The organism is Clostridioides sp. ES-S-0005-03 (assembly GCF_020658455.1).
Taxonomy (GTDB): Bacteria; Bacillota; Clostridia; order Peptostreptococcales; family Peptostreptococcaceae; genus Clostridioides.
This window is the reverse complement of record NZ_JACVWI010000007.1, coordinates 1-57,671: the sequence shown is the minus strand read 5'-3', so window position 1 is coordinate 57,671 and position 57,671 is coordinate 1. Positions and strand designations below refer to the sequence as shown.

Annotated in this window: 50 protein-coding genes, 1 rRNA gene and 1 riboswitch; of the genes, 14 read left to right on the top strand and 37 right to left on the bottom strand. The window is 28.6% G+C overall.

What is annotated here, in order from left to right:
- Window positions 1-132 precede the first annotated feature (132 nt).
- The 3 genes from IC218_RS22300 (at window position 133) to IC218_RS22290 (ending at window position 1,015) form a co-directional block, all read left to right on the top strand.
- On the top strand, window positions 133-318 hold the full coding sequence (locus IC218_RS22300) for an Arm DNA-binding domain-containing protein (protein ID WP_413926646.1): 186 nt from the start codon (window positions 133-135) through the stop codon (window positions 316-318).
- Window positions 315-647 (top strand): hypothetical protein, encoded by a 333-nt coding sequence (locus IC218_RS22295; protein ID WP_413927337.1) that lies wholly within the window; start codon window positions 315-317, stop codon window positions 645-647. Before IC218_RS22300 ends, IC218_RS22295 begins: the two co-directional genes overlap by 4 nt.
- 113 nt (window positions 648-760) lie before the next feature.
- The gene (locus IC218_RS22290) at window positions 761-1,015 is read left to right on the top strand and encodes a tyrosine-type recombinase/integrase (protein ID WP_413927199.1); all 255 of its coding nucleotides are present in this window, start codon (window positions 761-763) and stop codon (window positions 1,013-1,015) included.
- Between the two features lie 81 nt (window positions 1,016-1,096).
- Here the strand turns inward: IC218_RS22290 and rlmD are convergent, their stop codons facing one another.
- Genes rlmD through IC218_RS18090 form a run of 3 tightly spaced genes read right to left on the bottom strand, consistent with a single transcriptional unit; the run spans window position 1,097 to window position 3,536 of the window.
- Window positions 1,097-2,452 (bottom strand): 23S rRNA (uracil(1939)-C(5))-methyltransferase RlmD, encoded by a 1,356-nt coding sequence (rlmD, locus tag IC218_RS18100; protein WP_227483381.1) that lies wholly within the window; start codon window positions 2,450-2,452, stop codon window positions 1,097-1,099.
- A 32-nt stretch (window positions 2,453-2,484) separates the two neighbouring features.
- Entirely contained in the window at window positions 2,485-3,207 is a 723-nt protein-coding gene (locus IC218_RS18095) for a pseudouridine synthase (protein ID WP_227435435.1), read from the bottom strand.
- Window positions 3,207-3,536 (bottom strand): DUF1904 domain-containing protein, encoded by a 330-nt coding sequence (locus IC218_RS18090; RefSeq protein WP_227825101.1) that lies wholly within the window; start codon window positions 3,534-3,536, stop codon window positions 3,207-3,209. The genes IC218_RS18095 and IC218_RS18090 overlap by 1 nt, the downstream gene beginning before the upstream one ends.
- Window positions 3,537-3,739: 203 nt before the next feature.
- Between IC218_RS18090 and fba the strand changes: the two genes are divergently transcribed.
- Window positions 3,740-4,666 carry a class II fructose-1,6-bisphosphate aldolase gene (fba, locus tag IC218_RS18085; protein WP_227483382.1) on the top strand — a complete coding sequence of 309 codons (927 nt, stop codon included), beginning with the start codon at window positions 3,740-3,742 and terminating at the stop codon, window positions 4,664-4,666.
- Between the two features lie 147 nt (window positions 4,667-4,813).
- On the opposite strand, the gene IC218_RS18080 is transcribed toward fba, so the two are convergent.
- From IC218_RS18080 to hadA, 8 genes are all read right to left on the bottom strand, one after another.
- Window positions 4,814-6,445, bottom strand: coding sequence for a sigma-54 interaction domain-containing protein (locus IC218_RS18080; protein WP_227435441.1), 1,632 nt, complete (start codon window positions 6,443-6,445; stop codon window positions 4,814-4,816).
- A gap of 477 nt (window positions 6,446-6,922) precedes the next feature.
- Window positions 6,923-7,960, bottom strand: a complete 1,038-nt coding sequence (locus IC218_RS18075; RefSeq protein WP_227825100.1) for an electron transfer flavoprotein subunit alpha/FixB family protein — start codon at window positions 7,958-7,960, stop codon at window positions 6,923-6,925.
- Window positions 7,961-7,978: 18 nt separating this feature from the next.
- Window positions 7,979-8,764, bottom strand: coding sequence for an electron transfer flavoprotein subunit beta (etfB, locus tag IC218_RS18070; RefSeq protein ID WP_227435445.1), 786 nt, complete (start codon window positions 8,762-8,764; stop codon window positions 7,979-7,981).
- 32 nt (window positions 8,765-8,796) lie between these two features.
- The gene (gene acdB / locus IC218_RS18065; RefSeq protein ID WP_227435447.1) at window positions 8,797-9,930 is read right to left on the bottom strand and encodes a putative isocaproyl-CoA dehydrogenase AcdB; all 1,134 of its coding nucleotides are present in this window, start codon (window positions 9,928-9,930) and stop codon (window positions 8,797-8,799) included.
- Window positions 9,931-9,977: 47 nt separating this feature from the next.
- Window positions 9,978-11,105, bottom strand: coding sequence for a (R)-2-hydroxyisocaproyl-CoA dehydratase subunit beta (hadC, locus tag IC218_RS18060; RefSeq protein WP_227435455.1), 1,128 nt, complete (start codon window positions 11,103-11,105; stop codon window positions 9,978-9,980).
- A complete protein-coding gene (gene hadB, locus IC218_RS18055; RefSeq protein WP_169468259.1) occupies window positions 11,105-12,331 on the bottom strand; it encodes a (R)-2-hydroxyisocaproyl-CoA dehydratase subunit HadB in 1,227 nt (408 codons plus the stop codon). The genes hadC and hadB overlap by 1 nt, the downstream gene beginning before the upstream one ends.
- Window positions 12,332-12,345: 14 nt before the next feature.
- Window positions 12,346-13,146, bottom strand: a complete 801-nt coding sequence (gene hadI, locus IC218_RS18050; protein WP_227435457.1) for a 2-hydroxyisocaproyl-CoA dehydratase activator HadI — start codon at window positions 13,144-13,146, stop codon at window positions 12,346-12,348.
- A gap of 38 nt (window positions 13,147-13,184) precedes the next feature.
- Window positions 13,185-14,384: an isocaprenoyl-CoA:2-hydroxyisocaproate CoA-transferase HadA gene (gene hadA / locus IC218_RS18045; protein ID WP_227435459.1), complete on the bottom strand. Its 1,200-nt coding sequence runs from the start codon at window positions 14,382-14,384 to the stop codon at window positions 13,185-13,187.
- 687 nt (window positions 14,385-15,071) lie between these two features.
- On the opposite strand from hadA, the gene IC218_RS18040 reads away from it, so the two are divergent.
- The 3 genes from IC218_RS18040 to IC218_RS18030 all read left to right on the top strand — a co-directional run bounded on the left by IC218_RS18040 (window position 15,072) and on the right by IC218_RS18030 (window position 17,592).
- On the top strand, window positions 15,072-16,070 hold the full coding sequence (locus IC218_RS18040; RefSeq protein ID WP_227435461.1) for a D-2-hydroxyacid dehydrogenase: 999 nt from the start codon (window positions 15,072-15,074) through the stop codon (window positions 16,068-16,070).
- Between the two features lie 371 nt (window positions 16,071-16,441).
- The gene (locus tag IC218_RS18035; RefSeq protein ID WP_227435465.1) at window positions 16,442-16,969 is read left to right on the top strand and encodes a TIGR04002 family protein; all 528 of its coding nucleotides are present in this window, start codon (window positions 16,442-16,444) and stop codon (window positions 16,967-16,969) included.
- 26 nt (window positions 16,970-16,995) lie between these two features.
- Window positions 16,996-17,592: a TIGR04100 family radical SAM protein gene (locus tag IC218_RS18030; protein ID WP_227825099.1), complete on the top strand. Its 597-nt coding sequence runs from the start codon at window positions 16,996-16,998 to the stop codon at window positions 17,590-17,592.
- A gap of 484 nt (window positions 17,593-18,076) precedes the next feature.
- On the opposite strand, the gene IC218_RS18025 is transcribed toward IC218_RS18030, so the two are convergent.
- From IC218_RS18025 to IC218_RS17975, 11 genes are all read right to left on the bottom strand, one after another.
- The gene (locus IC218_RS18025; RefSeq protein WP_227435468.1) at window positions 18,077-18,940 is read right to left on the bottom strand and encodes an EamA family transporter; all 864 of its coding nucleotides are present in this window, start codon (window positions 18,938-18,940) and stop codon (window positions 18,077-18,079) included.
- Between the two features lie 71 nt (window positions 18,941-19,011).
- Window positions 19,012-19,944, bottom strand: a complete 933-nt coding sequence (locus tag IC218_RS18020; RefSeq protein WP_227435470.1) for a D-aminoacyl-tRNA deacylase — start codon at window positions 19,942-19,944, stop codon at window positions 19,012-19,014.
- An 85-nt stretch (window positions 19,945-20,029) separates the two neighbouring features.
- Window positions 20,030-20,581 carry a helix-turn-helix domain-containing protein gene (locus IC218_RS18015; RefSeq protein WP_227435472.1) on the bottom strand — a complete coding sequence of 184 codons (552 nt, stop codon included), beginning with the start codon at window positions 20,579-20,581 and terminating at the stop codon, window positions 20,030-20,032.
- A gap of 234 nt (window positions 20,582-20,815) precedes the next feature.
- On the bottom strand, window positions 20,816-21,307 hold the full coding sequence (locus IC218_RS18010) for a hypothetical protein (protein ID WP_054272357.1): 492 nt from the start codon (window positions 21,305-21,307) through the stop codon (window positions 20,816-20,818).
- 28 nt (window positions 21,308-21,335) lie between these two features.
- On the bottom strand, window positions 21,336-21,896 hold the full coding sequence (locus IC218_RS18005; protein ID WP_227435474.1) for a 5' nucleotidase, NT5C type: 561 nt from the start codon (window positions 21,894-21,896) through the stop codon (window positions 21,336-21,338).
- A 151-nt stretch (window positions 21,897-22,047) separates the two neighbouring features.
- The gene (locus IC218_RS18000) at window positions 22,048-23,205 is read right to left on the bottom strand and encodes a class I SAM-dependent methyltransferase (RefSeq protein WP_227435477.1); all 1,158 of its coding nucleotides are present in this window, start codon (window positions 23,203-23,205) and stop codon (window positions 22,048-22,050) included.
- 33 nt (window positions 23,206-23,238) lie between these two features.
- Window positions 23,239-24,174 carry an MSCRAMM family adhesin SdrC gene (locus tag IC218_RS17995; protein ID WP_227825098.1) on the bottom strand — a complete coding sequence of 312 codons (936 nt, stop codon included), beginning with the start codon at window positions 24,172-24,174 and terminating at the stop codon, window positions 23,239-23,241.
- A gap of 86 nt (window positions 24,175-24,260) precedes the next feature.
- On the bottom strand, window positions 24,261-24,953 hold the full coding sequence (locus tag IC218_RS17990; protein WP_227825097.1) for a metallophosphoesterase: 693 nt from the start codon (window positions 24,951-24,953) through the stop codon (window positions 24,261-24,263).
- Between the two features lie 109 nt (window positions 24,954-25,062).
- Window positions 25,063-25,875, bottom strand: coding sequence for a GTP pyrophosphokinase family protein (locus IC218_RS17985; protein WP_227435483.1), 813 nt, complete (start codon window positions 25,873-25,875; stop codon window positions 25,063-25,065).
- A 50-nt stretch (window positions 25,876-25,925) separates the two neighbouring features.
- Entirely contained in the window at window positions 25,926-26,837 is a 912-nt protein-coding gene (locus tag IC218_RS17980; protein WP_413926648.1) for an MBL fold metallo-hydrolase, read from the bottom strand.
- A gap of 44 nt (window positions 26,838-26,881) precedes the next feature.
- Window positions 26,882-27,628, bottom strand: coding sequence for a YkgJ family cysteine cluster protein (locus tag IC218_RS17975; protein ID WP_227435487.1), 747 nt, complete (start codon window positions 27,626-27,628; stop codon window positions 26,882-26,884).
- Between the two features lie 88 nt (window positions 27,629-27,716).
- On the opposite strand from IC218_RS17975, the gene IC218_RS17970 reads away from it, so the two are divergent.
- The 3 genes from IC218_RS17970 (at window position 27,717) to IC218_RS17960 (ending at window position 33,710) form a co-directional block, all read left to right on the top strand.
- Window positions 27,717-27,968: a hypothetical protein gene (locus tag IC218_RS17970; protein ID WP_227435489.1), complete on the top strand. Its 252-nt coding sequence runs from the start codon at window positions 27,717-27,719 to the stop codon at window positions 27,966-27,968.
- Window positions 27,969-28,198: 230 nt separating this feature from the next.
- Window positions 28,199-28,618, top strand: coding sequence for a hypothetical protein (locus IC218_RS17965; RefSeq protein WP_227825096.1), 420 nt, complete (start codon window positions 28,199-28,201; stop codon window positions 28,616-28,618).
- Window positions 28,619-28,643: 25 nt separating this feature from the next.
- Window positions 28,644-33,710, top strand: coding sequence for a DUF4132 domain-containing protein (locus IC218_RS17960; protein ID WP_227825095.1), 5,067 nt, complete (start codon window positions 28,644-28,646; stop codon window positions 33,708-33,710).
- A 178-nt stretch (window positions 33,711-33,888) separates the two neighbouring features.
- Here the strand turns inward: IC218_RS17960 and IC218_RS17955 are convergent, their stop codons facing one another.
- Together IC218_RS17955 and IC218_RS17950 are read right to left on the bottom strand one after the other, a co-directional pair.
- Complete coding sequence (locus IC218_RS17955) at window positions 33,889-34,626, bottom strand: LytR/AlgR family response regulator transcription factor (RefSeq protein ID WP_227825094.1); 738 nt, start codon at window positions 34,624-34,626, stop codon at window positions 33,889-33,891.
- 18 nt (window positions 34,627-34,644) lie between these two features.
- The gene (locus IC218_RS17950) at window positions 34,645-35,580 is read right to left on the bottom strand and encodes a sensor histidine kinase (protein ID WP_227825093.1); all 936 of its coding nucleotides are present in this window, start codon (window positions 35,578-35,580) and stop codon (window positions 34,645-34,647) included.
- 208 nt (window positions 35,581-35,788) lie between these two features.
- On the opposite strand from IC218_RS17950, the gene IC218_RS17945 reads away from it, so the two are divergent.
- Genes IC218_RS17945 through IC218_RS17935 form a run of 3 tightly spaced genes read left to right on the top strand, consistent with a single transcriptional unit; the run spans window position 35,789 to window position 39,420 of the window.
- Window positions 35,789-38,365 carry an ABC transporter permease gene (locus tag IC218_RS17945; protein WP_227825092.1) on the top strand — a complete coding sequence of 859 codons (2,577 nt, stop codon included), beginning with the start codon at window positions 35,789-35,791 and terminating at the stop codon, window positions 38,363-38,365.
- An 11-nt stretch (window positions 38,366-38,376) separates the two neighbouring features.
- Window positions 38,377-39,039 carry an ABC transporter ATP-binding protein gene (locus IC218_RS17940; protein ID WP_227825091.1) on the top strand — a complete coding sequence of 221 codons (663 nt, stop codon included), beginning with the start codon at window positions 38,377-38,379 and terminating at the stop codon, window positions 39,037-39,039.
- 39 nt (window positions 39,040-39,078) lie between these two features.
- A complete protein-coding gene (locus IC218_RS17935) occupies window positions 39,079-39,420 on the top strand; it encodes a hypothetical protein (protein WP_227483394.1) in 342 nt (113 codons plus the stop codon).
- Window positions 39,421-39,779: 359 nt separating this feature from the next.
- On the opposite strand, the gene adhE is transcribed toward IC218_RS17935, so the two are convergent.
- Complete coding sequence (gene adhE, locus IC218_RS17930; RefSeq protein WP_227435504.1) at window positions 39,780-42,422, bottom strand: bifunctional acetaldehyde-CoA/alcohol dehydrogenase; 2,643 nt, start codon at window positions 42,420-42,422, stop codon at window positions 39,780-39,782.
- An 854-nt stretch (window positions 42,423-43,276) separates the two neighbouring features.
- Between adhE and IC218_RS17925 the strand changes: the two genes are divergently transcribed.
- Window positions 43,277-44,875 carry a putative manganese-dependent inorganic diphosphatase gene (locus IC218_RS17925; RefSeq protein WP_227435512.1) on the top strand — a complete coding sequence of 533 codons (1,599 nt, stop codon included), beginning with the start codon at window positions 43,277-43,279 and terminating at the stop codon, window positions 44,873-44,875.
- A gap of 761 nt (window positions 44,876-45,636) precedes the next feature.
- On the opposite strand, the gene IC218_RS17920 is transcribed toward IC218_RS17925, so the two are convergent.
- The 12 genes from IC218_RS17920 to rrf form a co-directional block, all read right to left on the bottom strand.
- Window positions 45,637-46,161 (bottom strand): peptidylprolyl isomerase, encoded by a 525-nt coding sequence (locus tag IC218_RS17920; protein ID WP_227825090.1) that lies wholly within the window; start codon window positions 46,159-46,161, stop codon window positions 45,637-45,639.
- Between the two features lie 64 nt (window positions 46,162-46,225).
- Window positions 46,226-46,978: a patatin-like phospholipase family protein gene (locus IC218_RS17915; RefSeq protein ID WP_227435517.1), complete on the bottom strand. Its 753-nt coding sequence runs from the start codon at window positions 46,976-46,978 to the stop codon at window positions 46,226-46,228.
- Between the two features lie 30 nt (window positions 46,979-47,008).
- Complete coding sequence (locus tag IC218_RS17910) at window positions 47,009-48,307, bottom strand: M18 family aminopeptidase (protein WP_227825089.1); 1,299 nt, start codon at window positions 48,305-48,307, stop codon at window positions 47,009-47,011.
- Window positions 48,308-48,323: 16 nt separating this feature from the next.
- The gene (locus IC218_RS17905; protein WP_227435521.1) at window positions 48,324-50,588 is read right to left on the bottom strand and encodes a DUF3553 domain-containing protein; all 2,265 of its coding nucleotides are present in this window, start codon (window positions 50,586-50,588) and stop codon (window positions 48,324-48,326) included.
- 247 nt (window positions 50,589-50,835) lie between these two features.
- Entirely contained in the window at window positions 50,836-51,657 is an 822-nt protein-coding gene (locus tag IC218_RS17900) for an energy-coupling factor ABC transporter ATP-binding protein (protein ID WP_227435523.1), read from the bottom strand.
- On the bottom strand, window positions 51,650-52,348 hold the full coding sequence (gene cbiQ / locus IC218_RS17895) for a cobalt ECF transporter T component CbiQ (protein ID WP_227483398.1): 699 nt from the start codon (window positions 52,346-52,348) through the stop codon (window positions 51,650-51,652). Before cbiQ ends, IC218_RS17900 begins: the two co-directional genes overlap by 8 nt.
- A 2-nt stretch (window positions 52,349-52,350) precedes the next feature.
- Window positions 52,351-52,635, bottom strand: coding sequence for an energy-coupling factor ABC transporter substrate-binding protein (locus tag IC218_RS17890; protein ID WP_227435527.1), 285 nt, complete (start codon window positions 52,633-52,635; stop codon window positions 52,351-52,353).
- Window positions 52,625-53,377 carry an energy-coupling factor ABC transporter permease gene (locus IC218_RS17885; protein ID WP_227435530.1) on the bottom strand — a complete coding sequence of 251 codons (753 nt, stop codon included), beginning with the start codon at window positions 53,375-53,377 and terminating at the stop codon, window positions 52,625-52,627. The genes IC218_RS17890 and IC218_RS17885 overlap by 11 nt, the downstream gene beginning before the upstream one ends.
- Window positions 53,378-53,561: 184 nt before the next feature.
- Window positions 53,562-53,755, bottom strand: a riboswitch (cobalamin riboswitch).
- Between the two features lie 137 nt (window positions 53,756-53,892).
- Entirely contained in the window at window positions 53,893-55,668 is a 1,776-nt protein-coding gene (locus IC218_RS17880; RefSeq protein WP_227483399.1) for a nitric oxide reductase activation-like protein, read from the bottom strand.
- Between the two features lie 13 nt (window positions 55,669-55,681).
- The gene (locus IC218_RS17875; RefSeq protein ID WP_227825088.1) at window positions 55,682-56,611 is read right to left on the bottom strand and encodes an AAA family ATPase; all 930 of its coding nucleotides are present in this window, start codon (window positions 56,609-56,611) and stop codon (window positions 55,682-55,684) included.
- A gap of 142 nt (window positions 56,612-56,753) precedes the next feature.
- Complete coding sequence (locus tag IC218_RS17870) at window positions 56,754-57,362, bottom strand: DedA family protein (protein ID WP_227483401.1); 609 nt, start codon at window positions 57,360-57,362, stop codon at window positions 56,754-56,756.
- Window positions 57,363-57,553: 191 nt separating this feature from the next.
- A 5S ribosomal RNA gene (gene rrf, locus IC218_RS17865) occupies window positions 57,554-57,670 on the bottom strand.
- Window position 57,671: the final 1 nt, after the last annotated feature.

Below are 57,671 nucleotides of genomic sequence, written 5' to 3'. Positions count from 1 at the left end.
GAAATGGAGAAAAGAAATAAGAAAAATTTATGCTAGTTAAAATACAATGAACAATTCAAATATATATTTTTTAGAATATATTTAATTGATCTAATATAGTTAGAGTATTTAATTTTGAGAGGAGAAAAAATTATGAAAGGTGGAATAAGAAAACGTGGTGAAAAATGGTATTATTACTTTGACTTAGGGACTATTAATGGTAAAAGAAAAAAGATAGAAAGAGTTGGTGGCAAAACTAAAAAAGAAGCCGAAAAAGCGTTAAGAGATGCTCTAAGCGAGTTTGAAAATGAAGGTCAATTATTTCAGATAATGAAATGAGCTTCTCTGACTTCTTAGATTTTTGGTACAAAGAATATGTTTTATTAAATTGTAAATATGGTACACAAAAAAACTATGGAAAAATTATAAAAAATCATTTAAAACAGGATTTAGGAAAATACAAACTAAAAAATCTTAATCCTGCTATATTGCAGAAATTTTTAAATGATAAGTCAAAATTTGGTCTTAGCAAAAATTCTATCAATAATTTTTATGGTGTTTTAAGTGGAGCTCTAAAATCAGCCGTATATCCATTTAAATTTATAAAAGAAAATCCTATGCAATACGTACATATGCCTAAAATGCAAGAAAATAAAAAAATGATTTAAAAATTATAAGTTTAAAAGATTTTAATAAAATCTTAGAAAGATTCCCACAAGGCTCTAGTTTCTACATTCCTTTACAAATAGCATTTAATACTGGAATGCGTGGTGGCGAAGTAATGGGTGAGCATGTAACAACAAACAGTTTAAAATATTTGAGCAGAGTCGTGAATTACGAACTTGGCATAGATTTTAATTTTCATAGTTTAAGACATACACATGCTACTATGTTATTGGAAAACGGGGCTAATATAAAAGATATACAACATAGATTAGGACATGCTAAAATAGCTACTACTATGGATACATATTCTCATGTTACTAACAAGATGAGAAATCAAACTGTAGATATTTTTGAAGGTATTGTAGAATAAATTTGCCACCGAAATAGAATTACGGTGGCAAATCGGTGGCAAATCCACCTTTATAACATCATATAAACAGCTATAACCCTGTTATTCTCTAATAAGTTTAACTACAGTTTCGCAATGTGGAGTATTTGGGAACATATCCATACACTTGACCAATTTAATCTCATAACCATAACTCTTAAAATCAACCAAATCAACAACCAAAGACTTAGGATTACAAGAAATATAAACAATCTCCTCCGCACCAAATCCACAAATATCCCTAATAGCATCCTTATGAATCCCTGGTCTAGGAGGGTCAACAATAATTAAATCAGGCTTATCCTTTAAATCTTTAACAACCTTAGCAACATCTCCAGCAATAAACTCACAATTAGTAAGTCCATTTAACTTGGCATTCTCATTAGCCGCAGCAACAGCTTCTTCAACTATTTCAATACCATACACCTTCTTAGCTGCACCAGCCATAACCTGTCCAATAGAGCCAGTCCCACTATATAAATCAAATACAACCTTATCATTGTAATTTCCAATAAAATCTCTGGCAATACTATAAAGAACCTCTGCTCCTTTAGTATTGGTTTGGAAAAATGAAAATGGAGAAATCTTAAATTTAAGCCCTAAAATTTCCTCTTGTATATAATCTCTTCCATATAAAACTCTTAACTCATCACATTGAACAGCATCTGCTAGACCATCATTAATAGTGTGAAGTACACCTACCAACTCAGCTTTTAAATTAAGTTCTAAAAGCATGTCCTTAAATTCATTCATATTAAAATCTTCCTGAGAAGAAGTAACTATATTAACCATAATCTCATTAGTATAAATCCCTTTTCTAACTACAAGATGTCTTAAATATCCCTTGTGATTCATTGTTCTATAATAAGGAAGATTTTTTTCATTGAAAAATTCTACACTAGATACTAATACTTTTGAGAAGTCTTCATCAACTAACATACATTCTTCAACAGTTTGTATATCTATATGCTTTCCTTTTTTATGAAGTCCTAATGTTAAAGGTCCATTTTTTACTTCATCTCCAAAAGTATATTCCATTTTATTTCTATAGTACTTGTTTTCAGGACTTCCTTCTATTCCCAAAAACTGAAACCCAAATAAGTCTTGCTTTAAAAATAAATCCATAACTTGTTTTTCTTTTATTTCTAATTGCTTTTCATATGGCACTGATAGTAATGTACATCCTCCACATTCTCTAAAGTGCTTACAAGGTGTTTCGGTTTCAAGAGGTGAATATTCAAGTAACTCCATCATCTTAACTTCTGCTTTTTTGCTTCTAACTTTTTTAACAGCAGCTTTTACCTTTTGACCACTTATTCCGCCCTTCATATGGATAACTCTATCTCCAACTTGGCTTAAGGATGTGCCTCCAAACTCCATTTTATCTACTTCAAATTCTATAATATCCTTTTTCTTCACAAATTCTCCTCCAATTTACTATAGTGTCTTTATTATCTTTCTTCAATCAATTTTACTTCTTCATCTGTTAACTCTCTATATTCGCCTAACTCTAAGCTTTCATCCAACTTTAAATTACCCATAGACAATCTTTTTAAGTATACTACTTTTTTATCTACGCTTTCAAACATTCTTTTAACTTGGTGAAATTTACCTTCATGTATTGTAAGTTCTATCTCTGATTCCTCATCACTCTTTAATATTTTTAACTGAGATGCCATAGTTTTGTACCCATCATCAAGTACTACTCCTTCTGCAAAAGCTTCTACATCTTTTTCAGTCACTATCCCATCAATTTTTGCATAATAAGTCTTAGGCACATGCTTCTTAGGCGATAAAACTCTGTGAGAAAGCTTCCCATCATTAGTTAGAACTAACAATCCCTCTGTGTCTTTGTCTAATCTTCCAACAGGGAATGGCTCAAATGCTAAGTATGATACATCAATCAAATCTAAAACTGTTGGGTCGTATTTATCTGTAGTTGCTGATATATATCCATCTGGTTTATTCATCATTAAATATATATATTCTCTATAGAAAACTTCTTCTCCATTGAATAATATTTCATCGTTTTCAGTATCCACTTGAGTCCCTGGGTTTGAAACTTCACTTCCATTTACTACTACAGAACCTTGCTTACAATATTTCTTTATCTCACTTCTACTTCCATAACCTAAGTTTGAAAGAATTTTATCTATACGTTGCTTCTTAGCCATTAAAAATGTTCTCCATTCTCATAATATTTTTCTTTTTCAAATAATGTAAATGCTAAATCCATACTTTCAACATCTAAATTATTTCTTATACTATCAGTTATTATTCTTGCTACTGTATCTTGTACTTCTTGTCCTCTATCAAACCATGCTATCTCAACAAAAGGATACACTTCTGCTATTTTACCATCTCTTATTGCAACTGATTTTATACATTCTATCTCAAAGTAATCTCTTGGACATTTTACAGCTTCAACTAAATCATCTATCATTTTTTCACTTATTTTACATATATCATTTTCATGAATTCCTCTTATCTTTATCTGTGGCATATTGACTCCTTTATTTAACCCTTCTTTATTTTAATTCTTCCTAAATTGTTTCTATTCTTTATTATTCTGCCTAATCCTATTATCTTCTATTTAACATTATACTTGTAATTTATAGTTATTACAATTTACTATGTACTTTTTTTGATTTAACGTTATAATATAAGTGATGGGTAAATTTTAAAAGTTAATAGGAGGAGTTTAAAATGGCATTAATTAATACAAAAGAAATGTTTAAAAAAGCTTACGAAGGTGGATTTGCTATAGGTGCATTTAACATAAGTGACTTAGAACAATTACAAGGTGTTTTAAAAGCTGCTAAAGCTAAAAATTCTTATGTTATGATACAAGCTTCTATGTCAGCTGTTAAATATGCTGGACCTCATACTTTAGTTGAGATGGTTAAAGCTGCTTCTGATGAAATAGGTGTAGATGTAGCTCTTCACTTAGATCATGGTCCAAATATGGATGCTATTAAAACTTGTATTGATGCTGGTTTCTCTTCAGTTATGATAGATGGATCTCATTTTGACTTTGAAGAAAATGTTAAAATAACTAAAGAAGCTGTTGAATATGCACACTCTAAAGGTGTTGTTGTTGAAGCAGAACTTGGTGTTTTAGCTGGAACAGAAGATGATGTTACTTCTGATGTTCATAAATATACTCAACCTGCTGAAGCAGTTGAATTTGTTGAAAGAACAGGAGTTGATTCATTAGCAATAGCTATAGGAACTTCTCATGGTGCTTTCAAATTCAAAGGAGAAGCTAAATTAAGATTCGACATACTAGAAGAAATCCAAAGCAAATTACCAGGTTTCCCAATAGTTCTTCATGGTGCATCTGCTGTTGACCAAAACGCTGTTGCTACATGTAATGAATTTGGTGGAAATATAGCTGGAGCTAAAGGCGTACCTGTAGACATGTTAAGAAAAGCATCTTCTATGGCTGTTTGTAAAATAAACATGGATACTGACTTAAGACTAGCTATGACTGCTGCTGTTAGAAAATTCTTAGCTGAAAATCCAAAAGAATTTGACCCAAGAAAATACATTGGTGCTGGTAGAGATGCTATACAAGCTGTAGTTGAAAGTAAAATAGATGATGTTTTAGGTTCTGCTAACTCTATAAACTAATATAACTTTTAAATATTTATAAAAGAAAAGAGATGACTTAGAGTAATTAAATTTATTTCTAAGCCATCTCTTTTAAGTTGTATATAGGTTATGTATTTAAAAATATATTTTTTTATAAAATTAATTAATATAGCATATAATTATCTACTAAACACGAATATATCCGCTTTTTATCTTTCTATGTATTGTAGAAGGATATATGCCTATCACTTCGGCTGCCTTTGTTATTGAACCATATTTATTTATAGCCTTACTTATCATTATTTGGTCTACCATTTTATATGCATCATTCAGATTCATAATTCCATTTACCACTATTGGTGATAAATCATTTGATTCGTTATCAATCATATCCAGATTTATAAGCATATTAAATTCATCTTCTCCAATTACGTTTTTGGCTGATAATACTACAAATCTTTCAATAATATTTTTTAACTCTCTTATATTTCCTGGCCAAGAGTATTCTTCCAATAATTCAATAACCTTAGGTGAAACTTCTACTTCTCTATTGTACTTATCATTATAAAGTTTTAGGAAGTAGTCCACTAATGGAACTATATCTTCTTTTCTCTCTCTAAGTGGTGGTATCTTTACTGGAATAACACTCAATCTATAGTATAAATCTTGTCTAAATTTAAGGTTGTTTCTAAGGTCCTCATGAGAAATATTAGTGGCACTTATATATCTAACATCTATCTTTATAGGTTTACTCCCACCAATTCTAGTAATTGTGTTTTCTTGTATAACTCTAAGTAATTTTTTTTGCATTTGCATTGGCAATTCACCTATTTCATCCAAGAATATAGTTCCACCATTTGCTTCTTCAAAAAGTCCTTTTTTACCCTTTTTCTTAGCTCCAGTAAAAGAACCTTCTTCATATCCAAAAAACTCTGATTCTAATAATTCATTTGGTATAGCCCCACAGTTTATAGCTATAAAAGGCTTTTCCCTTCTTGAACTATACTTATATATTGTCCTAGCTATAATTTCTTTTCCTACGCCTGATTCTCCATTTATAAATATAGAAGAATCTGATGCTGCAGCTCTTTTGACAACTTTTTTTATATTGTCCATAGTCTTACTTTGACTTATATACTCTGTATCTTCTGATACATCACTATATCTTATCTGAGATTCAAGTTTAATAACCCTTGATATATCTCTACCTGTAAGTACTCCTCCTGTAAGTTTTCCTTTTGAGTCCCATATTGGAACGGCTGTATAAGCGATAAGCTTTCCATCAGGATAAACAATATTTCTATAAATCTTTTTCTTTACCTTAAGCATATTTAATATTATTGGTTCTTCAACTAACCCCTGTCTGACAAGATCTGTTATATTTCTACCAAGTACTTCAGTTCTTTTAAAAGGTAAAATCTCATCACTGACAGTATTCATCTTTTCAATTACCCCATCTTTGTTAAATACAACGACAACTTCATCTATATGTTCTATTATATCCTCAACTATTTTGTCAGATATTACAGACTTCTCAAATAAATAAACTATGTTATTTTCATTATCATTATCTTTCATATTATAAATATGTGCAGTCATTCTTAATTCTCTAAAAGCTATTTTCTTTTTATTATTCACCAGTATATCTTTTTTGTCAAAATTTGAATCTAATTCATTTATATTTTTAGGTCTTTTTATATCGAGAAAGCTAAAAATATTATCTATTAGATGATTACAGTATATTATTTCGCCTGACTCTTTGCATAAAATAACTGGATTTTCTACATGTTCTATAAGCCCTATCAAATTATTATCCATCAATATTCGCACCTTTCATTAAGTAATTTATTGAACTACATACAAAATTTATTGTTTGCTTACAATAAATACTATTAGCACATACAACCAACTCCTTATTTGTCTTTTTTTAATATCTTGCTTCATTAAAATACAACTTACAGATAATTTTAATGGTCATAGTTTGTTAAAAATTTCATTTTGCTTTTAATTGTATTTTATCACATATTCGGTAATTATTTGTCTGTTTAACACAATTTAATTAAAATTAGTGCTTATTTTTGAAAATAAAGATAATCCTTATAGAATATGACTCACATTTTGTAAGTAATATACATATAAGGATTATCTAGATATCTTGTATTATAAAATTTTATTCAAACAGACTCTTTAATAACTGACAAATACAATTTAGTAATAACCATATTATGTAATAATATTTATGTTACTAACTAATAAGGCTTATTTCATCAGTAATATTTAGGTACTTGTTACCTATTAAGCTTTTATAGCTTCTAATAAATCATCAACGCTATCTAATTTATCTATAAGCATTGGAACTATTTCATGTAAGTCACCAACTACTCCATAATCAGCAATTTCTAATATTGGAGCTGCTGGGTTTTTGTTTATAGCAATTATGAAATCTGATGATTGCATACCTGCTAAATGTTGTATTGCTCCTGATATACCACAAGCTATGTATAGGTTTGGTTTAACAGTAGTTCCTGTTTGACCTACTTGGTGAGAATGGTCTATCCATCCAGCATCTACAGCTGCACGAGAAGAACCAACTACTCCACCTAATTTGTCAGCTAATTGTTTAAGCATTTTAAATCCTTCAGGTCCACCTAATCCTAGACCACCTGATACTATAACATTTGCATCTGTAAGAGATACTAAATCTTTTTTACTCTTAACTGTTTCTAAAACAGTAGTTCTTATATCATCTTGAGTTATTTTGTAATCTAATGCTATAACTTCACCAGTTCTTGTTTCGTCTTTTTCAGCTTTATCCATAACTCCAGGTCTAACTGTAGACATTTGAGGTCTATGGTTTGGACAAATGATTGTAGCCATTATATTTCCACCAAATGCTGGACGAGTTTGTTTTATTTTCTTATCTTCTGGGTCTATTTCTAGTTTAGTACAGTCTGCTGTTAATCCAGTTCCTACTCTTGAAGCTATTCTAGGTGCTAAGTCTCTACCTATATGAGTTGCTCCGAAAAGCATTATTTCTGGTTTTATTTCATCTATTGCATCTTTTATTACTTTTGTATATGCATCAGTTGTATATTTTTCTAAAAGAGCATCGTCTGCAACATAAACTTTATCAGCTCCATAAGAAATTAATTCTTTAGCTAATCCATCAACATCTTTTCCTAATAATACTGCACAAAGTTCTGCATCTACTTCTTTAGCTAATTTTCTTCCTTCTCCTAATAATTCGATAACTACTGGAGTTATTTTTCCATCTCTTTGCTCTGCAAATATCCATACGTTTTTATAAGAACTTAAATCTTTTATATCATTCATAGTTTGTACTCCTCCAACTTATATAATGTGCTTTTGTTTTAGACCTATTATTATTTTGTTAGCTATTTCGTCAGCTTTACCTTCTAAGATTTCTCCTTTTCCTCTTGGCTCAGGAGTAAATGATCTAAATACTTTAGTTGGTGATGCTTTTAAGCCAACTTCTTCTTTATTTACGTCTAAATCATCAATTGTCCAAACTTTTACATCATGTTTATATGCTTTAACTATTTTATCAACAGACATATATCTAGGTGCATTTAATTCTTTTACTGCTGTTAAAAGTACAGGTGTACTTACTTTAATTAATTCATATCCATCTTCTAATTGTCTTTGAACTATTATGTCTTTTCCTTCTATTTTGAAGTCTTGTACATATGTAACTTGAGGAATGTTTAATTTTTCTGCAATTTGTGGTCCAACTTGTGCAGTATCTCCATCTATTGCTTGTCTTCCTGCAAATATTATATCATAGTCGCCTATTTTAGATATTCCTGCTGCGATAGTATTTGATGTAGCCCAAGTATCAGCTCCTCCAAATGCTCTATCACTTAATAATATTGCATCATCAGCCCCCATAGCTAAACACTCTCTTAGCATAAAATCTGCTTGAGGAGGTCCCATTGTTATAACTGTTATAGTTACATCATCATGCTCATCTTTAATTTTTAATGCTTCTTCTAATGCATTTGCATCATCTGGGTTTAATATACTTGGAACTCCATCTCTTATAAGAGTACCTGTTTCTTTATTTATTCTTACTTCGTTAGTATCTGGAACTTGTTTTACGCAAACTAATATTTTCAAAGTCTATACCTCCAATTTCATTAGATTATTTATTATTTTAATACGTTTGATGAAATTACCATTTTTTGAACTTCTGATGTTCCTTCGTATATTGATACGATTCTAGCATCTCTATACATTCTTTCGATTTCATAATCTTTTATGAATCCATATCCACCGTGAAGTTGTAATGCTTTATAAGCAACTTCATTTGCAACTTCTGCTGCATAGTATTTAGCCATTGCAGATTCTTGAGCAACTCTCATTCCTGCATCTCTCTTTTGTGCTGCATCATAAACTAATCCTCTAGCTGCACAAACTTTTGTTTCCATATCAGCTATAGTAAATTGAGTATTTTGGAATTTAGCTATAGGCTTACCAAATTGAACTCTTTGTTTTGTATATTTAACAGCTTCATCTAAAGCACCTTGAGCAATTCCTAGAGCTAAGGCAGCAACACCTATTCTACCTACTTCTAAAGTACCCATTGCTATTTTAAATCCATTACCTTCTTTTCCTATAAGGTTTTCTTTTGGAACTTTAACATTTTCAAATATTAAGTCAGAAGTTTCAGTTCCTCTTATACCCATCTTATCTTCATGAGCTCCTGTTGAGAAACCATCCCATTTGCTTTCTACTATAAATGCTGATGTTCCTCTAAGACCTTTAGATCTATCTGTAACTGCTATTACTATAGCTATATCGCAGAATGGTCCATTAGTTATGAAAGTTTTTCTACCATTTAATATGTAGTGGTCTCCTACTAATTCTGCTGTAGTTTGTTGTCCACCAGCATCAGAACCAGCTCCTGGCTCAGTTAAACCAAATGCTCCTATTAACTCACCTGTTGCTAAACCTCTTAAGTATTTTTGTTTTTGCTCTTCAGTACCATTGTAAAGTATTGGTAATGTAGCAAGAGAAGAACCAGCTGTAACGAAAGTAGCTGTTGAAGCACATCTTCTAGCTATTTCTTCCATTATGATAGCGTAAGAAACATATCCTGCTCCCCCACCACCATATTCTTCTGGGATATTACTGCTTATAAATTTTGTTTCAGCTAATTTTTTGATTAATTCCTTAGGCATTACACCTGTTTTATCCATTTCTGCTGGTAAAGTATCTAATTCTTTACTAACAAAATCTCTTACTGCTTTTCTTAAAAGTTCTTGCTCTTTGTTATATAACATAGCTTCCTCCAATTTTCATATTTTATAGTAAATTTATTTTAATGAACTTAAGCTAAACTCATCATCTCAGCAAAAGTTTGAATACGAGTTCTTGCTTGTTCATTATTCTGAGTTTGTTGGTCGATTTCAACATATAAAGTAGGTATTCCACTATCTTCTATATCTTTCTTAACTAAAGGATAATCGTATTCTTCTGGGTCACAGAATTTCATCATACAGAAGATAACACCATCTACATCTTTCTTTTTAACTTCATCTACTATAAGTGACCCACGTTTTTTCTTAGGGTCATAAGCTAATGAACAACCTTCTATGTTTGACCATTGTCTTGCTAATCTTTCTAATGCATCATCACCTGCAGGCACATCTGTTCTGAATTGTCTTGTTTCTTGAGCTAAATCATCAGCTACTACTGCTATATTATTGTCTTCTAAAATATCTAATATATCTTTAGAATCTGCTAATATACCTGTCAATAAAACTTTCTTTCCAGAACAGACTTCTTCTGGCATTGTGTTTAATTTTGCTATTAAATCTTTTACTAATTTAGTGTGTTCTTCTTTTCTCATAAAGAATCCACTTTTAATTACTAAGCTTCTTATTGATGGTTTTATAGTATTAGAATGTTTATAAGCTACTTCAACAAAGTCTCTCATAGTTTTTCTATGTTCATTGTAAATTTCTATACTTTCATGAATTTTTGCTTCTTCTATTTCATAACCACATATTTCTTCAAGTTCTCTTTTTACACCTTTGTATTCACTGATTAGGTATTTTACACCAGCTTCAAGTTTTCTGTTTTGTGGGTGTACTAATGATATATATTTTATGTGAGGTACTGCTGATTTCCAGTTTTGTCCTAAACAAATTAATGTGTCACACATACCTGGTATGATAACTCCAGATAATTCATCATATGCACCTTTTAATCCATACTCTAGACATGATTGCATTATTGAACATGCAAATGCAGGGAAATATTGTTTAGCTAAATCTAATTCTGTTTGTCCTCCCCATATACCAACTGGAAGCATTCCAGCTGCATGTATAATTTCTTCTGGGCAATAAACTGGGAAACAACCTATAGCTTTTTTACCAGTTGCATTTTTATATTCTTTTACAGCCTTATTTGGATTTTCAACTACTTCTTTCATTTTAGATAAAATAGCTTCCATTATATCTCACCTCTATTAAGTTTTTTTCTTTCTTCCATTACTTCAACTAAACCTTGAATTCTTGTTTCAAATTGAGCATTAGTAAAGGCTCTAGGGTCAGCTTGGTCACCATCAAATCCAGCATATGGTAATCCAGTTTCTTCAGCTGCTCTTCTTTGCATTTCATATTGTATTAAACTCATAAGTTTACAGCTTCTGTTCATATGATAGAATGCTCCATCACATTTACCCTCTACTAAAGAATCAACTCTATATTTTGTCATACGGTCTAAGTTTACATTGTTAAACATAGTACTGTATGCTACTGCCATTCCATCTAAATCATTAACTTCATATTGTAATGCCCAAGCATGTGGATAAACACTACCTGTCATATTAACTCCAAATTTAGCTAATGTTTTCATTTTATATCCAATATATGGCCAGCAAGGTATACCTTCCATCATTATTCTATACTTTTCTTCTCCTCTGAAAGAAGATTTTCCAGTTTTCATATTATCTTCTAACTCTTCTATAAGTAATTTAAATGCTTCTGTAGTTTCTTTTTTACCTCTAGCACAAACTATTACAGCCATATAAGTAAATAAATCAAATCCATTCATTGGTGAAGGAGAAGAATCTGCTGGTAAACTCATAGAATATTTCCATAGTCTTCCGTTCTCAGCTGATACTTTCATTACTTCTTCAAATTTCTTAGGGTCAAATTTCTTTCCTGATATAATTTCTAACTGTTTTATAGCCTCTTCAAATTGAGCTTTTATATAGTCTATTCTAGATTGAGTTACTTCATCTTCATTATTGAAAGTTGTATCAATCATTATTAAAGGTATATCTAATTCTCTTGAAATATTTTCATACCATTTTATAACTTGATTACATATATTATTACAGCAAAGTAGGAAATCTGGAGCTGGCATATCTAAAGCTTCACATCCACCATTTTCTAAAAGACCAAAGTTTGTTCTTGCATATGCACATAGGTCGATAGAATATCCTTTAGATTCAGCCATTTCACATAATTCTAAAGAACCTTTTTTAGCCGCTACCCCAGCTGCTTGATTTTCTGGATATAATACATTTAAGTCAAATACTTCTGCTAACTCTTGAGGAAATACTGATGTTGACCAACCTACAGGTCTTCCTTCTTCTTTAGCTTTAAATGCATTTGCATATTGTTCAGCTAATAAATCGTTTATTACTACTCTAGCTTCTTTTTTTTCAGACATTGTCATCCCTCTTTTTATATATTTTTCACTTCTTTTTGTGATTCTTTTGCTTCATCAAAAGCATATAATGCTGCTCCTAAAGCACCAGTTAATTGAGGTATATCAGGTACAATAATTTCTGTATTGATTTCTCTTGCCATAGCTCTTACAATTCCACTATTTCTGGCAACTCCACCAACCATTACTACGTTTCTTTGTACTCCTATTCTTTTTGCTAGGCTAGAAACTCTCTTTGCTACTGAAGTGTGAATACCTGCTACTATATCTTCAATTTTTGCATTTTCTGATAAGTGTGATATAACTTCAGATTCTGCAAACACTGTGCATGTACTACTTATTGATACTTCATTTTGAGAATTCATAGATATACTTCCGAGTTCAGATACATCAACCTCTATTATTTTTGCCATTACATCTAAAAATCTTCCTGTACCTGCAGCACATTTGTCATTCATAAGAAAGTTTAGTAATCTTCCATTCTTATCTAGCTTTAGTACTTTAGCATCTTGACCACCTATATCAATAATGGTTCTTGTTTCTGGAATTATGAAGTTTACTCCTCTAGCATGACAACTTAACTCACTTATCTGTTTGTCAGCATCAGAATATTTCATTCTCCCATATCCTGTAACTACTATTTTTTCAATGTCTTCTCTTCCAAGACCTGACTCACTGTATAATTTTTCCAAAACTCTTGATGGTCCAGTAGTCCCAGTACCAGAAGATATCGTAGCTGAAGCCACAATATCCTCTCCATCTTTTAAAATTACTCCCTTTGATGCAGTTGAACCTATATCTAATCCCATTGTATACATCTTTAGTATTCTCCTTTCCCAAAATCTAGAAATACTAATTAGTATCTTACAACTTTATCTTCTTTTAAGTTATTTATTTTTGATTCGTCATATCCTAAAGTTTTTAATACTTCTATAGTATGTTCCCCTACTTTTGGTGCTGGTGTATAATCTTTTATTCCTTCATTTCTAAACATAACTGGAGTATTAACTAAAACACCTGTATTTCCACTATCATATGTCTTCTTAAATAAGAAGTCATTTGCCCAAGCTTGTTCATCATCTAGTAAATCTTCACAGCTTTGGATTTTTTCAAATGGTAAGTCTGCTTCTTCTAATAAAACTGACCACTCATCTAATGTTTTTTCTAACATAGCTTCTCCAACTATCTTAACTAAATCTTCAATGTGATTAACCATTGAATCTATGTTGTTGTATCTATCATCTTCTAATATATATTCTCTATTTATAACCTTACAGAATTTGCCTAACCATTTATTGTATTGTATTAAAGCTAATTGAATCCATCTTCCATCTTTACATTTATATGTAGTCATTAATGGGCTGTTTGGATTTTCTCTTGATAAAGGCATTTCATTTCCATATTGTGCTGTTGTTATCATTGTTCCCATTCCATATATAGCTGTATGGAAAAGACTTACTGTTACTCTTTCACCTACACCAGTTTTTCCTTTTTTATGTAATGCTGCTAAACTTCCTGCTGCTAATGCTAAACCTGCATAGTGGTCACCAAATCCTGCTGCTGTATTTGCTGGAGATGTCCCTTTTTCCATTACAGATTGGCTAACTCCTCCTCTTGCAAAGTATGCAGTATAGTCAAATCCTGGTTTATCTTTTAAAGGTCCTTTTTCACCATATCCTAATATTTGAGCAAATATTAGTCCTGGATACTTATCTTTTATTTGGTCATAAGCTATACCCATTTTTTCTAATGCTTGAACTCTAACATTAGTTACAAATATGTCTGCTTCTGATATTAATTTATGTAATATTTCTATTCCTTCTTTTGATTTTATATTAATACTTACACCCTTCTTATTTCCATTTTCTAATTCAAACATAGGGTTTTCATCATCTGATGCTGGAGATTTAAATGTTCCACCCATAACTCTTATTCCATCACCTTCTATAGGCTCAACTTTAATAACATCTGCACCCCAGTCACCTAACATTTTTGCACAACATGGTGCTGCGATGAAACTTGAAAGTTCTACTACCTTAACTCCTTCTAAAAGCATAACGTTTTCCTCCTTAATAGTATCAATTATAAAAATTCAATTAAATCACATATAAAGTACTTTTTTCTGATATTAACTATTTGATGTCAAAGTTCCTAATCTTATTGAGATAACTTATAAAATTATTAAAAGTTATAAATGATTATTTTTTATATTTTTTATTGTCTTACACCTATATTGTTAAGCATTTATCGTGCCAACTTTATATTTAAGCAAAATATCGCTTGATTTGAATGTTTTTTAACAATATACAATTGCATTATTAATTTCATATCGTGGCATCATGCAACTCTCCATAGCATTTTGCCATTTTTTTTATGCCTTTAAAAGTTTTTTTATATATTTTTTTATGAAAAAGCTTGACTTTTCAAAAAAAATTTTCATTGCTAAACTCAAAAACACATGCTATCATTGTAATTAATCAATTGATTAGTTAACTAATTTAAAACTTAGATAATTTTTTAATAATATTTAATCTAAAAAATAACAATTTCTTTGATAAATGTTTAGAGCAATTATTATCTTAAATAAAAAATAACTAAATATCAAAATAACACAGGGAAAACAATTTCAAAACTAAATTTTTAACCTTAAAAATTTTGTATAAAAATATAACCTTATATTGCTACATATTATTTCTAAATGAAAAATTACCATATAATTTAATAATTACAGGAGGGTATTGATATGAAAATACTAGTATTTGGAGCACGCGATTATGAAGAACCAGTAATAAAACAATGGTCTGAAGAACATAAGGATGTTCAAGTGGATATTTATCCTGAAAACATGACTGAAGAAAATGTAGTAAAAGCTAAAGGATATGATGGTATATCTATACAACAAACTAACTATATAGATAACCCTTATATTTATGAAACTTTAAAAGATGCTGGGGTTAAAGTTATAGCTTCAAGAACTGCAGGGATGGACATGATACATTTTGGTTTAGTTAATGAAAATGGACTTATTGTTACAAATGTTCCTTCTTATTCACCTAATGCAATAGCTGAATTAGCTGTTACTCAAGCTATGAACCTTTTGAGAAAGACTCCTTTAGTAAAGAAAAAAGTCTGTGAAGGTGACTATCGTTGGATAGCTGAACTTCTTGGAACAGAAGTTAGATCTATTACAGTTGGTGTTATAGGTACAGGAAAAATAGGTGCTACTTCTGCCAAATTATTCAAAGGCTTAGGAGCTAATGTAATTGCATTTGACCAATATCCAAATAAAGATTTAAATGATATATTAACTTATAAAGATTCTTTAGAAGACCTTCTTAAAGAAGCTGACCTTATAACATTACATACTCCTTTACTTGAAGGAACAAAACATATGATAAATAAAGATACTTTAGCTATAATGAAGGATGGCGCTTACATAGTAAATACTGGTCGTGGTGGTTTAATTAAGACAGGGGACTTAATAGAAGCACTAGAAGCTGGAAAAATAAGAGCTGCTGCCCTTGATACATTTGAAACTGAAGGATTATTCTTAAATAAAAAAATGAACCCAGGTGAATTAACTGACCCAGAAATCAACAAACTTCTTTCTATGGAGCAAGTTATATTTACTCATCACCTTGGATTCTTCACTAGTACAGCGATAGAAAATATAGTTTATTCTAGTTTAAGTAGTGCTGTAGATGTTATAAGCACAGGAACTGCTGCTAATAGAGTAAATTAGTATTTTATAAATATATTTTTTCATTAATTAGCTATTATCTAACAAAATAGCCTTTAATTTCCCAAATATAAGAGAGTCTATTCAATATACATTGAGTATGACTCTCTTATATTATTTTTCTTATTTTATATTATTTGTATACACCTACTATTTGTTATATTTTATATCAAATTTACAACAACCTTTCTAATTATCCTATTAAATTATCCTAATTACAATCTACTTTTCCATCAAAAGACTTTGAATGGGTACAATTCACTTTTTACCAGAAAAATACCAAACAAACTATGAAAATTGTATGATTAATATTAATATATTTATAAGAAAACATTACAAGAATACTAGTTTGGGATTTTTGAGGAGGGATTATATTGGAAAAAATGAATAAAGCTACTTCTAAAAAGACGACCTGTATCGTCACTTCAGCGCTATTTGCGTCTATAATATGTTTGACAATAGCTTATATATTACATATTCCAGTTGGTGGAAACAATGGATATGTTCATATAGGAGATGCCTTTATTTATCTAGCTGCAACTATTTTACCAACAAACTATGCTATAGCAGCCTCTGCAATAGGCGCTGGTCTAGCTGATTTATCTACAGGAGCTGCAATATGGGTAATACCAACTATAATTATAAAGCCAATACTCGTATTATTTTTCACTTCTAAAAGTGACAAGATAATAAATAAACGAAATATAATTGCTTCATTTGTAGCAGGCATAGTAGGTCTAGTTTTATATATGTTTGCTGAGGGAATAATTATTGGAAGCTTTACAAGTGCTTTTGTAATGAGTTTACTTGGTTTGTTACAGCCAATAGGAAGCTTTATTGTGTTTGTACTTCTAGGGATAGCACTTGATAAACTTGATTTTAAAAGACGTTATTTTAACTAAAAACTTAAATTTATGGAGGGAAAATTATGAATATCTTATATACAATTGAAAACAGTATCTATGTAAATATAACTAATACATGTCCATGTAGCTGTGTGTTTTGCATAAGAAATGAAAAAGATGAAGTAGCAAATAGTGGTAGCTTATGGTTAGAACACGAACCAAGTATTAATGAAGTAAAAGAAGCCTTTGGCAAATATAATTTAGATGAATATGATGAAATTGTATTTTGTGGATATGGTGAACCACTAATGAGAATAAATGAATTAATAGAAGTTGCTAAATTTGTAAAAGGGAAAAGTAATATCAAAACAAGAATAAATACAAATGGTCTAAGTGATTTAATACACAATAAAAAAACTGCTATTATGTTAAAAGATGTGATAGATGCAGTATCAATAAGTCTTAATGCTCCAAATAAAGAAGCTTATAATAGAGTTACTCAACCAAAGTTTGGAGAAAAATCATTTGACTACATGTTAGATTTTGCAAAAGATTGCAAAGAATATATAAAAGAAGTTGCCTTTTCAGTAGTAGATGAAATATCTCCAGAGGAAATAGAAGAATCTAAACAATTAGCAAAAGAACTTGATATACCACTTAGAGTTAGACATAAAAACTAACAATTATAAATTAGTATTTAAAACCTTAATACAAAGTTGACATATGAAAATAGTTAACTATAGGTGGGTCTTTAAAATAACGTAATAAAATATTATCTATTTAGTTAATGTTTTATTACTTTTAATACCTTTCTTGATAACAGAATCATTCTTTGCTATAACCCACATGTAAGTCAGAAGAAATATGACTATGTCTAACAAGGCCAGAAAACTTTTTAAGAAAATACATAAAAAATAGAAAAAATATAAAGTAGTGAATTAGAGAAAAAACTTGATAATATTTCCTTTCCCTATGATGGTATGGAAATTATAGTCTGAAGCATTGAATAATAAGCACAATGAAAAGTCAGAAAATATTAATATATAGTTTGTCTAAAGTCTGAGCTGGTGCAAATTCTCTGCACCAGCTACAACATGTTTTACCCCATCACATTTTTGTTTATCTAGCCCTTTATAGACTTCCATCATCTCTCTGATTTATCAATTAAAGCAATAACAACCATCCACCAATTAATATAAGAATTGAACCTGGTATTTTCTCCTTGATATTTTCTTTAAATATAAAGTGAGCAAGTATTAAGGTTATTATCATAGAAACTTGAGAAAATGGTTCTGCTATACTGAGTTCTAAATTATTTAAAGCAATTAATAATGCTAGATAAGAATATCCATTAATAGCACCACTTAAAATTGAAAGTCCCTTCTTATTACTAAATATTTCATAGATTACTCTTTGTTTCTTTTTAAATGCTAAAAAGACAAATAGATTTAATCCAACAAAAAAGTAAAGTATCGTTGAATATAGTATAGGAGATACTTGAACATAAAATGCCTTATCTAAGACCCTTCCTACTGATTGAAAAAATATGTACAAAAACATCAATCTACATGGTAGATTATTTAGAATGGCAGATGCATTTTTTAATAAAGAACTTACATTTTTTAATATAAATACTCCACCTATCATAATTATAATTCCTGCAACTTTTGCTAAACTAAAACTTTCGCCTAAAAATACAACTGATAAAAGCAATAGAAATAGTGAGTTTAAACTGTTTATTGGAGTTACAAGTGAAACTTCACCAGTTGCTAGAGATGTTACATATGCTACTGACCCAATCGAATAAACTAAGCTACTTATATAGCATGGTATTAAAAAGGACCAATCTCCAACCTTACTCATTATACTAAATGGTAGTAAACATACTCCACCTATAAAGAAAAATAAAAATGATGAAGCTATATTTTTATAAATATCGCCTTCTTCATCACCTAATAATCTTACAACTACTCTTTCAAAGGCTAACAGCACTACTCTAATTAATAGTGCAAAATAAGATATTATCATTTTTGACCTCACTTAAAAATTAATCTGAATTACTGAATATACTTACTAAATCTCATTATTATAAATCAAATCTACCATATAGGCAAATCTTTTGGGTTTTTCAATATCTTATGTTTAAACACAGGTACCTTAAGCTTTTCCCCTAACTTACGACATTGTTCTTTATAAGTCCCCTTTAATTTATCATGAAAAACTATACCATCAATTCCACCATCAATACTGTCTACACACTTTTCTAATTTTTCAAATCCATCTTCATTATCATACATTCCACTTACAATCCATTGATTTGGTAATACATGCCCAATTGATATATTGTATTCTCCATTTTTTATAATGTCTGAAAAAGAATTTTCAAAGTGAACTCCTCCTACACACAGTAAAGTTTTTATAGGCTCATCACTATCAAATACTCTAATTAGAGACTTCGATAATACTTGTATTGCTGTCTTATTATTAAAACTATTACTATTACTTCCTATCTCAATATCTAACATAGGTACAGAATATTCTGTAATTAATTTAGCTACTTCACCATATGTAGTTCCAGACCAGTGAGTTGCTTCTGTTAATGTAGTGAATTCATCAAGGGAGTTTTCATTTTTTATATCTTCAATTGCATTAATTAAGTTTCTAAAATATTTTGGATTTGAATTTCCAAACTCGCCTGTTGGTACATCTCCAATAGTATGAGCTGTTAGAATATTTTCTGGAGCATTCTCTCCTTCATGCCAATTCACAACTCCTGCAAAATCAAAATCTTTGAAATACTTATTTAAAATTGGCAGATAATATTTATAATCATGACTTATTACATTTTCCGTTTTTACAAACTGGAATAAGTTATTGTTTTCATCTATAAATTCTAATACAAAGTTATCATCAACAATAATATCAGTCTGCTTTAAATCCATTACTTCCTCACAACAGTTAATTACATTTTTAGCCACTGGGTCTTTATCTAAATTATTACAAAAGAAGAAAACTGCTTTTTTGTTATTCATCTATAAATCACACTCCTATTATTTAAATATTATATACTCTCATACTTAAAATCATCTAAATATTACTATATACTCCATTCAATTATTATACATAATATACTACCATACTTATTTTAGCTACACCTCTACCTGAGTTTCTATATACATGTGATACATCAGCTTTAAATCTTATAGAATTACCACTAGATACAATATAATCCTCTCCATTTATTTTAATAGTTATTTCACCACTAAAAACTGTAATAAACTCTTGAGTTCCTGGAAGTTCCGCATTTGAATCCAACGTTCCACCCTCTTCTATCTCAATCATAAATATTTCAAATCTTCTCTTGGAATCAAATGGAAATATCGGATAACTTACATATTTTCCATCATCTTCAATAAAATGGTCTACATCCTTTTTATCAACCAATTCTATCTCACTTTCTTGTCTTTCCATCAATGATGTAAATGATATTTTTAATCCATTCGTTATTTTCTTGATAGTAGATATAGTTGGATTCACTTCACATTTTTCAATTTGAGACAACATACTCTTACTTACTCCACTAAGTTGAGAAATTTTATCTAAGCTAAGATGTTTTTCTTTCCTTATTTTTTTTAAGTTTTCAGCAATTATTTCATTTAAATTCTGCATAAATTCACCTCGACTATACTTATATAATCATAAGTATATTTAATTATTTTATCTAAAGACAGTAACTTATTTTAAAACATTCTAGACAATATACTGTACATTATGTTTAATATATAATACTTTTTTAAGAATGTAAATACTATTCTAAAGTTTTCTTTAAAAATAAGCAAATAAAAAAGCTAGAAGTCTATGTTTTTACAAGACTACTAGCTTTTGCTATCATAAAATTGTATTTTAACTATAAAACTTAGATGCTCCTATCAGTTGTCTTTTGGAAACAATCTTAGCTAGATTAGCTAATGAAGATATTTTTATATCCTTAAAAGAAACTAAAAATACAAACTTAAAATCAGTGAATTCTTGATTTATATTATATATATCAAAATAGCATCTCAAATTATCAAATAGGTAATTTTCTTGCAAATCTGCTTCTATTTCATCAGTAGCATCTTTTAAATATGCTCTTACATCTTCAAATAAGACATTGAAATAAGACTCATCTATTTCCTCACCCAATTCTTCTAATATTTCTTCTATATCTAAATCATCCATATCAAAAGAATTTCCTGTCAATTGACAATCAAACACCAATATATTCTCCTGATTTATAGTATTTGATATATCTTGTACATATTCAAAGTCTGGACGTAATTCTAAAATGTCTTTTATCTCACTACTCTTTACATGAATTTTTCCTTTTCTGTTTTCTAGTTTTAAATCTATCATATGCTCCCCCTTTCAAATTATAAGTCTTTTAATTACTTTCTTCTATAATCTTTTTAATATCTATCCAGTTATTAACTCTAATTATGTTTTGATGTTCAATATCTTTATTATAGTTAGTATCTAAAAGTATTACTTTAACACCTGCATCAGCCAATTGGACTGAGTTTAAAGGGTTATCTTCTATAAATATATCACAACTCAGTTCTCTTGCCTTTTCAACTTTATAATCACTTCCTAATAAGTAAACATCTATATCTAAAATTCCTTGTCTAATTAACCAGTTTTTAGTTACATCAGTTAAACACTCATGTCTAGCTGTTACAAAAGATAAATTATGCCCCTTAGATAATTCCTCTATTACTTCAATAGCTCCTTCTACAATTTCTGCTTCATCATATGAATGTACATACTTATCATTAAATTCTGCATATACATCCCTTATTCCTGAACCATATAATTCTTCCCAATTGTGAGTTATACACTCTGACTCTGTAATGTTTTTATTGAATATATCATTTAGGTATGGAAGAAAATGATAAGGGCTAGTTATTGTTCCATCTATATCAATACATATATTTAATTTGTTCATTTTTACCTCCATGTAACATTTATTGATTTTATTAATCAAATATTATAGCACAGCTTTAATTATAAATCAAAATCATATATATGACTATACCTATATAATACCAAAAAGCTTGCATATTTAAGCAAGCTTTTTGTAAATTTTACATTTTCAACTAATATATAAGTTTTTCTAAAGTTGGTTCTACTCCAAATTGTGTTTTTAGTTCTCTATATTCATTTAATGCTTTTTCATTATTTGTTTTAGTTTTTATTGCTCTTATCATTAAATTTTTTGGTGTATCTAATGGGGATATGTATTCTACCACAGAAGTATCGTATCCATTTCCTTCTAGCAATAACGTTCTTAAACCATCAGTTATTAAGTCTGCAAATCTAGCTTTAAATACTCCATGTTTTAATATTGGTTCCATAGCTTCATATTTATATTGTCCTAATAACTCCTTATGACAGCATGGTACTACTACTATAGCTTCTGATTTTGCTCTAATTCCTAATCCTATAGCCATATCTGTTGCTGTATCACAAGCATGTAAGCTTATTACAAGGTCAACATCTCTATTAGGTGTATAATTAGTTAAATCCTCTTTTATAAATGACATATTTTTATAGCCTAAGTTTTTAGCCATCTTCTTTGACGCTTCTATAACTACATCTGAATAATCTATTCCTATAAAATAACAGTTTTTCTTTAATACTTCTTTTATATAGAAATTTAGTACAAAACTTAGATATGATTTACCACAAGCACAATCTAATATTGTTATACAGTCTTTGTCTTTTATTTCTTTTAAAATATTGTCTATAAGTTCCACAAAGTGGTCTATTTGATTATACTTTCTTATTTTATCATTTTTTATTTTACCATCTTTTGTAAGTACTCCAATTTCTTTTAAAAGTGCATTTGCTTGTCCTACTTTTACATAGTACTCTCTGTTTTTTATTTGAGATGCTGTAAATTCATCTATTTTCGGTACTTCTTCTTTATTATCTAGATACTTTACATTTACTTTTTTATTGTCTCCTTCTATTACGACAATAGTACCTCTTTCAATATATCTAAACACTAGCCCATCATAATTTTCCGCTTCTTTAGATATATTTTTTAACAATTCACTAAATGTATGTAACTCTGACTTGCCTTTAAAATTAAATTTGTACTTACCTTCTTCTTCTATTGCAATTCCTTTAAATTCTTTTCTTCCTGATTTAAAAACTACTTCTAATTCAATAAAAAAATCTTCATTTTCAAGGTTTCTCTGAGTAATCCCCATAAAAAACATATTTAGTTTTCCTATACTCTGCTTATTCATACCAATCTCCCTTTTAACTTATCTCTTTAACTCTTAATCAATAGTATTTGACCCATCTATTTCTTCATTTAAATCATTCAATCTATTTTTAAAACTTTCTATCTGCTTATCTGATAAATCAAGATACTCAGTTATCTTGCCTATATATTTAGGACTTTTAGTATTTATTAATTTTAAGGCACTATCCATGGACTTTTGTCTAAGTTCATACGCCTTTTTTACATCATCTCTAGCACTACTTAATACCTTTGTATATTCATCCTTAGAAAGTTCTGGGATTTGCATATTATCATATTCTTCTATAACTTCTTTACATTTATTTCTAGCATTTGTAACATCTTTTTTTATACTAGATAATTTAGTTATATTTTTTGCAATATCCTTAGTATAAGGTATACATTCTCTCATTGGTACTAAAGCTACTCTTTCTATATTATAAATTTCTTTCTTGAAAATTCCTATACTTTCTAGGTCTATTTTTTTTATATCTTCACTATCATTTTCTTTACTTGTATAAGTATCTTTGTTTTCTCCAGTATTTACTTGTTTTTCTGATTCACTATTTGTTGAAGTATTTCTTTCTAAATCACTATTCTTTGTTACATCTTTTTGATTTTCTTCTTTATTATTTTCTGTACTTTGTGTATTTTTCTCTTGCTTATTATCTACTTTTTTGTTGTTTGATTCTTTGCTATTTTTTTTATCTTGTTTTAAATCATCTTCTTCTTTTTCATTAAAATTTGATACATATTTCTCATCATATGTCTCATCAGAAATATAATTATGATAATACATAGATTCTTTTATCTTATTAAGTCCACTCATATAGATGTTACTTATCATTATTGTTGTAGCTAATACTACATAAATACTACTGTAGATACAAGACCTCTTAAAATTCTTGTAATTTCTGAATATCACTATCAAAGGAATAAGATATAAAAATATAAAAACTAATATCCACCTCATAAATCGTGTCTCCTTTCTCAAAACCGAAATCCCTCAAATATTTATTTTTAATCATGTATCTTATAGTATTTACCAATTTATGTTTTTTAATCGTGAACTTTTATTAAATTAAATTCTGTATAATCACAAGATGCTAATATATATTCAACTCCATTTCGAATTCCTTTTAGACCCATTTTAAAAGACTCTTTACCATGCAAGTGACCATAAACCACCTTTTCAACATTATATTCTTCAAATAATTTTGTAAATAAAGACTCCTCTAATCTATCATTTGTAGGAGGATAATGAGTGATTACTATTATTTTGGAATAACCTTTTTTACGGGCAGACTCTAATGACAGCCTTAATCTATTTTCTTCTCTTCTATAAACTTTTTCATCCGTCTCATCAAATTTAACATCATTGGGACATATCCAACCTCTACCTCCACAAATTGCATACTCTCTATATTCATAGAAATTTGTTTGAATAAAACGCATATTTTCATATAGCTTATTCAAACTTGTAACTGTTGTCCACCAATAGTCATGATTTCCCTTTATAAGTATTTTTTTACCTGGAAGTTCATTTATTATATCTAAGTCTTTTTTAGCTTCTGATAAATTAATTCCCCAAGATGTATCTCCTAATACTAATACTACATCTTCTTCTGTAACAACTTCTTTCCAATTATCTATAATCTTTTTTTCATGACCATCCCAATTACTGCCAAAGATATTCATTGGCTTATTTACTGATGTTGAAAAATGTAAATCACCTATTGCATATAAACTCATAACATCATTCCTTCCTTGATTAAACTAAATAGGCTGTCTCTTCTTAGAAATTATTTTCCATTAAGAGGCAGCCCCATTAATATTTAGTAAATTTTCTCTATAAGTAGCTTTATTGAACCACTCTATCATCTACCTTGTTATCCTTATATTGCTCTAATAACATATCTATTTCTTGTTTTAATTCTAAAATTTCGGTTATGTTTTTGTCTGTTTCAGTTCTATCCAACTTTCTTTGATACTGCATAGCTTTATGTGTATCACCTAAGTCATATAACTCTTGTATTCTATTTAGAGTGTCTCTAATTGCTATAGACTTCATTTGATACATAGCCTGAGCTTTCATTATATCCTCTCTTATTTCACTCATTTCTTGGTCTAAGAGAAACGCAGCATCAGATGCTCTTCTAAGTCTTTCTGCTAGAGTCTCAGGTATGTAATGGTCATATTTATATTTTAATGAATGTTCTATTGTAGCCCAGAAATTCATTGCAAGAGTTCTTATTTGTATTTCACATATAATTTCTTTTGAGCCCGCAATTGAGTTTATAGGATATTTTATTATAACATGATAGCTTCTATAACCACTATCTTTGTAGTTTGTAATATAATCTTTTTCTCCTATTATAGTCATATCATTTCTTACTTTTATCAAATCAACTATATAATATATATCTTCAACAAACTGGCACATTATTCTTATACCAGCAATATCATCAATTTCAGTTTCTATATCTTTCGCATTTAGCCTTTTTAACTTAGATATTATGGAAGATATTTTTTTTGTCCTTCCTGTGACAAATTCTATGGGAGAATACTCGCCTTTTGCTAAATATTCTTTTCTTATATTTTTAAATTTTATTTTCAATTCTTCTACTGCATGTTCATAAGGTGCTAGTATTTCATTCCATTTTTCGTATTCCATATTGCTCACCCTTTATTTGTTTTTTATGACCTTCTTTATTTTATCATAATTTATTTTGTTTTTGTATAGTAAAGCAATTCTCCATCTTCTAAGATATACCCTATTTCGTCTAAATCAATTAGGTAACTTATAACAGATATCAATGAAGATTTAAAAAAATGATACTCTTTATAATTATTGCTTAAATTATTGTTATTTATAATATTTTTTAGTAAAATTTCTAAAGATTTTGGTTTTTCAAGTAATTGTCTTATTTGGTATAAATATTTCTCTAAAGCATTCAAATGCTTTTCTATTAATTTATAAGCATCTTCTTTTGATATCACTTGTTTTCCATGTCCCAAAACCAAATACTCAAAATCTATACCTTTTAACTTTTCTAACGAGTTCATTTGCTCTTGTATATCATATAAAAATAAGAAATCGAATTTTGATAGAATTTCATCTCCTATCAAAAGGTCTCCCACAAAAATCACCTTATCTTTAGTTAAAACAGCTATACTTCCAGGTGTATGTCCCTGAAATTCAATTATATCAAACATTTCATTATTTAGTTCCAGCCTACCTGCATCTATAGTTTTATCTATTTCTATATCATCTAACATTTTACTTTTTAAAATACTATCCATAAATATATTGCTTTTCCCCCCAACAATATACTTTGAAAATAATTCTGGGTTTTCTATATATAACTTATCGTATTTTGATGACATTACACACACATCTTTATAGTGTTCTTTAAATTGATTACATGCCCCATAGTGGTCATCATGACCATGAGTGTTTATAATATATCTAACTTGTATTTTATTTTCATCTAATACTTTGGTTACTCTTCTGGGCCTCGAACCACATAATCCTGGGTCTATCATAAGTGCTGTATTATCCTCAAACACATATATTCCTGTATTTGTACCACCTTTTATAAAAAAAGTATTTCCTTTTACTTTTGTTAGATTCACCATCTTCACCTCATTTTGACAATATTTATACTACAAGTTATTATTTATTTAATATAAGACTCTAGTAGAATAAGTCTTTTTATTCTATTAATAGTTCTTTTTTTTATTTTAGGTTCTTTAGATATCCTTATTTTTACATTATATGCTAAATCTCTGTAAAATAGCGATTCTATAAGATATTCAACTATGCCTCTATCCTTAAAATCTATATCTATAATGCTATTAGAATATAGTTTTGAATCTAGTATCATAAGTTCATCAAAAAAGCTTAATCTCTCAGATTTACTCAAATAATCTTTACTTGGAATAAAGCTTTCACAATAATCTATTCTATAATTTACCACTTCATCATTTATTTCAAATCCATGTTGTCTCTTCATCAAGTCTTTATAAGCATTATTTTTCTTAGTCACATTATCTAGATTTTTGTTATAGTCCTCTTTTTTCCAATGTCCAAATAATCTACAATTTAGTGGTCTGACTTCATATATTAAACACCTATTATTATCATCTTTGAATGGACATGAATTTTTTTTAGAATACTCTTCAAAATAATAGTCTACTATTTTAATTATACATCTTCTTCTTAAATCCGCTCTATCTTCAAGATAACAAAATATATTTAAAAACTCAATTAAATTTATACCTACTGATTCCATACAACAATTACCACAACCAGAACAATTTCCAGTTGGTAAAGATTCATATACATCATTTAATTTATTAAAGAGCTTATTTTTAGTGGAATAATCTATACAATTTAAAATATCTTTATTTTTTATACTAGTCATTATTATTACTCCTTGTTATAATTATTAAGTTAATACAAACAATTATTATAACATATTTTTTAAATTTAATCGCATGAGGAGGCATTTTATGAATAGATATACAAAAATCATTAATATGATGGGAAGTTACTATACAAAAGACTTTGAAAAAGAAAAAAAGAATGTAATAAAAGTTAGAGAAGTTAAAGAGGATACTGTCAGAAAATTTTTCTTACAAGGTGACTGTGAAGTTCTAGTAGTATTTGAAGATACTGGCAAAGAAATCCTTATTGACGATTTTTCTCCTGAAGAAGATATCAAAAAATACTTAGGAGTAAAATTTATAAATAAAAAAAGATAGTTATTAAAACTAAACATCTAAATTAAATTTTAATAACTACAAGTTATTATTATATGCTTTCATAATTAAAAGTTATCTTTTATCTCTTTTTTAGACTTTAAGATAGCTTTTTTTCTATTTTTTGTAAAATAATTCCATAATACACACTAATATTTCACAAAATGATATAATATAACAAATAGATAAATTTTTTAAGTTTCTTAATACTTAATATTTTGCGAGGTGATTTTATGCAAATTTATTTTAGAGTTAAAGCTGTTGGCAAACGTAGACCTATGCTAGAACTTACCCCCTTTGATTTATCTGACAACATCAATTGCCTAAAAGAGGCTATCTCTGAAATTGTATCTAAAAATGTTCTTGAATATAATGAAAAGACCCCAGAAAAATCAATAATAAGCTTTTTAACTAGTGAAGATATTGAGTCTCAAGCTACCATTGGAAAAGTTGGATTCGGCTCTATCTACAATGAAAACAAACAATCTATAGAAAAAGCTACAGAAGTTGCACTACAAGCATTTGAAGATGGAATCTATAAAGTTCTTATAAACGAAGATGTTATTGAAGAACTCAATTCTCCTATAAATTTAAAAGATAGTGATATATTCACTTTTATAAGACTCACTCTACTTGCTGGAAGGATGTTTTAAAATAAAATAAATTGGAGGTACATAAATGTCAGAACGTACTAGAGTAGAAAAAAATCCTAAAATAATTGAAGATTTTAAAAACAATCTTACTAAATCTTCTTCAAAACCATATTACGATTTAACTGAAGCTCTTTGGGATTGTGTAAAAGACGAATCATACTATTATGATGTAAAAGATGAAAATAAATTCTTAGATATGATAAAAAAATACTATAATTGTTATTACTATGAAATTGAAAGTGTAGACACATTACTTTCTGGCCCTTTAAAAAATGCTTTAGAATTAATGTTTACTTCTGAGCAAGTAGAAGAACTTTGTCAATTAATTAAAAGAAAAATGAATTATACATATTCAGGAGGATACTATCGTAAAGGGTATCGCTCAAATAAACTTAAAGATTATTTTAGAAGTATAATTAGGCTTATTTCACATTATGTGAGTTTGATATATTACGATTTTTCTGTATTAGATTATCTTACACTTCCAGATAAAGTTCTTCAATATGATTATATAATGAGTGATAAAATCGCATTAGAAATAGATAATGGAAATGATGATGTAATCAATGCTTTAGAAGAAGTAATTTTTGGAGAAAATCAAACTGCCCTACTTACTAGACAAATGATAATTGGTATTATGAAAAGTCATAGTGAAAAATGCTATGAAATGCTTTCTAAACTTCTTTTGGCTGCTAAGCAACAAGAAGGTCTTAGACAACAAATTGTAGAAAGCCTAGATGAAGGTACAATTCCTGCATCTGTCTATATGTTAAAAACTATCCTAGATAACAATTTAGAAAGATTTAGTTCTGTTATAAGAGCTTTAGATACATGGACAGGGCTTGGTTTTTCAGACCAAAAACCTGGAATAATTCGTAAGTGCTTAGAACTTTCATATAAATCATTGACTGATAAAGAGTTTTGTATAGAGTCAATTAACAGTAAGGATAACCTTGAAATTTATTTTAGTTTATGGGCAGCTGCAACTTACAATATCTATGATTCATACACTCTTATTGAAAAATTGCTTTCATATGATGAAAAGTACAAAAAACTTGTAGCTCTTTACTTCTTATCAAATACAGAAAGTACATATTTTAAACACTCTGTTGCATCTAAAAATATTAAAGGCGACGATTTAGAGATACTTGCATGGGTAGTTAGAAATTTCTATGTAGAAAGTTCTGTTGGTTACTACTATAATTGGCAAAACCAAAAAGTTGATTTTGACTTATCAAATTCTCCTATTAATAAAGACTTTGATGCTAGAAAGGAACAATTTGAAAATCTAAAACATACTTTAGAACTTTTAAATTCAAAAACTAAGGAATTTTCTGGCAGTGTATTTCCATGGTCTTGGGTCGAAATTTCTTCTTACAGTATCCTTAGATGCATGATGACATTAACAGCATATGATATGAATACTCAATTTATGGATGTTCTAATGGACAACTATCTTCTTATGAGTTCTGATTTAAGAGCTTCATTTATAGCTAATTTTATAAATGAGCCAAAAACAGATAAACAACGTAGTTTCTTATTAGAATGTTTGAGCGATAAGAGTGTTTCTAATAGAGAAATTGTATTAAGTCTACTTAAAGAACTTGACTTATCAGATGTAGAGTTAGACAGAATAAACAACTTACTTACTTTAAAAACAAGCTCTATCAGACAAACAGTAATAAAGATTTTACTTGAACAAGATGATTCAAAACTAGAAAATATTGCTTCTTCTCTAATAAAATCTTCAAATTCGCAAAAATGTCTTGGAGGACTTGAAATTGTAAACTTATTAAAAGACAATACTGATAGACAAGAACTATACAATAAACTTATTTCATTAGTGGAAAGTGTTGATAAGTCTAAAAAGAATACATCTCAAGTTCAGATATTAATTGATAATTTATTAGGTAAAGCAAAAAATGATTATTGTAAAGAAAATGGATTTGGGATATACAATCCTGAAAATAAGGTTCAAATTCCTGAACAATTTGATTTTAAATACGATTCCTCTACTCCATCAAAACTTAATAAGATTATTTCCAATTTAAGCTTATCTTCTAATGAGGATTCTGTTTCTATATCAACTAAAAAAGAAGCTAAGAAGATTCTCGATGTAGATATAAATAAAATATTAAAAGTATATGAAAAATTTGATGAACTTATTATTGAAAATGCAGATTATGAGTATGAGGTTGAGAGATGGTCAGGTAATATGGATAAAATACTTTTAGGTTACTCTACATATAATCTGACTCCTATTAAACATATAACTGGAAATAATAAGGATACTATTGATAATTATCCATTAGCTGAACTTTGGAGAGAAACTAGTAAGAAACTTAATTTAGATTATAAAATAATCCTTGATATTTTATTTTATAGCATACGCTCATGCTCTTATCATGAAATAGAAAAAAGTTGGTTTTCATCTATATACTCAAATGTCCTTGATGAAAAAAAACAAAAAAAATTATATACAAAATTAGATAAATTAAAATTTGATGTTCTTACAAGAAAAATACTTGCAGTATTACTAAATGAATTTGACCAGAAAGAAATGTTTGAATACTGTTTAGATACATACTACAAACTTAGAAACCTATTAACTACTGAACAATGTAAAAAGCAAAGAGTTGAGTTTACTAAAAACTACTATAGACAAAATGAATACTGCCCTGCTTTAGATGCACCAATTTTAAACTATTGGCTTGGAAAGGCACATTCATTTATTTATGATGATATTTCTTTTACTAAGTTCTTCTATACTACATTTGCAAATTATCAACTTTTAGAATATAAATTCCCATTTTATACTAATATAGATATATTTGCTCGTGCATATGAATTGGGATTAATGACTGAGGAACAAATCAATCGAGAAATTGTAACTGGATACAATGCAACAAATATAATACGAATTTTGACAAACCCTAGATGGGGTGGTGATACATTAGAAAAACATCCATGGCTTGAAAACAATATAAAAACAGTTACAAATAGAATTATAGAAATCGAATCACGTAGAGGTGATATGCCAACAGAAGTTTCTCATCTAGCTGATAATATACAACATTTTGAGGGTATGAATTATTTCGTAAATATCTTAGTTGCTCTTGGTAAAGAAACTTTCCAAAGAGGATATTCATATGGTAGTAATTATTCAAAAAAAGATGTTTTGAGTTCTCTACTTAAAAATTGTTATCCTACTAAAGAAGATAATTCTAAAGAATTAAAAAAATTACTTAAAACTACTGATATTACTGAATTAAGATTAATAGAAGCTGCTATGTATGCTCCTCAATGGGTAAATATAATTGAAAAATATTTAAACTGGAAAGGTTTAAAGAGTACAATTTGGTATTTCCATGCACATATAAATGAAGGCTTCTCTGCTCAAAAAGAATCAGAAGTTGCTCTATTCTCTCCTATATCACCACAGAGTTTCATGGATGGAGCATTTGATGTGGATTGGTTTTTAGATTCATATAAAACTATTGGAGAAGAAAGATTCAATCTCCTTTACAAATCAGCTAAATACATAACTAGTGGTGGAAACTCTCACAGACGTGCACAACTTTATGCTGATGCTACACTTGGAAAACTTGATAAAGATATGCTGATGAAAGAAATTGAAACAAATAGAAATCAAGATAAATTGAGAAGTTTCTCTTTACTTCCTATGAAAAAAGGAGACCTTAAAGAAGCAACTTTCCGTTATGAATTTATTCAAAAGTTTGCTAAAGAAAGTAAACAATTTGGTGCACAACGTCGTGAAAGTGAATCAAAGGCTTGTGCAATAGCAATGGAAAACTTAGCTAGAAGTGCTGGTTTTGAAGATATCAATCGTATGATGTGGGCTCTTGAAACGGAAAAACTAAATGAGGTTGCTCATATATTTAAACCAAAGAATATTGATGGAACTTCACTTTGGATAGATGTTGATGAAAAAGGAAAAACATCTATAAAAGTCCAAAAAGGTGATAAGACTTTAAAAAGTGTACCAAAAGCTCTTGCAAAACATCCATATGTACTTGAACTTAAATCAGTACAAAGAGATTTAAAAAGTCAGTATTCTCGTGCAAAACAAAGTTTAGAGCAAGCTATGAAAAATGAAACAGTATTTACAGTTAAGGAAATCTCCAATATTTATAAAAACCCAGTTATTTGTCCTTTAGTTAAAAATCTAGTTTGGCTATGTGATGATACTATCGGATATATATATAATGATAAGTCTAAGTTCTTTATTTGTGATACAACTGGTGAACCTTATAGATTAACTGCAAAAAATAAATTAAAACTTGCACATCCAGTTCATCTGTTTGAATCTGGTAAATGGAGTGAATTCCAACATGACTTATTTGATAAGCAAATTGTTCAACCATTTAAGCAAGTGTTCCGTGAATATTATAGAATAAATGCTGACGAATTATCTGAAAAAACTATATCTCGTAGATATGCTGGCCATCAAATCCAGCCAAAGAAAACTGTAGCACTTCTTAGAAATCAACTTTGGACTGTTGACTATGAGGAAGGTTTACAAAAAGTATTCTACAAAGAAAATATAGTAGCAAAGATGTTTGCACTTGCAGATTGGTTTTCACCAGCAGACATTGAACCTCCAACTATTGAAACAGTAGAATTCTTTAATAGAAAGACTTATAAAAGCTTAGAACTAGCTTCTATACCGCCAATTCTTTTCTCTGAAGTTATGCGTGATATAGACCTTGTTGTAAGTGTTGCTCATGCTGGTGGTGTTGACCCTGAGACAAGCCACTCTACTGTAGAGATGCGTATAGCTATTGCTAAAGAACTACTATTGCTATTAAAGATTAAGAATGTCAATTTTGAAGGCTCTCATGCTCTTATAGCAGGTAATTTAGGTGATTATTCTGTACATATGGGTTCTGGTATTGTACATAAAAAAGGAATGGGTGCTTTAAATATACTTCCTGTACATTCTCAAAGTAGAGGTAAGATATTCCTTCCATTTGCTGATGAAGACCCTAAGACTGCTGAGATTATGTCTAAGATATTATTACTTGCTGAAGATAATAAGATTAAAGACCCTAGTATCTTAAGCAATTTATAAATATAAAACTATCTCTAAAATATATTGGACTTTCTAATTTTTTAAAGAAAGTCCAATATATTTTACACTATAACTTATATAAATTAACTCATAATTATAAATAATTTTTATATAAACTTTTCTTATATATCATCTTTATAATACTTATTGTATAACAGAATTTGTTCCTCTCTTTTCACTAGAATCTTTTAACCCTATAAAATCTATATAGAAAATCTTTTTCTAGAGATTTATTTAATATGGCATTTTCTTGAAAATTTATAAACCTTATCTCCAAGGAAGATTTATTTATAGGTATAATCTTATGTATAAGCCTTAAATTTACTATGTATTGTCTATGAGTCATAAAGAAATTAGGAGGTAGGCGTTTTTGCAAGTCATCAAAGTTCTCGTAAAATTTTATTGTATCTTCATCTTTAGTATATAGATTGATAGCCCTTGAATTTTTCTCAAACATAACTATATCATCAAAGTTAATCATATGTATCTGTTTCCTTATTTTATATACAAAAAGAGTGTCTTCTATAAAATTATTTTTAGCAATTTTATGAGAGTTAATATGGTCTATTGCTATGTTAATTGAATCAAGTATTTTTTCTTTTTTAAATGGCTTAACTATAAAATCTATAGGATGTACTTTAAAACTCTCAAGACTGTAATCAGCAAAACCTGTTACAAATACTATATGTATATCTTTATCTATGGAAAGAATTTCTTTGGCAGAATCAATCCCATTTTTATATGGCATATCAATGTCAATAATCAATAAATCTATTTTCTCATTTTTTATAAATTCAATTGCTTCTATGCCATCCTTGACTTTCTTAACATAATCTACATATCCAGATTCTTTAACTATATTTGCTATATCATCTCTTACAATTTTATCATCATCACAAATCAAAACTTTTATCATAGACTTCTCTCCTCCTAACTAATAATATTTTGGTATTAAGATTACAAATTCAGTTAAAAAATCATCACTATTTACAAGTATACTATAATCATACTTATCTAATATATTTTTAACTAGATATAACCCAAAACCTCTATCTTGTCCTTCTTTAGTGCTAAACCCATCCAAAAATATACTTTCAACATTATGTATTTTAGGACCATTATTTTTTATGGCTACAATATACTGAAATTCATCTTCATATGCATGCAATCTTATATACTTCTTTTCCTTTTTTATAGCAGACAAAGACTCTATTGCATTGTCTATTATATTTAATAGTACTGAACTCATGTCGTTAGGTTCAATCTCTAAATTATCCATAAAATCTTGAATATAGACATCAAAAGATATATTCTTTTCAAGGCATTCCTCATATTTTAATGAAGCTATAGCATCTAAATAAGATACTTTCCCATACCTTGAGTTTTTTGATTTAAAGTTATTTGATATATTCATTATATATCCTTTAGCATCTTCATCTAACCCAGTATTTAATAGAGAATACACTACTTGCAAATGTTTCAAATAGTCATGTTTTTGACTTCTTAATTTGACGATTATATTATCCTTATGATTTATTTTACTATCTAGCTTTTGTAACTTGGATTCTTGTTCATTGTTATTATTTATCAATCTTATAAATTTAAAACCTATATAACAACTTAAAATAATTAAAATTAGAAAAAATATAATGTTTAATACTCCTTCAAGTAAAGAATTATATCCTAAACTTAATTGTATATATTGAATACTCTCCATGAATAAAATCCATACAAAACATGATAAAAAAAATGTTAGTAGTCCTCTCTTTAATATGTCTAATTCTTTGTAAAACCTATACTTATTCATTATAAGATTACTAAATATAAATAAGGTTAGTATTACTATAGGAAATATAAAGTTATTCTCCATAATTTCCCTCCCATCTACAATTTATATGAAAATTATATCATTTTAAAAAAATTATGTAAAAAGTCAAAATTTACATATAGATTAACTAAACTTGTAAAAACACATATAAATTTGTACAATTAACTGATTAAAATTTGAAAATACTTACTTTGCTATATATTTTAGATAAATATATAATTGATTTAGTTAAGAAAGGAAGGTGGTAAACATGAAAGATAATTTGAAAATAGTACTAAGGTATATAAAAAGTTATAAAGCTAGGTCTTTAGCAATTGCTGTGAGTATAATTCTTGCCACATCACTCATTGTCGGTATTGGTACCCTCTCAAGAAGTTCTCAGCAAGCAGATGTAGATAGATTGAGAAGAGAACTTGGAACTGACCATGCATACTTTAAAGATATAAAGATAAATCAATTAGAATCCATAAAATCTAGTAAAGATATTAAAAATTTGGGTATAACATCTTACTATGCATCCACAGATGTTAATGAAAAATTACCTATAAACATAGAATATGCAAATAAAAATTACTTGACTAGCCATTCTAAACTTATAAAAGGTAGCTTTCCAAAAGCTAGCAATGAGGTGGTAGTAGAGAAATGGGTCTTAAATAGTATGGGTTTAAAACCAGAGATAAATCAAGACCTTACTTTTAAATTATATCAAAAAGAAAATCCAGAGACTTTTAAAGTCGTAGGAATACTTGAAGATAGATATATAGAAAAAAGCAAGGGAAAATGTGAAATTTTTTTGAATCTCAATCAATCAAAATTGGATAAGTTTACAGCTTATGTTGAATTTAATGAGGGCAGTGATATAAATACAAACATAGACAATATAGCAAAAAATGCTATGTTGGATGAGAATAGTATAGGAAAAAACTCAATGCTTATAGACTCTACTATGAAAAATGGTATTTTAGATGATTCAAGTAAATTCGTTGCAATTGCTATGAGTCTATTTGCTGGTATTGTAATATATAGTATCTATGTTATATCAATATACCAAAGAGTACAGGAATATGGTGTCTTAAGAGCAATTGGAGCCACTAATTTTAGGATTTTCAAACTTATGTTTTATGAACTTTTCATACTTGCTTTGATAGCAATGCCTATAGGTATATGTACAGGTATGGGGGGAGCACAAATATTTAATAGGTCTGCAGGAAATATTAAATTTGAAGGAAATATAAATGTTACACCTTTTGTTATTCCAGATAAAATAATCCTCTTATCAATTGCATGTACAATACTAACAATACTGATTATAAGTTTCTTTACATACTTAAAAATAAGAAGAATTTCCCCTATTGATGCTATCAGAAAAACTTTTGGAACTGATAAAAATGTAACCAAAGTTAATTCTTTAATATCCAAATTAACTTTAAATATATCAGTAACAAAATCTATATCTGCGAAAAACATCTTTAGAAATAAAAAGGGCTTCATTGTAATTATATTATCTATGAGCATAGGAGGTATAATCATCATAAAAGACAATTATAAATCTTCTTTTTTAGATGTCCAAAACAAAAGTAGTCAAGAGCAAACATATATGAATGCAGATTTTATTCTATCAAATGTTTTTCTAAATGAAACTGGCAACAGCACTTCTTTCAAGGATATAAAGGGTTTTAATGATAATCAGATAGACAAAATAAAAAATATAGATGGAATTGACAAAATCAAAACTGCTAGCATATTGAACACGAGAATAGAGGTAGATACAATAAATAGATTAGATTACTACGAAGCTATAAATTCAGCTCCTTATTATAAGAAATTTCCTCTATTCACAAAAAATAAGACTACCGGAAAATATACACTAAAACAAAAGTTAAGAGGTTATGATGATGAGATGATAAAATCATTAGAAAAATACTTGGTAAGTGGAAGTATAAATTTGAAAAAAATGAAAAAAGAAAACTTGTCTATAGTATATGTACCAGAAATTTCTAAAACACAGAAATATTCAAAGACTTTTACTCCTGGCACAGGCACACCAGCTGTAGATATAAAAGTAGGCGATACTATAAAGGTCAAATATCCAAAAGTTGGAATAGATACAGGACTTTATGAAAGTCAAAAAGATAATTATGAATATCTAGAATATGACTTTAAAGTTGGAGCTATTGTAAGTTATCCTTTTGCAGATAATGGTATGTACTCTGGAGATGAGGGTGTAGATGTAATAACGAGTAGCGAATATCTAAAAAAATTAACTGATGTAGATAAGTATAACTTAGTTTATCTAGACCTTAATAAAAATGCAAACAAGAAAAAAATAAATAAACTTTTAGGTAAAATTGGAAGTGAAGTTCCTGGAACTACAACGGTAGATATGATGGTAGAAAAAGAAAACTCTGATAAGATGACATCTAGGTCCATGATTTATAATTATGGTATAGTAGCAGTGATGTTCATAATTAGTGTATTTAATATAATAAATAACATAAGTTATAACTTAACCTCAAGAACTAACGAATTTGGAATGTTAAGAGCTATTGGTATCTCTGAGAAAGGATTTAAAAATATGATACTCTATGAGGGAATATTATATGGAGCACTCTCAAGTATAATTACCATTGTGGCTGGTCTTATAATACAATTTAAAATGTATTACCTGCAGGGATTTGTATCATATGGATTGGGATTTTCAATAGATTACAAAATATATATCCTAGTTGTTTTAGCAAACATAATTGTAGGTATCCTAGCTACATATATTCCATCAAGGAAGATAAATAAAATTAGTATAGTTGAAGCTATAAACATTACAGAATAGGAGGAGTAATTATGCCTATATTAGAGATTCTTAACTTAGGTAAGATTTATGGAAAAAAAGAAACATCTGTACATGCACTAAAGGATGCAAATTTAAAAATAAATAAGGGTGAATTTGTTGCAATAATTGGCCCAAGTGGAAGTGGAAAAAGCACATTTCTACATTTAGTAGGTGGTCTTGAGAGACCAAGTAGTGGAACTATAAAAGTCGATGGTAAAGATATATGTTGTCTTTCAGATAAAGAACTAGCAAAGTATAGAAGACAAAAAGTAGGATTTGTCTTTCAACAGTATAACCTAATTCCAGTATTAAATGTAAAAGAAAATATAGAATTACCACTAAAGTTAGACAATAAAAAAGTCGATGAAGAATACATCAAAGACCTTATAAATTTATTGGGGCTTAATGAGAGGAAAAATCATCTTCCAAATCAATTATCTGGTGGTCAACAACAAAGAGTCGCTATTGCACGTGCTTTATCTGCAAAACCAAGTATAATCCTAGCAGATGAACCAACAGGAAATTTGGACAGCAAAACTACAGAAGAAGTCATGGATTTACTAAAAAGTTCAATAAAAAAATATAACCAAACGCTTATAATAATAACACATAATGAAAATATTGCTAGAAAAGCAGATAGAATTATATCTATAATAGATGGAGAGCTTAGTTAAACTAACACTCTAAAATCATTTATAGAAAAGAGGATTTAAATGTTATTAGTTTTAGGTAATTTAAATTTAGACTTGGATTTTGACTACAGAATAATAAGAGAAGAAAATGACGATGTAGATATATTTATAGATATTAGTTATCGTAGCTTAGATATAGATACTGATGGTTCTAACTTATTTAATTCTAGAATCCAATTTCCATTTGTAAGAGCATTAATTCTAAGATTAAATAAGAACAAGCAATGTATGACAATTCATTTGTTAAGAGATATAGATTTATTTTCTGCCTTTGCTAACTTCGAGGTAGATTACAACGACTCTGTCATAAATATAAAAAATCAAAATGAGAAAGTTATTCTAAATAAATCTATCAAAAAGTAATAAGGGGGCCTTAATAGGCCCCAGTTTTTTTGTTTTCTATACCTATTATATCATGATAAATAGATTAGTCAATAGAATTTTCTGAATATTTTTATAATTTTTTCATAAAGTTTTTTATATATTATGCTTTAAAATTATATGTAATAAAAAAATTTTGTGACTAATTTTAAAGTTAATTGATTAAATATACATATTCAAAATCAATATGAACTTTCTTATCTTTTATCATTTTTATTTATGTTTTAAGTTATAATCTATCATTAACAAATATTTATATATAGTTCTAATAAAACTCTATTTATATGCAAATCTAATAACTTATATTCAAGTCTAATAGAATTAATATTCTAAAAGAAATATTATTTACCATAATAAACTTTTAAATATATCTCTTTTAATTCACTCATCAATGGATATCTAGGATTTGCACCTGTACATTGGTCATCAAATGCTTGTTCAACCATAGCATCCAATCCCTCTAAGAATTTAGCTTCATCTACTCCTGCCTCTTTTATAGTCTTAGGAAGACCCACTCTTGCCTTTAATTCATCTATTGCTTTTATAAGATTATCCACTTTTTCTTGGTCTGTATTTCCTTTAATTCCTGCGAAAGAAGCAAATTCAGCATATCTTTGTATACAATCAGGGTATCTGTATTGTGAAAATGCGCCCATCTTATTTGGAGCCTCTGCACAATTGAACTTAATTACTTCATTTATTAACAATGCATTTGCAACACCGTGTTGAACATGGTGGAATGCACCAAGTTTATGTGCCATAGAGTGGCAAATTCCTAAGAAAGCATTTGCAAAAGCCATACCAGCCATAGTAGATGCCATTGCCATTTTTTCTCTTGCTACTTTATCAGTCTTTCCATTTTTATATGCACGAGGTAAATATTCAAATATTATTTTGCCTGCTTGAAGTGCTAGTCCATCAGCTGGTTCAGTTCTTAGCATAGATACATATGCCTCTAGTGCATGTGTTAATGCATCAACACCTGATGCTGCTGTTAATCTTGGTGGCATTTCCATCATCATATCTGCATCAATTATAGCCATATTTGGCATTAATTCATAATCTGCTAATGGATATTTTACACCTGAATCTTGGTCAGTTATAACTGCAAATGGAGTTACTTCTGAACCAGTTCCTGCTGAAGTAGGAATAGCTGCAAAGTATGCTTTTTCACCCATCTTAGGGAATGCATATACTCTTTTTCTTATATCCATAAATCTCATTGCTAAATCTTGGAAATCTACTTCTGGATGCTCATACATTACCCACATTATCTTACCAGCATCCATTGCACTACCTCCACCTACAGATATTATTAAGTCTGGTTGGAAATCGGACATAGCCTTAGCCCCTTCTCTTGCACAAGCTAGTGTTGGGTCTGGAGCAACATCAAAGAATGTAGTATGCTTAATTCCCATTTCATCCAATAAATCAGTTAGTTTTTTAGTATAACCATTATTGTAAAGGAAAGAGTCTGTTACTATAAAAGCTTTCTTCTTGTTCATGACATCTTTAAATTCTCTTGCTGCTACACCTAAACATCCTTTTTTGAAATAAACTTTTTGTGGGGCTCTAAACCAAAGCATATTCTCTCTCCTTTCAGCTACTGTCTTGATATTAAGTAAATGCTTAACTCCTACGTTTTCTGATACTGAGTTTCCACCCCAAGAACCGCAACCAAGAGTAAGAGATGGAGCTAATTTAAAGTTATATAAATCACCTATACCACCTTGTGATGATGGAGTATTAACTAATACTCTACAAGTCTTCATAGCATTTACAAACTTCTCTACTCTCTCTGGTTGATTGATAGAGTCTGCATACAATGATGAAGTATGACCATACCCACCATCAGCAACTAATTTTTCAGCCTTAGCAACTGCATCTTCAAAACTCTTAGACTTGTACATTGCAAGGACAGGAGAAAGTTTTTCATGTGCAAAAGGTTCCTCTACTTCAACAGATTCAACTTCGCCAATTATTATCCTAGCTGTTTTTGGCACTTCTACATCTGCCATTTTTGCTATTACATGAGCTGGTTGTCCAACTATTTTTGCATTTAAAGTTCCATCAATTATTACTACTTTACCTACCTTTTCTGTTTCTTCTTTATTTAAGAAATGTGCTCCACGATATTTAAATTCTTTTTTAACTTCTTCATATATTTTTTCTGGTACTATTACTGCTTGCTCAGAAGCACATATCATACCATTATCAAATGATTTTGATACTAATATTGAACTTACAGCCATTTTTATATCTGCACTCTCATCTATTATTGCTGGTACATTTCCAGGTCCAACTCCAACAGCTGGTTTACCTGAAGAATATGCAGATTTAACCATTCCAGGTCCGCCAGTAGCTAATATAAGGTCTGCTTCTGCCATAACAACATTAGTCAATTCAATTGAAGGCACATCTACCCAACCTATAAGACCTTTTGGTGCTCCTGCCTTAACTGCCGCATCATGTACAACTCTAGCTGCTTCTATAGTACAGTTTTTAGCTCTTGGATGAGGGGAGAAAATTATACCATTTCTAGTTTTTAGTGCTATTAGGGACTTGAATATTGCAGTTGATGTAGGGTTAGTTGTTGGTATAACTGCTGATAATACACCTACTGGTTCAGCAATCTTTGTAAATCCAAATGCCTCATCTTTTTCTATAACACCACAAGTTTTAGTGTCTTTATAAGCATTATAGATATACTCTGAAGCGAAATGGTTTTTTATAACTTTATCTTCAACAATACCCATACCAGTCTCTTCAACTGCCATTTTTGCTAGGGGAATTCTTTGTTGATTTGCTGCAGTTGAAGCAGCTAAGAAAATTTTATCTACTTGCTCTTGTGTAAATGTTGCAAATTCTTTTTGTGCTAATCTAATTTCCTCTAGCCTCATTCTTAATGTCTCAACACTATTGACAATCTCAGGGCTACATACTTCAACAGCTACTGTTTCTACAACCTTTTCTTTTTTCTCCATAACTAAAAACCTCCCTAAATAATTATGCATCTCCTATTTTTATAAATCTTAAATGCATCATCTATTATATTTTTAACCTATACTTAAAATAATTTTATAGATTTCATATCTATACTTTAGATTTTATTTATTTTATGCCCTTAGGTCAAGAAGTTTTTTTCTGAATATTTTGTCAATTTATTTTTTAACAAATATATTATTTTTTTTACTTTTATTAAATTTTTTTATTTAAATAAGATATATTTCATTTGAATAATTTACTTTGACTAAATAAACTACTAAAATGATAATTTATATCTTTCACTTTTTTTATTTATTAAATTTTATATGTTATTTTTACAAGTAAGACATAATATTTTTGTCATATTTTCATAAAATAACACTTATTTTTGATTTATATGCATTTTTTCTTTTGATAATGACTATGTAATTTTTAAAAATATATAAATTAAAAATATTTTAGTTTCTATAAGTTATTTTTAAGTCAATATCTTAAAATAATATTTTTCATGTAGATAAATAATTTTTATATCAACCTCGTTAATTTTTTACTTACAATATGTATACAAAAAATTTTACAGCACAAAATTATTTATAAATTCTTAGTTTATTATCATATTAATTAATTTTTTCTCAGGTATATCCAATCAATTAATTGTGAATAAAAATTAATTTAATTGGGTAAAAGTAGATATCATAAAAAATTTTATATTAAATTTGTAGTACTTATATAAGAGATAAAATTTCCTATAATATTTTTTCATTAAATTTTTTCTTTTACAACAAATACTTACTACCTTTTGATATAATATTTTTATCAGTTATTATATTCAGGTTTTGAAAGGAGTATTAAAATGAGTTTATTAGTTTTCGGACATAAAAATCCAGATACAGATTCAATATGTTCTGCAATTTCATTAGCACATTTAAAAAACAAATTAGGGATAGAAGCAACAGCTTATGCTTTAGGAGACATCAGAAAGGAAGCTAAATACGCCTTAGATTACTTTAAGGTAGATGCACCTGAAATCTTAGATAACGTTAGAATACAAGTTAGAGATTTAAATTATGATAAGGTAGTACCTTTAACTCCAACTTCTTCTATATTAGAAGCCTATAATCTTATGGATGAAAAAAATGTTAAAACATTACCTGTAACTTATGAGGATGGAACTTTTGCTGGTATTATTACCATGAAAGAAATAGCTAAAAACCTTCTTCATCAACATTTTACAACTATACACACATCACTATCAAATATCTGCAAAAACCTTAATGGTAATATCCTTGTAGATTGTGGTGAAGATGTAAAAGGTAGAGTTGTTACTTTATCATTTGGTATGGAAACCCTGATAGAGACTTTAAAAGAAGGGGATATAGCTATTGTTGGCGATAGATATGATAGTATTGAATACGCAATTGATACAAAAGTTAAGCTTTTAATACTTACCAATCATACAAAAATTTCAAAAGACTTACTAGCTCTTGCTAAAATAAATGGAGTGTCTGTTGTTTCTGTTGAAAGTGACAACTACAAAACTTCTAATGTCATAAATCAATGTAGTTTCTTAGATTCTATAGAAGCCACAGATAATTTGATTACATTTAAAGAAGATGACTATATGGATGAAATAAAAGAAATTATGTTAGAAACAAATTTTAGATCTTATCCTATATTAGATGATGACAATAAGTTTTTAGGATTAATTTCAAAAGGGCATCTATTAAATCCATCTAAAAAGAATGTTGTTTTAGTTGACCATAATGAATATGCTCAAAGTGCTGATGGAATTGAACAAGCAAATATAGTTGAAATAGTTGACCATCATAAACTTGGTGGTATTTCTACTGATGTTCCTATGTCTTTTAGAGTTATGCCTGTTGGATGCAATAGTACTATAATTTATCAAATGTATAAAGAAAATAATGTTGAGATACCTTATGAAATAGCTGGTCTTCTTTTATCTGCTATATTATCTGATACATTATTATTTAAATCTCCAACAACTACTGATATGGATAAGAAAGCTTGTGAAGAATTAAGTAAAATAGCAAAAGTAGACATGGAAAAATATGCTATGGATATGTTTAAATGTGGTACTTCTTTAGATGAGTTTACTATAGAACAAATAGTAAATATGGACTTTAAAGAGTTTAACATGAGTGGACATAGAGTTGGTATAGGACAAGTATTTACTTTAGACACAGACTCTATATTTGCTAAGAAGGATGAATTTTTATCTTATATAAATTCAACTGATTATGACAAATTAGTTCTTGCAGTTACAGATATAATAAAAGAAGGTTCTTATTTAATTTACAAAGCAGAAGATAGATTGATTGCTGATGCATTTGGTATTGAAGGAGTTCAAGGAACATTTGCTCCAGGTGTTGTATCTAGAAAGAAACAATTAGTACCTAACTTAACTACTGCAATTAAAAATTTTAAATAATATAAAATCTTTAAACAACACAAAAACTGTTTCAAATTTAAATTTGAAACAGTTTTTTATATTTTTATTAAACCCTTCAATATATTTAATGTCTTTGTTAAAGTACATACTTAGTTACAATATGTCACTTAAAAATTTACTGTTTGAAATTCTTTTATAACAATATTAAATTCCATAAAAAAATACACTATTAGAAAACTCTAATAGTGTATTTTTCTCTTCTTATTATATATTACACTTTAAATTATTCCTTGACTGGTTTAGCTGGTGTAAACTAAACCAGTCTCTCTCAAATATTAAGCACTTTTTTCTTATTATGTTCTTTAGGATTTATTGTCTCTATTATTGTAAACCAAAGTTATGAAATTGTAAATAGAATATATTACCATTATAATGTTTTTTCTTAAATAAAAATATACAAATAACTTTCTTTTCTTAAATAAAATCGCTAAAATAGCTTTAAAAAATGTTAAAATAAATGTTTTCCATCTATCTTCTATATTTATTTTAATATATTATATATTAAAAACTTAATCATAAATAATTTAATATAATTATTTTTCTATAATACTTTAAGATGATGTTCTGATAAGATTACTGGAGTTATTTAGTATAATAAAAATTTAATAGATAATTAAATTTCAGTAAAACAAAGTATAATAGAATAAATTAAAAAGTGAGATGTTATTATATTCTCTAGAAAATATAATAACATCTCACTTTATCTTTAAGTTGTATATATTTTTTCTTTTATCTGTGTCCTAGTTTTTTTCAACGTCTGAGTAATCTACTCCAAAAGTTTCTACAGTTACAGCTTTCATAACTTGCGGAGTCTGTGGCTTGTCCGCTGCTCCTGTTTTAACTGATGCTATTTCATCAACTGTATCCATACCTTCTATAACTCTACCAAAACCTGCATATTGACCATCTAAATGTGGTGAATTTTTATGCATTATAAAAAATTGAGAACCAGCTGAATTAGGTGCCATAGTTCTAGCCATTGATATAACGCCTCTTTCATGCTTTAAATTGTTAGTAAATCCATTTCCACTAAATTCACCTTTTATAGAATGTCCTGGACCACCCATTCCAGTACCATTTGGGCATCCACCTTGTATCATAAATCCTGGTATTACTCTATGAAATGTTATTCCATTATAATATCCATCATCTACTAATGATACAAAATTTTTAACTGTATTTGGTGCTATATTTGGGTACAACTCAATTTTTATTTCTTTTCCATTTTCCATTACTATAGTTACTATAGGATTTTTATTTTCCATGATTTATTACCTTCCTTTTTATTAATTAAATTACACAATTACATTTATTATATTATACTCTAAATTAAACTCTAGCAAGTATATTTTTTCCTATTTCATATCCTTCTTGATATATAGTTTTACAAAACTCATCATCAAAGTTAAGAGTATCTTTAGGTGCAAATTGAGTGTTAGGTCTAACTACTATTATTTTATCTTCATTATATATTTTTTTGATGTCATCTGGTAAATCATAATTATACTTTGTGGATATCAGAATAATTTTATCCACATTATCCACAATTAAAGGCTCAATTAACGCACTCCTAATTAGACCTCCATCCAATTTAAAACCATCATAAATACCATCTTGCACATCCTTCATAAATTGTTCTTTAAATCCAAGAGTAGCATTTGGATTTGATGGTAACAATCCACTATATGAAATGCTTAAAATTGCTTCGTCTTTAGGCATTTTTGACACATTTACAACCTTTTCTGATACTACCTTATTATTAACTTCTACATAGTTAACATAGAAGTTCATTTTCTCTATTTTACTACTATCTAGTTCTCTCAGATTATCTATAGCTGGAGAATTATCCACAGTATTATTTACTATTTTCACATTTCCGTTCTGGATATCTTTTATATTTGTCCACATTTTTTTCAAGTTATCAACATTACCTGTGTATAAATAATATCCATTTATTGCTCCTATTGATGTTCCTGAAATTGAATAAAAATGATTTATTCCATTATCATACAAAGCGTTAACTACCCCTGCTTGGTAAGCTCCCTTTGCTCCTCCACCTTCTAAGCATAGTCCTAGTTTCATAGTTTCATCTCCAAATTGTTTATCTTATATTTATATTTCAAAAAACTTACTAAATGTTTTATATATACTATAATGGTCTTCAACATTACCTAATTCCCTTATAGAATGCATTGCTAAAATTGGACTTCCTACATCCACAGATGGTATATCTACATGAGTAGAGGATATTGGACCTATAGTACTTCCACCCCTCTCATCTGACCTATTTACAAATTCTTGATACTCGACATTAGCTTCTTTACATATATTTTTGTAAACAGCTATAGAATATCCATCACTTGTATATGCTTGACTTGCATTTATCTTTATAACAGGCCCTTTTCCCATAACTGGTTTATTGGTTGGGTCATGTTTTTCTGGAGTATTTGGATGAATAGCATGAGCTAAATCTGATGATATCATGAAAGACGAATAAATAGCCTCAAAAAATCCTTCTCTATCTTTCCCTATTGATAAACATATTCTCTCCAATATATTTAATAGCATATTTGAATCTGCACCTTGTTTAGTAGAACTTCCAACTTCTTCATTGTCAAATACAGCCATTACATTTACACCACTTTGTCCTTTAGCATCAACTAAAGCATTTAAACTAGCATGTACCATTGCAAGATTATCTTGTCTTCCAATAGATATAAATTCCTCATTAGCCCCTATTAAACTTCCTTTTTCAAATTCATATAAGAACAAATCAAAGTCTATTATATCTTCCACTTTTACATTTAAATTAGATGATATTTGTTTTAAAAGAAAGTTATCTTTTTCTAATGTATCGTTTAATAATCCAACTAGAGGTAACATATCTTTTTGCTTATTATATGAATGACCATCATTTATGCTTCTATTCAAATGTATAGCTAGATTTGGTATTATGCAAATTGGTTTTTTAAAGTCGATAAGTTTTTCCTTTGGCTTAAGTACACTATCTCCTTTTAAGACTACTCTTCCAGCTATACCAAGTGGTCTATCTAACCATGTACTTAATATTGCTCCTCCATAACATTCTGTATTCAGCTTCAAATAAGCTTTCTCAGCTTCTATTTCTGCATTTGGCTTAATACTAAATGTAGGAGAATCTGAATGAGAACCTATTATTCTAAACCCACCTTCTTCTATATTATCTGAGTTAACTACAAAAGCTACTATAGCAGATAAATTTTTAGTCACGTAGTATTTTCCACCTACTCTTAGATTCCATTTCTTATTTAAAGCTAACTCTTCAAATCCATTTTTATCTAAAACTTCTTTAGCACTATCAACTGCGTGAAAAGATGATGGGCTATCGTATATGAAATCTATTAAATTTTTAGCAAAGCTTATACTATCCATTCCTAATTTTCCTCCATTATAAAATATCTAGTGTTGTATATTCTTTATTTATTTTTTTAATTCCTTGCTTATCAAAGGCTATAGTAACATCTGTTCCAGTTATAGACACGACTGTTCCAACCCCAAATTTAGGATGATGTACTTTAGAACCAAGCTTTATGTCTTCTGGATTAGTCTCTTTATTTGAATCTTTTATTGTAGCATTAACATTATCTGCAACTTTAGATTTACTTATAGTATTCATATACTTTTTAGTATATTTATCTAACATATTATAACTTGCTTTAGAATAACTTAATTCTTTTTTCATTTTGTACAATCTTTCTATACATTCTTCTGGTAACTCTTCCATAAATCTTGAAGCTATTGCAACATTTGTTTTACCATATAGCGTTCTTTTTTCAGTTAGTGACATGTATAACTCTTCTTTAGCTCTAGTTATACCAACATAACAAAGCCTTCTTTCTTCTTCTATTTGAGATTCACTCAGAGACTTTATAGCTCTTGATATAGGAAATAGTCCTTCTTCCATCCCTGTTAAAAATACAACTGGAAACTCCAATCCTTTAGATGTATGAATTGTCATAAGAGAAACTCTATCATTGTCCTCTTCATCATTAGATTCGGATGTAAGTGCTATACTAGTTAAAAATGTCTCTAAATCTTTATTTTCATAAGTGTCATCACTACTACTTTCAAACTCTAGTGCTATAGATATAAATTCTCTTAAATTATCAATTCTATCTTGAGCTTCTTCACCTTTACCAGTTAAATCTTTTTCATTTTTATTTTTTATATCTACAAGTTCATCCATATATCCTGTAGTATCTAAAACTTTTTCTATTAACTTACTAACAGGATAGACTTCTTTTATAGTTCTAAGTGTACCTATAATATCAACAAATCCACTTATACTTGCTCTAGCTTTTGTAGATATATCAGAGTTTGTTTCTATATCAATTAAAACTGAATATATACTCTCTTGTTTCAGATTGGCTCTATCTTCAATTTTTTCTATAGTTCTAAGCCCTATACCTCTTCTAGGAACGTTTATAATTCTTTTTATAGATATGTCATCCTGTGGATTTTGAATAACTCTTAAATACGCTACTAAGTCCTTTATTTCTTTTCTCTCATAAAACTTTGTACCACCATATATATTATATGGTATTTGACTTCTGTTTAAAGCGTCTTCTACAGGTCTTGCTTGTGCATTTGCTCTATAAAGTACTGCAAAATCTTTGTATGGTCTATTCTCTTTTCTAGCTATTTGTGCAATTGAGTCAGCTATAAAATCAGCTTCTTCTATTTCACTACCAGTTAGTTGTATCTTTATAAGTTCTCCTTCTTTCTTTTCACTCCAAAGTTTCTTTCTTTTTCTTTCTATGTTATTTGATATAACTTTGTTAGCTGCATCTAATATTACTTGTGTTGATCTATAATTTTGTTCTAGTTTCACAACATGTACATTATCATAATCTTTCTCAAATTCAAGTATATTTCTTATATCTGCGCCTCTCCATCCATAAATACTTTGGTCATCATCTCCAACAACACAGATATTTTGATGTTCTCTAGCTAATAATTTTATTAGCTCATATTGAGCTTTACTCGTATCCTGATACTCATCTACCATTATGTATCTAAATCTACTTCTGTAATAAGCTAATACTTCATCATTAGCCTTAAAAAGTTCTACAGTTTTAAGTATTAAATCGTCAAAATCAAGTGCACTATTTCTCTTTAAACGGTCTTGATATAATGCATAAATATCTGCAATTTTAACCATTCTATTATCCGACATATTCATATCTTTAAACTGCTTTGGTGTATAAAGCTTATCTTTTGCTCCTGAAATAGCACTTATAACGGCCTTTGGTTCAAATACTTTATCACTTAAATTTAATTCTTTAAGGCAATCTTTGACTAAGGTTACTTGGTCTGCAGCATCATAAATTACAAAACTTCTATTGTAACCAATTTTATTTATATCTTTTCTAAGTATACGAACACAACAAGAATGGAATGTACTTATCCACATTTCCTTAGTTTCCGAACCTATATTTTGTTCGACTCTTTCTCTCATTTCATTTGCAGCTTTATTTGTAAATGTTATAGCTAATATACTAGGTGCTTGTACACCTTTATCTTCCATAAGGTATGCTATTCTTGTTGTTAGTACCTTAGTTTTACCTGAGCCAGCACCAGCTAATATAAGTACTGGACCCTCAGTTTTTTCTACTGCTTCTCTTTGAGCAGGATTTAATGTATCTAAATTCATATTTCTCCTCCTGTTAACAGCCATAAATATATTTTAATCTAAAATATGAATTACTTCAAATTATAATTATGTATTATATTAATAGATTATTGTCAAATTTTAACAATTAGATAACACTTACTTATAAAATTTATTTTTATATCTATAAAAAAAATAACCTTATGATTTGGGGAATCATAAGGCACCTTTAAGGGGTCTAGGTTAAGGGTTATTATATAAATCTATTTTTTTAAAATAGGTTTAGGGCTTAATTATTTATTTGTACTAAGTCTCTTTCTTTCCAGTACTTATACAAATCTTCTTCTTTCTTAAATAAAGGTAAATTCATATTTTTATGTACCTTTACTAACCATGGAGATTCTAATCCAGCTTGTATAATATTGTTCTCATTTACAAATACACTTTCTGCATTTCCTTCATCAATTAAAATTCCCTTATCCAGTACATATATATAATCGCATATTTCATACATTAAATTCATATCATGACTGGATATTACTATTTTTATATTATTTTTATCTAATCCCTTTATTATATCTACAATAGACCTAGTACTTACTGGGTCTAATCCAGCTGTAGGTTCATCAAGCAATATAATTTCATTTTCCATTGCTATAACTGATGCAATTGCTACTCTTTTTTTCTGACCATAACTTAAGAAGTGTACTGGCCTATCTATAAAATCTATTCCATTAACAGCTATCAAAGCTTTGTTTATTCTCTCTTTAATAATTTTTTCATCCATCCCAATGTTTCTCATCGCAAATGCTATATCATCATATACTTTTGAGTAAAATATTTGTTTTTCTGGGTCTTGAAAAACAATCCCTACATTCTTTCTAAGATTATACAAACTCTTCTTATCATACTTTAACTTTTCTTCTTTGAAAAGTATTTCTCCAGATGTAGGCTTTAATATTCCCATTAAATTCATAAATAAAGTTGACTTTCCTGAACCATTTGAGCCTATTATACCTATAACATTTCCCTTTGAGAAATCCATATTAATGTTCAATAATGCACTAGCATTTTTTTCATATTGATATGTTAAATTATTTATTTTAAACATCATTATCCCCTACTATGTGAAATTTACCATCATACAATTTTATGTCTAATGATATACACATATCATCATACCTTGTCATAAGCCTTTTGTACAGCATACTTCCAAGAATCCCTAAAGATTTATATGAAGTTTTTAAATTTATGTACCCAAATCTTAGTTCTTGTGATTTATATATCTCTGAAAATTCTTCTAAAAATATAAATATAAATCTATATATTAACATTGATAATTCAACAAAGGTGTCTGGTAAATGCAATTTTTTGAAGAAAAATATTAACTGATTAAAAGGTGTTGTAAGTATACAAAAATACACACAAGTTAAACAAGACATAGCTCTAAATAACACATGAATAGACATGTCAATAGATGCCTTTGATATTCCTATATAAAAACTAAAAAATTGAAAACTATATAGTAAATCTACTTTATTAAAAGATATATTTACAAGAGTTATACCTATACTAAGAAATAAAAAATACATTGGTATTTGAAGTAATTTCAAATAATTTTTTAAATCTATCCCTGCTACACAAACAACTAAAATACTCATTAAAATCATAATTCCACTTAAGATAAATACATTTTTTATTACCATAGAAGCAATTAGAAAAATTGCTCCTATGGCTACTTTTTTATTTGGATTTACTTTACTCAATCTATTTGTATATGCATATTTATCAATTATAAGCATAATTAACTTCTCTTTCCTTTTTGAATACCTAATATGTATCCTATTACACCTGCACCTAAAGCTGCTTGTGCAGAGAATAATAAACTCTCTATTTCTCCACTTGGTGGCTCATATGGGCTACTAAACCAAGGCTCATAATTTGGATTTATCTTAGTAATTTCACTTTCAGCTTGACCATCTGCTCCTCCATATTCAGCACCTGAATTTACAAGTAATGGGAATATAATAAGAGCTACTACTAATAAAAGTAATAATATGTTAGTTTTTGTTTTTGTTTTAGCACTCATTAGCTTTAACTCCTTTATCATTATTTTCTAGTATGCTTTTTTCTCCATTTTCTGTAATTAAATTATATACAATTACAGTAAGGATACCTTCTGCTATTGCTATTGGTATTTGAGTCATAAAGAAAATTCCTAAGAATTTAATTGCTGAAGCCATCACTCCACCAGATGGGTCTGGAAAAGCCAGTGCTAATTGTATTGAAGTTATTGTATATGTGGCTAAGTCTCCTATTGCTGCTGCAAGAAATACTGGTATAGCATTATTTCCATCCTTTTTCTTTAATGCTTTAAATATTAAAAATGATATAATTGGCCCTATTATAGCCATTGAAAAAGCATTAGCTCCTAAAGTAGTTATTCCACCATGTGCTAGTAATAATGCTTGGAATATTAAAACTATAGTTCCAAGAACAAACATTACACTTGGTCCAAACATTATTGCTCCAAGACCTACTCCAGTAGGATGTGAACAACTTCCTGTTACTGAAGGTATTTTTAATGCTGATAATACAAAGACAAATGCTCCACATAGAGCTAATAAAACTTTCTTCTTAGGGTCTTGCTTTACTATTTTACCTATTGATTTTAATCCCACTAAGAAAAATGGTATAAATATAACTCCCCATGCTATAGACCATTTTACTGGTAAGTAACCTTCCATTATATGCATTGCATTTGATGTAACTGGAGTTAAAATTATTAACATAAGTGCAGCTATAACCCCTAATTTGATATTTTGTTTCATTTGAGTATCCCCTCTCTCCCTTTCTAATAATTAAAATATGAATAATACATGTATCCTTCATTATAGCAAAATAAAAAAGCCTAACTCGATGGCTAGGCTTCTAATTTTCGACAATCTAAATACAAACACATAAAATAAACATATCTGTATAATTATTATAAGAAACTTTCTCCATCCCCGAAGAAATCACTTTAATATTTTAGGCAGGTCTCCTGACTTAGCTTCATCCTACTCCTCTTCCTTCCCATGAAATATAAAAACATATTATCATAGTGGCTAACAAAAGTTTCGTCTGCATCACAGTAGCGGGGGCTGTAAAGGAATTTAACCTTCTTCCCTATTAATCTTGCTTAAAGAACCTATAATATTATATATTTAATTTTTAATATTACTTTATTTTTAATTCATTTTCTATATAAATCATTGTATACCTTTTCTGTGAAAATTTCTACATTTTTTACAAATTTTATTCATTTTTATATTTTTATGTATATAAATTCTTTTTTATAAATCTATTAATTCCTAATTATTTTCTTTAAATACATTGAAACTACATCAGAAAATCTAGTTATATCTCTTGAATATATAAAATCATTTCCATAGATTAATCTTTCAGCTTCAAGTTCTGATTCTTTGCCTGTAAATACTCCTAATACTAATATATTTTGTTTCCTAGCTTTTCTTACTTCATTAGCTGTATCTCTTAAACCAACAACACCTCTATAAGCTTTTTCACCTCTTAAAGTTCTCTCACTGTTTTTTCCTATCTTTACATCATTTGGTCTTCCATCACTAAGGACTATCAAAATTTTATTTTCTTCATCTCTATTTATCAAACCACTACATATAGATTTTATAGCTAAACCATCTCTATTGTTACCAGCGCAGAAGTATTCAAAGATGTTTTCACTATTTTTAATACTGTCATCATAATCCTTAAATCTTTTTAATATCGTATAATCTAAGAAACTAGAAAAACCCATAACTCTATTTGGTATTCCAACTTCCGTCAAAGCATTTGCAATTATGTAAGCTTGAATTGCTACATTTCCTTGGTTTCTACTTTGAGAACCACTTGCATCCAACAATATATCAATAACATATTTTCCTTTTTCATTTTCTATATCTTTATAAAATATTTTATTATTATTACTCCTTCCAACTCTCCAGGCTCTATTTGCTAATATAGTACCACAATCAGAATATACTCTATTTTTAGCATTTTCTTCTACTAAAATCCTAGAAAGGCTTTCTTTTAATCGCTTTATTTGTTGTCTATACATCCTAGCATGTTCTCTAAATTTGCCTAAATTATTTTCTTTTTGTCTTGTCACATATTTTAGCTGAAAAACATTATTACATTCACTTCTAAGAACACCATCTGTGAAGTGAATTCTACATCCTTCATGTACGTTTCTACAATTTTGTGTTTCAAGCTTTTTAATTTCACCCTTACTTAAATAAGTTTTCCCATAGTAATGTTCTATTTTAGTGTATATTTTATTTACAGTCTCTTCATCAACATATATAACTCTATCTGCTGAATTGTTAGCTTGAGAATTGTCAAAGTCTCCTACTCCCTCTATAAGCATTGATGAGGAGATTGAATCTATATCACTTTCAACGATATTTTCATCTTCATCGCTATATAGTTCTTCATACATAAAATCAGCAAACGTATCAAAGTTTACTTCAACATTTTTTACATTGTTTTCATCATATGTAGAATTATTTTCTTCACTATTCAATATATATTCAAAATAAGTTAAATATATAACATCTAATGCCTTTAAAATCTCCATAATATCCTGATTTGTATCTATAAGCCTTATATCATTTACTATTCTTTTAGTTATACTATCTAATGCTGGATGTTTATCCATGCTATAAAGTACAAATGCATATTTAATCTTGTCCATCATATTGTTATTGTATATCTTGGTAAAACGTGAAACAATATCTTTATATGCTCTTTTTCTAATATCTTCTATTCCAGGTCTATCTTTAATAGCTTTTTCTTCAACAATTGTATTTAGTATAACTTGAATTAGACCTAATATAACATCCTTATCATATCCTTTTCGTATTCTATTTGTGAGGTATTTTTTAACTATATCCCAGTCTACATATTTTCTTCTAGCTCCTGCAATTATTGCAAAGTATAGGCCTATTTCCTTTGAGGAATAATCTTTTTCTGATATATCTATACTTTCGTTATAATCACCAGCTATTGTCCAAGATAAGTTATTTGCTCTATTTTCAAATTCATAATCATCATATATCCATTTCATAATCTCACCTATATTAAATATGACTTATTGGAAATATATCTGCACTCTCCCATTTATTAGGTATTCTTGTTTTAATTACATCTCCAACCATTTCTTTTTCATATATATCAAAAGTCTTTCCTGTAAGCCCCATATTAATTGCAAGAGTTGGCTTTAATCCTCTTCTTATAGTTTTAAGAGATGCCATAAGACCTCTTAAATCAATAGCTTTACTAGATATTTCACCATTTTGAGATTTTAATTGTAAATCTAAAAATATCCCTGCAAATTGTGTTAATTTTTCTTCATCAGCATCTGAAAATTCATTTTTCAAAATCATCATTAACTTCTCCTCTTCTACAGGAGGAATATCTATTACCATAAACCTAGAAACTAGAGCTTCATTAAGTTCCTTTGTTCCTGCATACTCATAATTCATAGTTCCAATAAATCTTGTTGCTGGGTGCAGATTAACTCTCTCATAACCTGGCACATCAATCACTCGACGATAATCTAAGGCTGAATGAACTACAACTATGGCATCATTTTTTGCCATATTAATTTCATCAAATATCCCAAATCCTCCATTAACAGCACACTCATAAACTGAACCCCTTCTAAGTTTAACTTCGTTATCTATAAATGTATCTGTACCTATAAGTGTTGAACTATCTGTATTTATATGAAACGAGGTATTCCATTGGGGTCTATTAAATATCTCGCCTAAATTATCAGCAAGTAAATTTTTCCCTGTTGCCTTTGGCCCTGACAATAAAATATTTTCTTCTTCTAAAATAGCTGTTATACACATAGATAATATCTCTTTACCATAAAAATAAGTTTTAGATTTTGTTACTCTGTATTCTAAATCTTTTTCTAAGCCATAATAATTTCTGAAATGCAATACATCTTCAATAAGTTTCTCATCTACCCCTTGTATCCTTAAGTTATCTATTATATCCATATCCTTACCCCTTTTATATAAAATAGTATTTGTTTTATTTCTTAACACCATTTTAGCACAAAAGGATATAGCCTAAAATTAATTTTATAAATTAATAACAGCCCTTTCTGTATTCTACAAAAAGGGCTGTCCATATATATTTTTATAATCTTATTCTATTGTGTTTTTTATGTATATGTGACTTAATAGCAAAACCAACAATAATTATAGCTATTGGTATAATTAGAACCATAAATTTATAATCATTATAATGTGACATTATTTTTACCCAACTCTCTGAAAAAATATACCCAATACTAATTAACGAAGTATTCCATATGGTGATACCCACAATAGAGGATACAATAAAAGTTATAATATTCTGACCTGCAATACCTGCTATAAAAGATATGTATGTTCTACATAGAGGAATTAATCTACATACACAAACAGAAATAGAAGAGTATTTGTTAAAATAATCTTGTGATGTAAAAATTCCCTTTTTTGCCTTTGGACATATCTCTACTATCTTATTTATGATAGATTTTCCTCCCCAATTACCTATTGTATAACAAAATATTGAACCAAGTATACCTGCAACTATACTTAAAATTAAAATAGTTAGAAAACCAAAATGATTTCTTGCTGCAATAGCACCACAAAGTGGCAAAACTACTTCACTAGGTAATGGAAAACAAGCATACTCAATCATAATTAATACAAATACAGATATTAATCCATATTGTAAAATAAAACTATTGATTACAGACACCCACTTATCTATCTCCTTTCTTATTTAAAAGTACATACCTATAAAACCTCACATCCTACATTATAAGAATTAATTTATAAAAAACTCTTTAAAATATTATATGTGTTTATATAAAGCATTTATAACAGACTTATGTTTTTTTAATAAGAAATTTGAAAATAAGAAACTTGACAACAAAAAATAAAAAAATTACGTGGCTACGTCCTACTCTCCCAGGCAGTTTCCCACCAAGTACCATCAGCGCTAGAGAGCTTAACTTCTGTGTTCGGAATGGGAACAGGTGTATCCTCTCTGCTATTGTAACCACAT

What these genes read in the sequence shown, in the direction of transcription:
- IC218_RS18075 (WP_227825100.1), bottom strand. Translation starts at nt 7,960, where the DNA reads ATGAATGATATAAAAGATTTAAGTTCTTATAAAAACGTATGGATATTT.
- IC218_RS18025 (WP_227435468.1), bottom strand. Translation starts at nt 18,940, where the DNA reads ATGATAATATCTTATTTTGCACTATTAATTAGAGTAGTGCTGTTAGCC.
- IC218_RS18000 (WP_227435477.1), bottom strand. Translation starts at nt 23,205, where the DNA reads ATGAATAAGCAGAGTATAGGAAAACTAAATATGTTTTTTATGGGGATT.
- hadA (WP_227435459.1), bottom strand. Translation starts at nt 14,384, where the DNA reads ATGCTTTTAGAAGGAGTTAAGGTAGTAGAACTTTCAAGTTTCATCGCA.
- IC218_RS17885 (WP_227435530.1), bottom strand. Translation starts at nt 53,377, where the DNA reads ATGAAACAAAATATCAAATTAGGGGTTATAGCTGCACTTATGTTAATA.
- IC218_RS18095 (WP_227435435.1), bottom strand. Translation starts at nt 3,207, where the DNA reads ATGGCTAAGAAGCAACGTATAGATAAAATTCTTTCAAACTTAGGTTAT.
- IC218_RS17875 (WP_227825088.1), bottom strand. Translation starts at nt 56,611, where the DNA reads ATGGATATAATAGATAACTTAAGGATACAAGGGGTAGATGAGAAACTT.
- hadI (WP_227435457.1), bottom strand. Translation starts at nt 13,146, where the DNA reads ATGTATACAATGGGATTAGATATAGGTTCAACTGCATCAAAGGGAGTA.
- IC218_RS17955 (WP_227825094.1), bottom strand. Translation starts at nt 34,626, where the DNA reads ATGATAAAAGTTTTGATTTGTGATGATGATAAAATTGTAAGAGATGAT.
- IC218_RS22295 (WP_413927337.1), top strand. Translation starts at nt 315, where the DNA reads ATGAGCTTCTCTGACTTCTTAGATTTTTGGTACAAAGAATATGTTTTA.
- IC218_RS17915 (WP_227435517.1), bottom strand. Translation starts at nt 46,978, where the DNA reads ATGAAACTAGGACTATGCTTAGAAGGTGGAGGAGCAAAGGGAGCTTAC.
- acdB (WP_227435447.1), bottom strand. Translation starts at nt 9,930, where the DNA reads ATGTTATATAACAAAGAGCAAGAACTTTTAAGAAAAGCAGTAAGAGAT.
- IC218_RS17970 (WP_227435489.1), top strand. Translation starts at nt 27,717, where the DNA reads ATGAATAGATATACAAAAATCATTAATATGATGGGAAGTTACTATACA.
- IC218_RS22290 (WP_413927199.1), top strand. Translation starts at nt 761, where the DNA reads ATGGGTGAGCATGTAACAACAAACAGTTTAAAATATTTGAGCAGAGTC.
- IC218_RS18005 (WP_227435474.1), bottom strand. Translation starts at nt 21,896, where the DNA reads ATGAACAAATTAAATATATGTATTGATATAGATGGAACAATAACTAGC.
- IC218_RS18020 (WP_227435470.1), bottom strand. Translation starts at nt 19,944, where the DNA reads ATGAATAACAAAAAAGCAGTTTTCTTCTTTTGTAATAATTTAGATAAA.
- IC218_RS17960 (WP_227825095.1), top strand. Translation starts at nt 28,644, where the DNA reads ATGTCAGAACGTACTAGAGTAGAAAAAAATCCTAAAATAATTGAAGAT.
- IC218_RS17925 (WP_227435512.1), top strand. Translation starts at nt 43,277, where the DNA reads ATGAGTTTATTAGTTTTCGGACATAAAAATCCAGATACAGATTCAATA.
- IC218_RS17935 (WP_227483394.1), top strand. Translation starts at nt 39,079, where the DNA reads ATGTTATTAGTTTTAGGTAATTTAAATTTAGACTTGGATTTTGACTAC.
- IC218_RS18010 (WP_054272357.1), bottom strand. Translation starts at nt 21,307, where the DNA reads ATGATAGATTTAAAACTAGAAAACAGAAAAGGAAAAATTCATGTAAAG.
- IC218_RS17945 (WP_227825092.1), top strand. Translation starts at nt 35,789, where the DNA reads ATGAAAGATAATTTGAAAATAGTACTAAGGTATATAAAAAGTTATAAA.
- IC218_RS17890 (WP_227435527.1), bottom strand. Translation starts at nt 52,635, where the DNA reads ATGAGTGCTAAAACAAAAACAAAAACTAACATATTATTACTTTTATTA.
- IC218_RS17975 (WP_227435487.1), bottom strand. Translation starts at nt 27,628, where the DNA reads ATGACTAGTATAAAAAATAAAGATATTTTAAATTGTATAGATTATTCC.
- cbiQ (WP_227483398.1), bottom strand. Translation starts at nt 52,348, where the DNA reads ATGCTTATAATTGATAAATATGCATATACAAATAGATTGAGTAAAGTA.
- IC218_RS22300 (WP_413926646.1), top strand. Translation starts at nt 133, where the DNA reads ATGAAAGGTGGAATAAGAAAACGTGGTGAAAAATGGTATTATTACTTT.
- IC218_RS17905 (WP_227435521.1), bottom strand. Translation starts at nt 50,588, where the DNA reads ATGAATTTAGATACATTAAATCCTGCTCAAAGAGAAGCAGTAGAAAAA.
- hadC (WP_227435455.1), bottom strand. Translation starts at nt 11,105, where the DNA reads ATGGAAGCTATTTTATCTAAAATGAAAGAAGTAGTTGAAAATCCAAAT.
- IC218_RS17920 (WP_227825090.1), bottom strand. Translation starts at nt 46,161, where the DNA reads ATGGAAAATAAAAATCCTATAGTAACTATAGTAATGGAAAATGGAAAA.
- IC218_RS17940 (WP_227825091.1), top strand. Translation starts at nt 38,377, where the DNA reads ATGCCTATATTAGAGATTCTTAACTTAGGTAAGATTTATGGAAAAAAA.
- IC218_RS17965 (WP_227825096.1), top strand. Translation starts at nt 28,199, where the DNA reads ATGCAAATTTATTTTAGAGTTAAAGCTGTTGGCAAACGTAGACCTATG.
- IC218_RS17880 (WP_227483399.1), bottom strand. Translation starts at nt 55,668, where the DNA reads ATGAAATGGATATATGATGATTATGAATTTGAAAATAGAGCAAATAAC.
- IC218_RS18090 (WP_227825101.1), bottom strand. Translation starts at nt 3,536, where the DNA reads ATGCCACAGATAAAGATAAGAGGAATTCATGAAAATGATATATGTAAA.
- IC218_RS17950 (WP_227825093.1), bottom strand. Translation starts at nt 35,580, where the DNA reads ATGGAGAATAACTTTATATTTCCTATAGTAATACTAACCTTATTTATA.
- IC218_RS18080 (WP_227435441.1), bottom strand. Translation starts at nt 6,445, where the DNA reads ATGGATAATAATTTGATAGGGCTTATAGAACATGTAGAAAATCCAGTT.
- adhE (WP_227435504.1), bottom strand. Translation starts at nt 42,422, where the DNA reads ATGGAGAAAAAAGAAAAGGTTGTAGAAACAGTAGCTGTTGAAGTATGT.
- IC218_RS17990 (WP_227825097.1), bottom strand. Translation starts at nt 24,953, where the DNA reads ATGAGTTTATATGCAATAGGTGATTTACATTTTTCAACATCAGTAAAT.
- IC218_RS17985 (WP_227435483.1), bottom strand. Translation starts at nt 25,875, where the DNA reads ATGGAATACGAAAAATGGAATGAAATACTAGCACCTTATGAACATGCA.
- IC218_RS18015 (WP_227435472.1), bottom strand. Translation starts at nt 20,581, where the DNA reads ATGCAGAATTTAAATGAAATAATTGCTGAAAACTTAAAAAAAATAAGG.
- hadB (WP_169468259.1), bottom strand. Translation starts at nt 12,331, where the DNA reads ATGTCTGAAAAAAAAGAAGCTAGAGTAGTAATAAACGATTTATTAGCT.
- IC218_RS17995 (WP_227825098.1), bottom strand. Translation starts at nt 24,174, where the DNA reads ATGAGGTGGATATTAGTTTTTATATTTTTATATCTTATTCCTTTGATA.
- IC218_RS17910 (WP_227825089.1), bottom strand. Translation starts at nt 48,307, where the DNA reads ATGGATAGTATAAGCTTTGCTAAAAATTTAATAGATTTCATATACGAT.
- IC218_RS17900 (WP_227435523.1), bottom strand. Translation starts at nt 51,657, where the DNA reads ATGTTTAAAATAAATAATTTAACATATCAATATGAAAAAAATGCTAGT.
- fba (WP_227483382.1), top strand. Translation starts at nt 3,740, where the DNA reads ATGGCATTAATTAATACAAAAGAAATGTTTAAAAAAGCTTACGAAGGT.
- IC218_RS18030 (WP_227825099.1), top strand. Translation starts at nt 16,996, where the DNA reads ATGAATATCTTATATACAATTGAAAACAGTATCTATGTAAATATAACT.
- IC218_RS18040 (WP_227435461.1), top strand. Translation starts at nt 15,072, where the DNA reads ATGAAAATACTAGTATTTGGAGCACGCGATTATGAAGAACCAGTAATA.